Source organism: Arthrobacter sp. NQ7 (assembly GCF_029581595.2).
GTDB lineage: Bacteria > Actinomycetota > Actinomycetes > Actinomycetales > Micrococcaceae > Arthrobacter > Arthrobacter phenanthrenivorans_B.
On record NZ_JARFXU020000006.1, the window covers coordinates 1 to 56517 of the forward strand.

General features: G+C 66.8%; 53 protein-coding genes, 1 tRNA gene and 2 riboswitches. Of the genes, 36 read left to right on the forward strand and 18 right to left on the reverse strand.

Going from position 1 to position 56517, the window contains the following annotated elements:
- Nucleotides 1–884, forward strand: an 884-nt coding sequence (locus tag PUN71_RS08720; RefSeq protein ID WP_277798081.1) for an L-serine ammonia-lyase, incomplete at its 5' end; no start/stop codon positions are given.
- A 60-nt stretch (nucleotides 885–944) separates the two neighbouring features.
- Here the strand turns inward: PUN71_RS08720 and PUN71_RS08725 are convergent.
- On the reverse strand, nucleotides 945–1487 hold the full coding sequence (locus PUN71_RS08725) for a TspO/MBR family protein (protein ID WP_277798082.1): 543 nt from the start codon (nucleotides 1485–1487) through the stop codon (nucleotides 945–947).
- A 121-nt stretch (nucleotides 1488–1608) separates the two neighbouring features.
- Here PUN71_RS08725 and PUN71_RS08730 point away from each other — a divergent pair, with 121 nt between their 5' ends.
- The 3 genes from PUN71_RS08730 (at nucleotide 1609) to PUN71_RS08740 (ending at nucleotide 5701) form a co-directional block, all read left to right on the forward strand.
- Entirely contained in the window at nucleotides 1609–2742 is a 1134-nt protein-coding gene (locus PUN71_RS08730; protein ID WP_082007010.1) for a lipid II:glycine glycyltransferase FemX, read from the forward strand.
- Between the two features lie 120 nt (nucleotides 2743–2862).
- Nucleotides 2863–4179: a peptidoglycan bridge formation glycyltransferase FemA/FemB family protein gene (locus tag PUN71_RS08735; RefSeq protein WP_277798083.1), complete on the forward strand. Its 1317-nt coding sequence runs from the start codon at nucleotides 2863–2865 to the stop codon at nucleotides 4177–4179.
- A 34-nt stretch (nucleotides 4180–4213) separates the two neighbouring features.
- Nucleotides 4214–5701: a threonine/serine exporter family protein gene (locus tag PUN71_RS08740; RefSeq protein ID WP_277798084.1), complete on the forward strand. Its 1488-nt coding sequence runs from the start codon at nucleotides 4214–4216 to the stop codon at nucleotides 5699–5701.
- A 17-nt stretch (nucleotides 5702–5718) separates the two neighbouring features.
- Here PUN71_RS08740 and PUN71_RS08745 read toward each other — a convergent pair whose 3' ends face one another.
- Entirely contained in the window at nucleotides 5719–6558 is an 840-nt protein-coding gene (locus PUN71_RS08745) for a siderophore-interacting protein (protein ID WP_277798085.1), read from the reverse strand.
- A gap of 14 nt (nucleotides 6559–6572) precedes the next feature.
- On the reverse strand, nucleotides 6573–7343 hold the full coding sequence (locus PUN71_RS08750; protein WP_277798086.1) for a uracil-DNA glycosylase: 771 nt from the start codon (nucleotides 7341–7343) through the stop codon (nucleotides 6573–6575).
- 154 nt (nucleotides 7344–7497) lie between these two features.
- Between PUN71_RS08750 and PUN71_RS08755 the strand changes: the two genes are divergently transcribed.
- The 5 genes from PUN71_RS08755 to groL all read left to right on the forward strand — a co-directional run bounded on the left by PUN71_RS08755 (nucleotide 7498) and on the right by groL (nucleotide 12097).
- Nucleotides 7498–7827, forward strand: a complete 330-nt coding sequence (locus tag PUN71_RS08755; RefSeq protein WP_043451408.1) for a DUF3263 domain-containing protein — start codon at nucleotides 7498–7500, stop codon at nucleotides 7825–7827.
- Nucleotides 7828–7877: 50 nt separating this feature from the next.
- Nucleotides 7878–8519, forward strand: a complete 642-nt coding sequence (locus PUN71_RS08760) for a LytR C-terminal domain-containing protein (RefSeq protein ID WP_043451410.1) — start codon at nucleotides 7878–7880, stop codon at nucleotides 8517–8519.
- A 164-nt stretch (nucleotides 8520–8683) separates the two neighbouring features.
- Complete coding sequence (locus tag PUN71_RS08765) at nucleotides 8684–8890, forward strand: cold-shock protein (RefSeq protein WP_134165653.1); 207 nt, start codon at nucleotides 8684–8686, stop codon at nucleotides 8888–8890.
- Complete coding sequence (locus tag PUN71_RS08770; RefSeq protein WP_502860406.1) at nucleotides 8890–10167, forward strand: ABC transporter substrate-binding protein; 1278 nt, start codon at nucleotides 8890–8892, stop codon at nucleotides 10165–10167. Before PUN71_RS08765 ends, PUN71_RS08770 begins: the two co-directional genes overlap by 1 nt.
- Nucleotides 10168–10462: 295 nt before the next feature.
- Nucleotides 10463–12097, forward strand: a complete 1635-nt coding sequence (gene groL / locus PUN71_RS08775; protein ID WP_043451415.1) for a chaperonin GroEL — start codon at nucleotides 10463–10465, stop codon at nucleotides 12095–12097.
- A 101-nt stretch (nucleotides 12098–12198) separates the two neighbouring features.
- Here groL and PUN71_RS08780 read toward each other — a convergent pair whose 3' ends face one another.
- Complete coding sequence (locus tag PUN71_RS08780) at nucleotides 12199–13518, reverse strand: ABC transporter substrate-binding protein (RefSeq protein WP_277798088.1); 1320 nt, start codon at nucleotides 13516–13518, stop codon at nucleotides 12199–12201.
- Between the two features lie 217 nt (nucleotides 13519–13735).
- On the opposite strand from PUN71_RS08780, the gene PUN71_RS08785 reads away from it, so the two are divergent.
- Nucleotides 13736–14797, forward strand: coding sequence for a ribonuclease HI family protein (locus PUN71_RS08785; RefSeq protein ID WP_277798089.1), 1062 nt, complete (start codon nucleotides 13736–13738; stop codon nucleotides 14795–14797).
- A gap of 10 nt (nucleotides 14798–14807) precedes the next feature.
- Here PUN71_RS08785 and PUN71_RS08790 read toward each other — a convergent pair whose 3' ends face one another.
- The 4 genes from PUN71_RS08790 to PUN71_RS08805 form a co-directional block, all read right to left on the reverse strand.
- A complete protein-coding gene (locus PUN71_RS08790; protein ID WP_043451419.1) occupies nucleotides 14808–15095 on the reverse strand; it encodes a WXG100 family type VII secretion target in 288 nt (95 codons plus the stop codon).
- Nucleotides 15096–15202: 107 nt separating this feature from the next.
- Entirely contained in the window at nucleotides 15203–16714 is a 1512-nt protein-coding gene (locus PUN71_RS08795; RefSeq protein WP_277798090.1) for a sensor histidine kinase, read from the reverse strand.
- Between the two features lie 2 nt (nucleotides 16715–16716).
- Nucleotides 16717–17427: a response regulator transcription factor gene (locus PUN71_RS08800; protein ID WP_043451424.1), complete on the reverse strand. Its 711-nt coding sequence runs from the start codon at nucleotides 17425–17427 to the stop codon at nucleotides 16717–16719.
- A gap of 73 nt (nucleotides 17428–17500) precedes the next feature.
- A complete protein-coding gene (locus PUN71_RS08805) occupies nucleotides 17501–18001 on the reverse strand; it encodes a DUF427 domain-containing protein (RefSeq protein WP_277798091.1) in 501 nt (166 codons plus the stop codon).
- 242 nt (nucleotides 18002–18243) lie between these two features.
- Here PUN71_RS08805 and PUN71_RS08810 point away from each other — a divergent pair, with 242 nt between their 5' ends.
- Together PUN71_RS08810 and PUN71_RS08815 are read left to right on the forward strand one after the other, a co-directional pair.
- Nucleotides 18244–18501, forward strand: a complete 258-nt coding sequence (locus PUN71_RS08810) for a hypothetical protein (RefSeq protein WP_043451428.1) — start codon at nucleotides 18244–18246, stop codon at nucleotides 18499–18501.
- A 5-nt stretch (nucleotides 18502–18506) separates the two neighbouring features.
- Entirely contained in the window at nucleotides 18507–19376 is an 870-nt protein-coding gene (locus PUN71_RS08815; RefSeq protein WP_277798092.1) for an FHA domain-containing protein, read from the forward strand.
- An 18-nt stretch (nucleotides 19377–19394) separates the two neighbouring features.
- Here the strand turns inward: PUN71_RS08815 and PUN71_RS08820 are convergent, their stop codons facing one another.
- From PUN71_RS08820 to PUN71_RS08830, 3 genes are read right to left on the reverse strand one after another with little or no spacing between them, the layout of a single operon-like run.
- Nucleotides 19395–21041 (reverse strand): DNA repair helicase XPB, encoded by a 1647-nt coding sequence (locus tag PUN71_RS08820; RefSeq protein WP_277798093.1) that lies wholly within the window; start codon nucleotides 21039–21041, stop codon nucleotides 19395–19397.
- Between the two features lie 13 nt (nucleotides 21042–21054).
- A complete protein-coding gene (locus PUN71_RS08825; protein WP_277798094.1) occupies nucleotides 21055–23535 on the reverse strand; it encodes a helicase-associated domain-containing protein in 2481 nt (826 codons plus the stop codon).
- A 10-nt stretch (nucleotides 23536–23545) separates the two neighbouring features.
- Nucleotides 23546–23779, reverse strand: a complete 234-nt coding sequence (locus PUN71_RS08830) for a hypothetical protein (RefSeq protein WP_277798095.1) — start codon at nucleotides 23777–23779, stop codon at nucleotides 23546–23548.
- A gap of 240 nt (nucleotides 23780–24019) precedes the next feature.
- On the opposite strand from PUN71_RS08830, the gene PUN71_RS08835 reads away from it, so the two are divergent.
- Together PUN71_RS08835 and PUN71_RS08840 are read left to right on the forward strand one after the other, a co-directional pair.
- Nucleotides 24020–24403, forward strand: a complete 384-nt coding sequence (locus PUN71_RS08835; protein WP_018762148.1) for a cold-shock protein — start codon at nucleotides 24020–24022, stop codon at nucleotides 24401–24403.
- A gap of 6 nt (nucleotides 24404–24409) precedes the next feature.
- Complete coding sequence (locus PUN71_RS08840) at nucleotides 24410–24973, forward strand: DUF3027 domain-containing protein (RefSeq protein WP_277798096.1); 564 nt, start codon at nucleotides 24410–24412, stop codon at nucleotides 24971–24973.
- A 110-nt stretch (nucleotides 24974–25083) separates the two neighbouring features.
- On the opposite strand, the gene serC is transcribed toward PUN71_RS08840, so the two are convergent.
- Complete coding sequence (serC, locus tag PUN71_RS08845) at nucleotides 25084–26214, reverse strand: phosphoserine transaminase (RefSeq protein ID WP_277798097.1); 1131 nt, start codon at nucleotides 26212–26214, stop codon at nucleotides 25084–25086.
- A gap of 280 nt (nucleotides 26215–26494) precedes the next feature.
- Here serC and PUN71_RS08850 point away from each other — a divergent pair, with 280 nt between their 5' ends.
- From PUN71_RS08850 to PUN71_RS08895, 10 genes are all read left to right on the forward strand, one after another.
- Nucleotides 26495–27196: an iron-dependent transcriptional repressor DtxR gene (locus tag PUN71_RS08850; RefSeq protein ID WP_277798098.1), complete on the forward strand. Its 702-nt coding sequence runs from the start codon at nucleotides 26495–26497 to the stop codon at nucleotides 27194–27196.
- A 136-nt stretch (nucleotides 27197–27332) separates the two neighbouring features.
- Nucleotides 27333–27544: riboswitch (cyclic di-AMP (ydaO/yuaA leader) on the forward strand.
- A 10-nt stretch (nucleotides 27545–27554) separates the two neighbouring features.
- A complete protein-coding gene (locus tag PUN71_RS08855; protein WP_277798209.1) occupies nucleotides 27555–28373 on the forward strand; it encodes a M23 family metallopeptidase in 819 nt (272 codons plus the stop codon).
- Nucleotides 28374–28502: 129 nt separating this feature from the next.
- Nucleotides 28503–28683, forward strand: a riboswitch (cyclic di-AMP (ydaO/yuaA leader).
- 70 nt (nucleotides 28684–28753) lie between these two features.
- Complete coding sequence (locus PUN71_RS08860) at nucleotides 28754–29434, forward strand: C40 family peptidase (RefSeq protein WP_043451445.1); 681 nt, start codon at nucleotides 28754–28756, stop codon at nucleotides 29432–29434.
- 161 nt (nucleotides 29435–29595) lie between these two features.
- Nucleotides 29596–30363: an NlpC/P60 family protein gene (locus PUN71_RS08865; protein WP_277798099.1), complete on the forward strand. Its 768-nt coding sequence runs from the start codon at nucleotides 29596–29598 to the stop codon at nucleotides 30361–30363.
- 266 nt (nucleotides 30364–30629) lie between these two features.
- On the forward strand, nucleotides 30630–31130 hold the full coding sequence (locus PUN71_RS08870) for an HNH endonuclease (RefSeq protein WP_043451450.1): 501 nt from the start codon (nucleotides 30630–30632) through the stop codon (nucleotides 31128–31130).
- Between the two features lie 66 nt (nucleotides 31131–31196).
- Nucleotides 31197–31907 carry a molybdenum cofactor guanylyltransferase gene (gene mobA, locus PUN71_RS08875; protein WP_277798100.1) on the forward strand — a complete coding sequence of 237 codons (711 nt, stop codon included), beginning with the start codon at nucleotides 31197–31199 and terminating at the stop codon, nucleotides 31905–31907.
- On the forward strand, nucleotides 31904–32197 hold the full coding sequence (locus PUN71_RS08880) for a DUF6457 domain-containing protein (protein ID WP_043451452.1): 294 nt from the start codon (nucleotides 31904–31906) through the stop codon (nucleotides 32195–32197). Before mobA ends, PUN71_RS08880 begins: the two co-directional genes overlap by 4 nt.
- Entirely contained in the window at nucleotides 32194–33711 is a 1518-nt protein-coding gene (locus PUN71_RS08885; RefSeq protein ID WP_502860353.1) for a molybdopterin molybdotransferase MoeA, read from the forward strand. Before PUN71_RS08880 ends, PUN71_RS08885 begins: the two co-directional genes overlap by 4 nt.
- 50 nt (nucleotides 33712–33761) lie before the next feature.
- Complete coding sequence (fdhD, locus tag PUN71_RS08890) at nucleotides 33762–34637, forward strand: formate dehydrogenase accessory sulfurtransferase FdhD (RefSeq protein ID WP_277798101.1); 876 nt, start codon at nucleotides 33762–33764, stop codon at nucleotides 34635–34637.
- A 122-nt stretch (nucleotides 34638–34759) separates the two neighbouring features.
- Entirely contained in the window at nucleotides 34760–37792 is a 3033-nt protein-coding gene (locus tag PUN71_RS08895; protein WP_277798102.1) for an alpha-mannosidase, read from the forward strand.
- Nucleotides 37793–38002: 210 nt separating this feature from the next.
- Here the strand turns inward: PUN71_RS08895 and PUN71_RS08900 are convergent, their stop codons facing one another.
- Both PUN71_RS08900 and PUN71_RS08905 read right to left on the reverse strand, forming a co-directional pair.
- Complete coding sequence (locus PUN71_RS08900; protein WP_277798103.1) at nucleotides 38003–38740, reverse strand: hypothetical protein; 738 nt, start codon at nucleotides 38738–38740, stop codon at nucleotides 38003–38005.
- A complete protein-coding gene (locus PUN71_RS08905) occupies nucleotides 38737–39468 on the reverse strand; it encodes a hypothetical protein (protein WP_277798104.1) in 732 nt (243 codons plus the stop codon). The genes PUN71_RS08900 and PUN71_RS08905 overlap by 4 nt, the downstream gene beginning before the upstream one ends.
- Before the next feature lie 248 nt (nucleotides 39469–39716).
- Here PUN71_RS08905 and PUN71_RS08910 point away from each other — a divergent pair, with 248 nt between their 5' ends.
- Together PUN71_RS08910 and PUN71_RS08915 are read left to right on the forward strand one after the other, a co-directional pair.
- Nucleotides 39717–41378, forward strand: a complete 1662-nt coding sequence (locus PUN71_RS08910; RefSeq protein WP_043451464.1) for an ABC-F family ATP-binding cassette domain-containing protein — start codon at nucleotides 39717–39719, stop codon at nucleotides 41376–41378.
- Nucleotides 41379–41380: 2 nt separating this feature from the next.
- Nucleotides 41381–43294 carry an ABC transporter ATP-binding protein gene (locus tag PUN71_RS08915; protein WP_043451465.1) on the forward strand — a complete coding sequence of 638 codons (1914 nt, stop codon included), beginning with the start codon at nucleotides 41381–41383 and terminating at the stop codon, nucleotides 43292–43294.
- On the opposite strand, the gene PUN71_RS08920 is transcribed toward PUN71_RS08915, so the two are convergent.
- The 3 genes from PUN71_RS08920 to PUN71_RS08930 form a co-directional block, all read right to left on the reverse strand.
- Nucleotides 43291–43722, reverse strand: coding sequence for an NUDIX hydrolase (locus PUN71_RS08920; RefSeq protein ID WP_043451466.1), 432 nt, complete (start codon nucleotides 43720–43722; stop codon nucleotides 43291–43293). The genes PUN71_RS08915 and PUN71_RS08920 overlap by 4 nt on opposite strands.
- Nucleotides 43719–44195 carry a DUF6314 family protein gene (locus PUN71_RS08925; RefSeq protein WP_502860358.1) on the reverse strand — a complete coding sequence of 159 codons (477 nt, stop codon included), beginning with the start codon at nucleotides 44193–44195 and terminating at the stop codon, nucleotides 43719–43721. Before PUN71_RS08925 ends, PUN71_RS08920 begins: the two co-directional genes overlap by 4 nt.
- A gap of 1 nt (nucleotide 44196) precedes the next feature.
- Nucleotides 44197–44269: transfer RNA gene (locus PUN71_RS08930), tRNA-Arg, on the reverse strand.
- Nucleotides 44270–44352: 83 nt separating this feature from the next.
- Between PUN71_RS08930 and PUN71_RS08935 the strand changes: the two genes are divergently transcribed.
- A complete protein-coding gene (locus PUN71_RS08935) occupies nucleotides 44353–45126 on the forward strand; it encodes a DUF998 domain-containing protein (RefSeq protein ID WP_277798105.1) in 774 nt (257 codons plus the stop codon).
- Here the strand turns inward: PUN71_RS08935 and PUN71_RS08940 are convergent.
- The gene (locus PUN71_RS08940; protein WP_277798106.1) at nucleotides 45123–45749 is read right to left on the reverse strand and encodes a hypothetical protein; all 627 of its coding nucleotides are present in this window, start codon (nucleotides 45747–45749) and stop codon (nucleotides 45123–45125) included. The two genes, PUN71_RS08935 and PUN71_RS08940, sit on opposite strands and share 4 nt — an antisense overlap.
- 32 nt (nucleotides 45750–45781) lie before the next feature.
- On the opposite strand from PUN71_RS08940, the gene PUN71_RS08945 reads away from it, so the two are divergent.
- From PUN71_RS08945 to PUN71_RS08985, 9 genes are all read left to right on the forward strand, one after another.
- Nucleotides 45782–46612 carry an inositol monophosphatase family protein gene (locus PUN71_RS08945; RefSeq protein ID WP_277798107.1) on the forward strand — a complete coding sequence of 277 codons (831 nt, stop codon included), beginning with the start codon at nucleotides 45782–45784 and terminating at the stop codon, nucleotides 46610–46612.
- Nucleotides 46613–46722: 110 nt separating this feature from the next.
- Nucleotides 46723–49215, forward strand: a complete 2493-nt coding sequence (pcrA, locus tag PUN71_RS08950; protein WP_277798108.1) for a DNA helicase PcrA — start codon at nucleotides 46723–46725, stop codon at nucleotides 49213–49215.
- Nucleotides 49216–49297: 82 nt separating this feature from the next.
- A complete protein-coding gene (locus tag PUN71_RS08955) occupies nucleotides 49298–50017 on the forward strand; it encodes a hypothetical protein (RefSeq protein WP_277798109.1) in 720 nt (239 codons plus the stop codon).
- A 223-nt stretch (nucleotides 50018–50240) separates the two neighbouring features.
- The gene (sucC, locus tag PUN71_RS08960; RefSeq protein ID WP_277798110.1) at nucleotides 50241–51410 is read left to right on the forward strand and encodes an ADP-forming succinate--CoA ligase subunit beta; all 1170 of its coding nucleotides are present in this window, start codon (nucleotides 50241–50243) and stop codon (nucleotides 51408–51410) included.
- An 11-nt stretch (nucleotides 51411–51421) separates the two neighbouring features.
- Nucleotides 51422–52324, forward strand: coding sequence for a succinate--CoA ligase subunit alpha (gene sucD, locus PUN71_RS08965; RefSeq protein WP_043451474.1), 903 nt, complete (start codon nucleotides 51422–51424; stop codon nucleotides 52322–52324).
- 182 nt (nucleotides 52325–52506) lie between these two features.
- Nucleotides 52507–53238 carry a FadR/GntR family transcriptional regulator gene (locus tag PUN71_RS08970; RefSeq protein ID WP_043451477.1) on the forward strand — a complete coding sequence of 244 codons (732 nt, stop codon included), beginning with the start codon at nucleotides 52507–52509 and terminating at the stop codon, nucleotides 53236–53238.
- A gap of 254 nt (nucleotides 53239–53492) precedes the next feature.
- Entirely contained in the window at nucleotides 53493–54842 is a 1350-nt protein-coding gene (locus PUN71_RS08975; RefSeq protein ID WP_043451481.1) for an MFS transporter, read from the forward strand.
- 10 nt (nucleotides 54843–54852) lie between these two features.
- Nucleotides 54853–55629 carry an SDR family NAD(P)-dependent oxidoreductase gene (locus PUN71_RS08980; protein ID WP_043451482.1) on the forward strand — a complete coding sequence of 259 codons (777 nt, stop codon included), beginning with the start codon at nucleotides 54853–54855 and terminating at the stop codon, nucleotides 55627–55629.
- Between the two features lie 111 nt (nucleotides 55630–55740).
- Complete coding sequence (locus PUN71_RS08985) at nucleotides 55741–56430, forward strand: GntR family transcriptional regulator (RefSeq protein ID WP_043451483.1); 690 nt, start codon at nucleotides 55741–55743, stop codon at nucleotides 56428–56430.
- Nucleotides 56431–56517 lie beyond the last annotated feature (87 nt).

The following is a 56517-nucleotide window of genomic DNA, read 5'->3' on the forward strand; positions in this document are numbered from 1 at the left end:
GCGCGGTGACCGGCCTGGGCATCGCGGACGTGATGCTGGTCAATGAGAAGGCTTCCCGGTCCGGGGAGCAGATCCGGGCCGGGTTGCTGCAGATCTGGGCGGTGATGGAGGCGTGCGTGGCCACGTCGTTGAAACGGGACGGGGTGCTGCCGGGCGGGTTGAAGGTCCGCCGCCGTGCGCCGGACTGGTTCGAGCGGTTGAAGAAGGAATGCGCGGACGGGCGGGACGTGGATCCGGATGCTGCGTGGGATGCGGGGCCGTTCGATCCCAGGTATTGGCAGGAGTGGGTTAACTTGGTGGCGTTGGCGGTGAACGAGGAGAACGCGTCCGGCGGCCGGGTGGTCACGGCCCCGACCAACGGGGCGGCCGGGATCATTCCCGCGGTGTTGTTCTATGCCCTGCATTTCGCTCCCGGCATGGAGAAGGCCACCCGGGCGGACCGGGAGGATGTGGTGGTGCGGTTCCTGCTCGCGGCCGGGGCGGTGGGGGTGCTGTATAAGGAACAGGCCTCGATTTCCGGGGCCGAGGTCGGCTGCCAGGGCGAGGTCGGGTCGGCGTCCTCGATGGCCGCCGCGGGGTTGGCGGAGGTGATGGGCGGGTCCCCGGCGCAGGTGGAGAACGCCGCGGAAATCGCGATGGAACACAACCTGGGCCTGACCTGCGACCCGATCGGCGGGCTGGTCCAGGTCCCCTGCATCGAGCGGAACGCGATCGCCGCCGCGAAAGCGATCAACGCCGCGAAAATGGCGCTCTGGGGCGACGGAACCCACCGCGTGTCCCTCGACGAAGTCATCATCACCATGCGAGAAACCGGCAAGGACATGAGCGACAAATACAAGGAAACCGCCATGGGCGGCCTGGCCGTCAACGTCGTCGAATGCTGACAACCCCTCCAAATGGCGGCACGGCGGACTGAGCCGCCTTCCTGCCGCCGTCCGGCCGGCCTAGTTGTGCACGGCTGCCCACCAGTTCAGGCTCGCAGCGAAGACGAGCCATGAGACATACGGCAGCAGCAGCAGGCCGGCCGTCCGGCTGATCGGGCCGAAGTACATCACCGTCAACGCGACCGCGGCAATCAACGCCAGGATGATGGCCAGGCCCAGCCACAGGGCCGCCGTACCGAGGGCTGGATAGAGGGCGAAAAACGCCGGCGTCCAGGCGAGGTTGAGGACCAACTGGATGGCGTATACGGTCATGGCCCGGCGGGTCATGCTGCTCCGTTGGCGCCAGACCAGCCAGGCGGCCACAGCCATCGCGGTGTACAGAACAGTCCAGACCGGTCCAAACACGAAATTGGGCGGGGTCCAGGGGGCCTTGTCAGCCGACGCATACCAACCGTTCACGTTTGCTGCGGACGCCAGCCCGCCCAGGCCTGCCACCAGCAGGGACGCCACCAGGAACCCGGCAAGACCCGCCACCTGGACACCTGGACTGTAGGGCCGCCCGCTCTTCACGTCTGTACCGCTCTGTTCCTGGTCCGGCCTCATACCCCCACCCTTGTTGAATGCCATGAGCCGCGTCAAGGTGGCATTCGGCCTGTCCCTGGCGCCATGCCAGGCAGGCCCGGAGAAGGGGCTGGCATCGCTGAGGCTTTAGACTTGAGGCTGCATGTCCGCACGCATCCAGAACCAACGAAACCGCGCACACACCCGATTGGACACGGCCCCCTTGCGAGAATTCACCGCACGTTTTGCCACAGCCGAGGAAATTGAGAACTGGGACAAGCACGTCACGGCCAACCCGAACGGCGGCAACATGCTGCAGTCTGCCGCCTACGCATCAGTGAAGAACGGAAGCGGCTGGAAAGTCCGGTTCCTGGTGCTGGAAGGCCACGGTACCGCCAGCTATAACCTGGTGCTGGAGAAGACGTTCCCCGTCCTGGGGCGGCTGTGGTACCTCATCAAGGGCCCCGACGTCGCGGATGCAGCTGACCTGGGGCCTGCCCTCGAAGCATGCGCAGCCTTTGTCCGCAGCCAGAAGCTGAAGGTCTTCACCATCAAGGTGGAACCGGACATTATCGATTCCGATGAAGCCCGGCAGGCACTCCTTGCAGCCGGCTTCGTCAAGGCCCCGAACATCCAGTCCAACGACTCCACCGCGCTGCTGGACATCTCAGGGCCGGAGGAAGAGGTGTTCAAAGCCATTTCCTCCCGTGCGCGGAACGCAGTCCGGCGCGCGGAACGGGAGGGTTGCCAGGTGGTCCGGCAGGAGCAGGGCCCGGAAACCTATCGGGCCCTCTACGACCTGATGGCTGACACCGTCAGCGCCAAGGGTTCCATGCCCCTCCGCAGCTATGAGTACTACGCACGGTTCTGGGACGAGTTCTGCAACCGCGGCCAGGGCAACTTCTTCTTTGTGTACGAAGACGGCAAACCCAGCGTGGGCGCCTTCGTCATCAACTATGGCGCCAAGGCAACCTACAAGGACGGCGGCTCCACCCAGAACCGCAAGCAGTACGGGGATTCGCACCTGGTGCAGTGGACCGCGATCCGCCGTATGCAGGAACTGGGCTGTACCGAGTACGACTTCTGCGGCACCCCGCCAGCGGCCCGTATCAAGGACAAGACCCACAACCTCTACGGCATGGGCATGTTCAAGACCAGCTTCACGAAGACCGTCACTGACTTCGTGGGGTGCCACGACTACGTCCTGTCCCCGCTCCGGCACCGGCTGTGGGTCAAGGGCGGAGAAAAAGTGTTCCGCCGGATCGAAACCGCCCGGACCGGGCAGCAGTTCTACTGACCTCCGCCGCCAACTAAACCAACGCGCCTGCCGGCCTGCACCCACGGGTGCGGCCGGGGCACGAATACCGTCCGTCCAGCGCCTGCCCCAGGCTGCGAAGAGCCAGAAGAAGGTAACCCCTTGAATCCAAATTCCGCCGCCGGCGGGCTTGAATATGCCAACCTCAGTGACGCCGAATTTGAAGCCTTCGCGCTGAAGCGCCCCCAGAACAGCTTCCTGCAGTCCATCGACTTTGCCCGCTTTCAGCGCGCCCGCGGCCAGCAGGTGGAGCTTTTCGGAGTGAAACGCGACGGCGAACTTGTGGCCGCAGGGAAGCTCAACTACACCACCACCCGGCTGGGCTACACCGTTTGCGAATGTGCCAAGGGTCCCCTCATGGACTATGCGGACCGTGACCTGGTGGGCGCCGTCGTCGAACTTCTCCGCAAACATGCGGCAGGGCGTAAAGCCGCTGAACTGCGGATCTCACCGAACCTTCGGTACATTGCACGGGACGCCGACGGCGCTGAACACCCCGACATCGAGGACAACAGGCCGCTTGTTGCGGACCTGGAACGCCTGGGATTCCGCCACCAGGGTTTGGACATGAACTTCGTCAACGTGAACTGGATGTTCGTCAAGAACCTCGTGGGCATCCAGGACGCCGAAGAACTGATCATGGGCACCAGCTACCGGACCCGGAAAGCCATCCGCAAGGCCGAAAAAAACGGCGTCTTCCTGGAACAGGCCACCCTGGACACCCTGGATGACTTCTACGGCGCGCTGAGCCGGGCCGGGGACGAAAAAGGCTTCGTCTACCGCGAACGCGACTACTACGAGCACCTGCTGCGCACCACTTCCAGCGAATTCACCAAGCTGATGATGGCCAAGATCGACATCCCGGCCTACCGCAAATCCATCACCGAACGCCTGGCCGCGGAATCAGCCACCGCCGCCGACCTCCGCCGCGAAGTCGAGGAGACCGGCAGCAAGAAGAAGGCCAACCGGCTCAAGGTGGTCCAGGACCTGGTGGACAGCTACCAGCGCAGCCTGAAGGACATCGAAAGGTTCCCCGATTCGGTGGGTACCGCCACCGTGGCCGCGATCCACTTTGTCTGCTACGGCGATGAGGTGGTGTGCGTCATCGGCGGCACCGTCCAGGACTACATCTACTTCAACGGCGCAACGTCCCTGTACTGGGGCATGATGCTGCACGCACTCGAGAAGGGGTACCCCCGGTACAACTTCTACGGCACCTTCGGCATCTCCGGACAGGACGAGGAAGGACACGGCGGCTACGAATTCAAGAAGGGATTCGGCGGCGAAGTGGTCCAGCTGGTGGGGGACTTCGTCCTCCCGGTACGGCCCGGTGCGTTCCACGCCAACCGGCTCGCCAGGTCCGCGGCGGCAGCCGCCCGCACCCTGCTGGGCAAGCTGCCGCTGAAACGTGCAGCCTGACCGTCCATAATCCGCAGACAGGGAGGAAGCGGGCATGACTGACCGGCCCGAACGGCCAGGGTCCAGGCCGAAGACTGACGGCCTGCCCACGACTGAACCGCTGACTCCTGCGCAGCTCCGGCAGGACGCTGCCGCCAGGAGAATGCTCCGCCGCCTGGTCCAGGGGGAGAACCCGCCCACGGCGCCCTTGAGCATCGTGGACCGGCTCGCCGGGAGCCCCTACGCCAACCCCACCATCCAGGTGGGCGGCGTGGACACCTCCGCCCGCAAAACCCTTGACTTCGCCCTGCACCTGGCCGAAACGATGTTCCGCTACGGCGCCGGCGCCCTCGAAGTGGAAACCAGCATTATCGCCGTCACCGCGGCGCTGGGACTGAAGAACATCGAGGTCGACATCACCAACCAGTCCGTGGGGATCAACTATGCCCCCAAGGACCAGACCCCCATCGCGCTGCTGCGCGTGGTGCGGTCCTGGACCAACAACTACGCCGGCCTCGCCAAGGTCCACCAGCTGGTCACGGACATCGTGGCCGGCGGGGTGGGGCGTGATGAGGCGGTCCGCCGGCTCAACGAGGCCATCACCAGCCCCAAGCCGTATCCGCGCTGGATGGTGACGGCGGCATTCGGTGTTTTCGCCGCAGTGTTCGTCGGGGTGCTGGGCGGAGGGCCCGTGTCCTCGGCGGTCGCATTCGTGGCCAACATCGGCATCAGCCTGCTGGCCAGGCAGTTGGGACGCTGGCGCGTCCCGGACTTCTTCATCACCGCGAGTTGCTCATTCGTGGTCACCATGCTGGCCCTGCTGCTGTGGCAGTTCGGGCTCACCGCCTCACCGTCGACCGTGGTGGTGGGCGGTATCCTGCTGCTCCTTCCCACCGGCCGGCTGGTGTCCTCCGTGCAGGATGCCATTAACGGCTTCCCGGTGACGGCGGCGGGGCGGTTCCTGTCCACGCTGCTGACCTTCGGCGCCATCGTTGCCGGCATCGCCGTCGCCTTTGTCGTGGGGGAGCTGACCGGCCTGCAGCGCATCGACGTCACGCAGACCTTTCCGCCCGCCTACGATCTGTGGGTCCTCATCGTCTTTGTGGCCGCCGCCGTGATGGCCATCGGCATCACCGAGCAAACCACCTGGAAGCTGCTCCTGCCCACGGCCGGGGTTGGCGTGGCGGGCTATCTGGTCCTGCTGGGCTGCGGCCTGCTGGGCATTGGCGACCGCTTCGCCCCGGCCATCGCCGCCGTGGTCATCGGCCTCCTGGCGCGGGTGGTGGCCCTGCGGATGGGGGCACCGCAGCTCGTGGTGGCTGTTCCCGCGGCCCTGATCCTGCTGCCCGGCCTCACGATTTTCCGGTCCATGTACGTGCTCACCGTAGAGGAGTCGGAAATCCTCGCCGGCGCCGGCGGCATGCTCAGCGCCGGCGCCATCGTCCTCGGCACTGCCGGAGGGATCGTCCTGGGCGACGTGCTGGCACGGCCGCTGACGCGGAGCCTGGCAAGCAACGAGCGGCGCCGGGCGCGCCGCCGGTAGCGCGGACGCCGGGCCGCCTAGATTTGGCCGACCGGCAGTTTCTTTTCGGCCTGGAAGACGTCCTCCACCCGGCCCTGCGCCCAGTAGCCGGAGAGTGAGACCTGCCGGCGCTCGAGTCCGCGCTGCTTGAAGAAGACCTCGCGCAGCGCCTTCATGTAGCCGCGCTCGCCGTGCGCAAAGACGTCCACGGAGCCTCCCGGCCAGTCCGCATCCGCCACCGCCTTGATCAACAGGTCGCTGGACCCCGCGGGGACGCCGTTGCGCGGCAGCCAGGTGACGTCCAGCCCTGCGGGGGCGGAAATGGGCTGGATTTCGGCCTCGGACCCGACCTCCAGGAAAGCCATCCCCGAAGCTTCCGGCGGCAGTGCCTCGATGCAGGCGGCGATGGCGGGCAGCGCTGCCTCATCGCCGGCGAAGAGGTACCAGTCCGCTTCCGGGTTGGGGTTGTAGGCCCCGCCGGGGCCGGTGAAGGTGAGGGTTTCGCCAGGCTCTGCCCTGGCCGCCCAAGGGCCTGCCAGGCCTTCGTCGCCGTGGACCACGAAGTCGATGGCCAGTTCCTGCGCTCCAGTGTTGACCCAGCGCAGGGTGTAGGTGCGGGTGAACGGCCACTGTTCGCGGGGCATGGTTTCCCGGATTTCCCAGAGATCCAGGGGCGAGGGGTACTCGACGCCGGGCTGGGGGAAGACAATCTTGACGTACCGGTCCACGAACCCGTTGTTGGTGAAGTCCTTGAAGCCGTCCCCGCCGGCGACGATCCGGACCATGTGCGGCGTCAGCTGTTCCTTGCGCAGGACAGTCAGATTGACCTGCGGGCGGCTCTTCTTGGTTGCGCTGGTGGCGGCAGGAACGGTGCTCATGAGGCAAGCCTAAGCTAGGGCGACGGCGGGAGTTCCCAGGTTACGTCCGTTGCCCCCTGGTCCCGCAGCAGCTGGTTCGCACGGCTGAACGGCCGGGAGCCAAAGAAGCCGCGGGAGGCGGACAGGGGACTGGGATGGGCGCTGGTGATGGCGGGGACGCCGGCCAGGAGCGCCCGGACGCCCTCAGCCTCCTTGCCCCACAACACGGCCACCAGGGGCGGCCTTGCCCCGTCCGCTGCGGTGCGGGCCGCCAGCGCGGTGACTGCCGCCGTCGTAATCTCCTCCCAGCCCTTGCCCCGGTGTGAACCGGCGGCTCCGGCGCGGACCGTCAGGACGCGGTTCAGCAGCAGCACGCCTTGCTCCGTCCAGGCCGACAGGTCGCCGTGGACGCGTGGCGGAATGCCCAGGTCCGATTCCAGCTCCCGGTAGATGTTGGCCAGGCTGCGCGGGATGGGCCGCACGTGCGGGTCGACTGAGAAGGACAATCCGACGGCGTGGCCCGGCGTAGGGTACGGATCCTGCCCCACAAGAAGGACTTTCACGCCGGCCAGGGGCTGGCGGAAGGCCCGCAGGACGTTCGACGGCGACGGCAGGAGCTGCTGCCCGGCCGCCTCTTCCGCGGCCAGGAACGCCAGCACCTTCCGGAGTTGGCCGTCGACGTCCTGCAGGGCAGCAGCCCAGTCCGGCGCCATGAGGTCTGCCAGCGGCAGGCCGGCGAGGTCGGCGAAGCGGAGGGTGTCCGCGGGGTCCTGCTGCAGCTCGAACAGCGCATCCGATTCAAACATCGTTCCATTCTTGCAGGACCGGGCGGGGGAAGCCCGGGGGAGGGGTGCCAGGGCAGGGGGACGAGGCACGCGGCCAGGGTGCGAATGACACCAGTGTTATTCGGCAGCTAGCATGGGGGTAAGACATTTGCCGTAACCAGCGAAGGAGTGTGCCGTGGCGGAACCGGCCCGGGAACACCTGCCGGAGCAGGATCCACGGAAACCCCTCCTGGCGGATTTCGCCCTCCGTGAGTCCTCCCTGTCGGAGCGGGAGCAGCAGATGCTGGCCCTGGAACGGCAGTGGTGGAAGTACGCAGGGGCAAAGGAACAGGCCATCCGGGAGCTCTTCGATCTCTCCGCGACCCACTACTACCAGCTCCTCAACGCGCTGATCGACCGCGAGGACGCACTGGCCCACGATCCCATGCTGGTCAAGAGATTGCGTAGACTACGTACGTCGCGCCACCGTGCGCGCACCGCCCGCCGCCTGGGATCCGACGCTTAGGACGCCGCGGCGGGGACAACAGCCGCACTCTACAAGGATGTCCTTCCACCATGACCAGATACGCCCGCGATGAATTCGACAAGGTCCCCGAAGCCGCGTCGCGACAAGGTGTCCACCGGACGGCCACGGCCCCGTCCCGCGTGCGGCTCTGGCCCATCCTCGCGGTGGGCGTGGCGGCCCTGGCCATCGGGCTGGTGTCCTTCCTGATCCTTCCCAAGCTTGGTTTCAGCACTGCTGCGACCCAGGCATCGGCGAGCGTGGAGTCAACTCCGCTGGCCGGAACCGGATCCACGCCGCAGGCGACGCAGGCTCCCTCCACCGCTCCGGTCTCCCCGACGCCGCCGGCATCTGCCGGGCCAACCCAAAGCACCAGTGCCGAGCCTGAGCCCACTGCCTCTGCCACCCAGCCGGCCGCCGTCGACCGGACCCAGCCGGTGGCGGTGTACAACGCTGCGGGAACAGCAGGACTGGCCGGCCGCGTGGGCGGAATGGTCCAGGCTGACGGCTGGCGCTTGGGCCAGGTGGGCAACTGGGCCGGCGCCCCGCAAAAATCTTCCGTGATCTTCTACGCCGGCCCCCAGCAGCTGGCAAGCGCACAGGCGCTCGCGGCACTGCTGAACATCCCCACCGTGGTCAACAGCACCGAGTTCCAGGTTCCGCTGGTCGTGGTGCTGGGACCCGGATACCGGTAGCGGCAGTCCCTCCCGTTACGCCTGGATAACGTTCCGGGCTCCAGGCGGCTGCCGCCCGCAGCCCGTGGCGGCCATTGGCTAGAGTGGGTGCCAGGCTACGGCCGGCCGCGGTTTCCGCCGGCGGTCCGCGCCCGCCCGGCATCCAACGGAAAGAGTTGTTCATCATGGCACTGGGAACCGTCAAATGGTTCAACGCTGAAAAAGGCTACGGCTTCATCACCGTTGACGGCTCCGGCGACGACGTCTTTGTCCACTGGTCCGCGATCCAGGGGGAGGGCTACCGGGCCCTGGACGAGGGCCAGCGGGTGCAGCTGGAGGTCGGCGAGGGCGAAAAAGGGCCCCAGGCAGAAAACGTCCGGCCCGCCCAGTGATGCTGTTGTCCCGTTCCGCCATACACCCCTTCCCGCTGCGTGCCGGTGCCGCCCTGGCCGCAGTCCTGGGAACCGTGCTCGTTGCCACGGGGTGCTCCGGCGCCGGTGGCAATGCCAGGGTGGAAACCGTTGAGGCATCCGGTGACGGTGTCCTGCGGGTGGGCCTGATCCTGGACAACTCCGGTGACGCGGCCTTCCTCAATGCACCGCAGTTGGCCGCCGCCAAGGCCGCCATCCAGGACATCAACGCCGCCGGCGGGCATAAGGGCAGGCCGGTGGAACTGCTTCCGGTGCATCCGGAGGAGGATGCTGCAGGGCAGGCAAAGGACCTGGTGGCCGCCAAGGCGGACGTGGTCATCGGACCCACGGATTCCAGCCATGCGGCCCCCGCCGTCGATGTGCTTTCCCCGGCCCGCGTACCCCTCATCTCGCCGGCCAACACCGCAGCCGGCCTCTCCGGGATGGCCAGCGGGGGCTACTACTTCCGCACCGCTGCAGCAGATGTGGCGCAAGGGCCAGTATTGGCCAAACTCGCCAAGGACGGCGGGGCCTCGACCATCAGCGTCCTGTACCAGGAGGGTCCGTACGGCAAGGACCTGTCGGCGGCGGTTGCCGACGCGGCGAAAAAGTCCGGACTCACGGTCCTTCCAGCCGCCTCTTTCAAGCCCGGTGACGCAGTGAACGCGGCACGCTCCACCGCCAAGGCACAGCCGGACGCGGTGGTCCTGGTCGCGCGCGAGGGCGCCCAGGCTGCATTGGCCCAGCTGAACAACGCCGGCCTCGCGGGGTCGCGCCTCATCCTCAGTGACGGCGCCTTTGCCCGCTACGGATCCGGGCTGCCTCCACGGGCCCTGGAGGGCGCCCGTGCGCTGGTTCCGGGCCAGCTGCCCTCGGCCGCGCTGCAGGGAAAGCTACTGAAGGTGGACCCATCCCTGAAGGACGTTTCATACGCGGCCGAAACCTATGACGCGGTGACCCTGGCGGCCCTGGCCGCCGCCCGTGCACAGGACGACGCCGGGCGCTCCATCGCCGCCAACCTGATTGCGGTTTCAGGCGGTCCGGCGGGTGGCGGTGCGGCAGAACCCGCCGCGCCCTGCACGGGCTACAAGGAGTGCCTTGGTGGCCTGGCTGCCGGCCCGGACATCAACTACGACGGCGAATCGGGCCCGGTTGCCTTCGATCCCAACGGCGACATCACCTCAGCTGCTTTCTCCGTGTTCAGCTACGGAGCGGACAACAACCCCGGCCTCACCGGCCGGGAGGTTGCCGGCCGGTGAGCTGATCGCCCTGGGCGAAGCGGCTGCTCCAGACGCCCGCCAGGCGTCATTTCGCTTGCACTCTCACCTGGGGAGTGCTAATTATTGAGTTAGCACTCTGACGTACCGACTGCTAAAGCAAAGCCTGGTTTCCGCCGGCGGAGCGCGGCACCGGTCGAGGAGCGAAAGAAACACCTTACTTCAGTGAGATCCCCGTCCGGAGGCATACAGAGGCCGCCGGGTACAGGATCGTCCGTCGCGGGCACTGCAGCGAAGGTTCATTCTTAACGACTGTCCCGAAAGGACTACTGCCGTTATGGCCAAGATCATTGCATTTGATGAAGAGGCACGCCGCGGCCTTGAGCGTGGCCTGAACACCCTCGCCGACGCCGTTAAGGTCACCCTCGGCCCGCGTGGACGCAACGTCGTCCTCGAAAAGAAGTGGGGCGCCCCCACGATCACCAACGATGGTGTTTCCATCGCCAAGGAGATCGAGCTGGACGATCCCTACGAGAAGATCGGCGCAGAGCTGGTCAAGGAAGTTGCCAAGAAGACCGACGATGTGGCCGGCGACGGCACCACCACGGCCACCGTCCTGGCACAGGCCCTGGTCAAGGAAGGCCTGCGCAACGTTGCCGCCGGCGCCGACCCGCTGTCCCTCAAGCGCGGCATCGAGAAGGCCGTTGACGCCGTCACCGCCGAACTGCTGAACTCCGCCAAGGAAATCGAAACCAAGGAAGAGATCGCGGCCACCGCCTCCATCTCCGCCGGTGACGACGAAATTGGTGCCCTCATCGCCGAAGCACTGGACAAGGTGGGCAAGGAAGGCGTCATCACGGTCGAGGAATCCAACACCTTCGGCCTGGAGCTCGAGCTCACCGAAGGCATGCGCTTCGACAAGGGCTACATCTCCGCCTACTTCGTCACCGACGCAGAGCGCCAGGAAACGGTCCTCGAGGATCCGTACATCCTGATCGTCAACTCCAAGATCTCCAACGTCAAGGAACTGGTTGCTGTCCTCGAGAAGGTCATGCAGTCCAACAAGCCGCTGCTGATCATCGCCGAAGACATCGAGGGCGAGGCCCTGGCCACCCTGATCGTCAACAAGATCCGCGGCACCTTCAAGTCCGTCGCCGTCAAGGCTCCGGGCTTCGGTGACCGCCGCAAGGCCCAGCTCGCCGACATCGCCGTCCTGACCGGCGGCCAGGTCATCTCCGAGGAAGTTGGACTCAAGCTGGAGAACGCCGGCCTGGAGCTCCTGGGCCAGGCCCGCAAGGTCGTTGTTACCAAGGACGAGACCACCATCGTCGAAGGTGCAGGCGACGCCGACCAGATCGCCGGCCGCGTTTCCCAGATCCGCGCCGAGATCGAAAACTCCGACTCCGACTACGACCGCGAGAAGCTGCAGGAGCGCCTGGCCAAGCTGGCCGGCGGCGTTGCAGTCATCAAGGCCGGGGCTGCCACCGAGGTGGAGCTCAAGGAGCGCAAGCACCGCATCGAGGACGCAGTCCGCAACGCCAAGGCTGCAGTTGAAGAAGGCATCGTCGCCGGTGGCGGCGTGGCCCTGATCCAGGCCGGTGCCAAGGCATTCGCCAACCTTCAGCTGTCCGGCGACGAAGCAACCGGCGCCAACATCGTCCGCGTTGCCATCGACGCCCCGCTGAAGCAGATCGCCTTCAACGCCGGCCTCGAGCCCGGCGTGGTCGTCGACAAGGTCCGCGGCCTGCCCGCAGGCCACGGCCTGAACGCAGCAACCGGTGAGTACACCGACCTGCTGGCCGCCGGCGTCAACGACCCCGTAAAGGTCACCCGCTCTGCCCTGCAGAACGCGGCGTCGATCGCCGGCCTGTTCCTCACCACCGAGGCAGTAGTTGCTGACAAGCCGGAGAAGGCTGCAGCCCCTGCCGGTGGCGATGACATGGGCGGCATGGGCGGCATGGGCGGCTTCTAAGCCTCCCGGCCGGGACCAGTCCCGCCAGCCATAAAAATGCGGCCCCCTCGAAAAGAGGGGGCCGCATTTTTGCGTTCCGGATATATAACCCGGGCGGGACTCTATTTGCGGGCCGAGTCCAGCATCCCCTGTACTTCCTTCTTGAAGGCTTCCGCCGCCGCCAGGGGCGTCAGCCGGTCATACAGCACCTCATCGGTGTAGCGCTTGATGACGTTCTGGACGCTTCCGGCACCCACCGGCGGCACCGGCGGTGCCTCCTTGATGTCCGGCGCTATGTCCTTCAGGAAGCCCACGACCGTGGTGTCGGCCGGTTTGAGTGAGGGGGTGATGCCGGAAACGATCTCGCTGTTGGTGGGCACGCCCCGGTCCGTCATCAGGATGGCACCGGCCTCCGGGCTGTTGGCGAGGTAGTTGATGAATTCCGCAGCCTGCTGCGGATGCTTCGAGCGGGAGGAAGCGGACCAGAACATGGTGGGCTTGTAGTACATGCCGTTGGCCGCCGACGCACCGTCGAGGCTCGGGGCGCGCAGCATCTTGATGCTGCTGCCGGTGGTGGCTTCGAGCGAACCGAGCTGGTTGGTCCACCACCAGGCCATGCCCACGCGGTTTGTGCCGAACAGGCTTTCCTCCAGTCCCGCCCCTGAGTCTTCCGTGGCCACGGTGGCCGGCGGGCTGGCTTTGGAATCGCGCTGTTCCTTCAGCCGCTCCCAGAAGGACGCGGCCGTGTCTGTCCCGAAGTCCAGCCTGCCGTCCTGGGAATAGAGGTTTTCGCCGTGCTGGCGAAGCCAGATGATGAGGTCCGCCTCGTTGCTCCCGTAAGCGGCGCCGTAGCTTTTGCCGTCGCCGGCGGCGCTGATCTTCGCCGCGGTGTCCACGAAGTCCTTCCAGGTCCACGTCTTGTCGTCCGGCACCGGCACGCCTGCGGCTTCGAAGACCTTGGTGTTGGCCATGATGACGTAGGCGTTCTGGCCCGTGCTCAACCCGTATTGGGCGCCGTCGTACTGGCCGGAGGCCAGGGCCTCCTTGTCCAGCTTGGAGGTGTCGATGCCGCCCTGCTTGGAAAGGTCCGCCAGGGCTCCGCGGCCGCCGTATTCGGCGATGTACTTCTGATCCATCTGGATGACGTCCGGAGCGTCATTGGCGGCAGTCTTCGTTGCCAATTTGTCCCAGTAACTGGACCATTCGCCGGGCTCAGCCTTGATCTTGATGTTCGGGTGCGAGGCCTCGAACGCCGCAATCACCTTGTCGGTCTGTGCGTTCAGGTATTCGTTGCCCCACCAGGCAAACCGCAGGGTCACCTGTCCGTTGTCGCCGGATCCGCCGGATCCGCCGGGGGCGCCGCAGCCGGTGGCCAGGATGGACAGGGCCAGGGCGGCAGCACCGAGCTGGAACCTGCGCCGGGATACTGGGGGAATCGTCATTGATGTTCCTTCCGGATGCGTGTCGGCCGTCCTCCCGCAGCAGCGATGGTTCAGCGGGAGGATGCCAGAAAGCGTTTTCTCAAAGCAATGCTGCGATTGTTTCGCGCCTCCGGCACGTTCGTCAAGACATTTGGTAAACGTTTTCCCATTTTTCCTTAACAGGTCCTCCCTTGCGCTGCGGCACCGCTTTGTCAGCACCTTCTGGCAGGATGGATCAGTGACGATTACTGCAGCGGCTGACGGTTCGGCCTTGGGAAACCCCGGCCCGGCTGGCTGGGCCTGGTACGTGAACGATGAATGCTGGCGCGCAGGCGGCTGGCCGCACGGGACCAACAACCAAGGGGAGCTGATGGCCGTCCTTGACCTGTTGCGTGCCACGGCGCACGTGCCGGGGGAGGACCTCCGGATTCTGTGCGACAGCCAGTACGTGATCAACTCGATTACCAAGTGGATGCCGGGCTGGAAGCGCAAAGGATGGCGCAAAGCGGACGGCAAGCCGGTCCTGAATGTGGAGCTGCTGAAGGAACTCGACCGCGAACTGGCCGGCCGGACGTACACGTTCGAATGGGTCAAAGGCCACGCCGGCCACGAACTCAACGAGGCCGCCGATGAACGGGCGCGGGCAGCTGCCACGGCCTACCAGCAGGGGGTGGCGGCACGCTCCGGTCCCGGATTCCCCGGCTCGCACCACCATCTGGCCGCCAGCCAGCCGGCAACGCTGGACATCCCGGCCGCCGGGCCGGTCCGTCCCGCAGCCGTGACTGCCGGCACGGTGCCTGCAGCCACCGGCGACGTTCCGGCAGCCCGCGGCGCTGATGCTTCGGGGAGGCCGCGGGCCACTCCGGCGCCGGTCCCGGCCTACGAAGAACCCGACCTGTTCAGTGAATTCGATGCTGACGACCTTGAGGTGGCCGAGGCAGCGCAGCACGCCGGCTCAATCCCGCCCGAGGCGCTGGTGGAAGAGCTCGAACGTGAACTGCTGGGTCCGCTGGTCCGCGGGGACATCGGCCGGACCGCCGTGCTGCTCCACCCGGACTTCATGGAAATCGGCAGCTCCGGACGGGTCTGGACCCGGGACGCCATGATGATGGCACTCGAGGAAGACCCCGGTGAGCGGACCGAGATCGAAATCCTCGGGGCCGACCGCGTTGGCGCCGGCGCGGTCCTGCTGACCTACCGGAGCTATGCGCGTTCCGGCACCACCCTGCGCAGCTCCCTGTGGGTCCTGGACGGCGACCGGTGGCGGCTGCGGTTCCACCAGGGCACGCCTGAGGCCTAGGGCCAAGGGGTCAGCTGAAGCGCTGCGTGTTGCCCTGCTCCGCCTGGGCGTACGTGGCTGCTGCCGAGGCCAGGGCGGTATTGATGGAGGCCAGGGACGCCTCCACCCGGCCCTGCGTGATGGTCCACTCGGTGATCAGTGCCTGGAAGTTGGTGGCGGCCGAACCCCGCCACGAACCCTGCAGCTCATCCAGGCCGCGCTTCATGGCGTGAACGTCGGCGTTGATGCGGTCCACAGTGGCCTGAACGTTGGCAGACTTCAGCTGCAGTAATTCGGTGTCGACGGAGATCATGCTCATGGCTGTGCCTTTCGGTACGGCGGGCCGGACCCGCCCCGCTCCCGGCGGTTCCGGGCTGCTGCAAGGAGCCTATGGGGCCACGGCAGGTGCCGGCCATGCCGGGGCGGCTATATGTGGATAACGGACCCGTTGCCGCCCTTAACCCCTGCAGCGCTGCCGGAAGCAGCTTCCTGCCCGTCCCCGGCGTCGGCCGCCAAAGGGTCTTCCCGCCGTGGAAGGCTGACCACCAGGGTTGCCCCGCCGCCGTCGGTCTTTTCCACCCGCACGGTCCCGCCATGGGAGCCGACAATGGCCGCCACGATGGCGAGCCCCAGGCCGCTGCCGCCCGTCTCCCTGGTGCGGGAGGTGTCCGCCCGGTAGAAGCGCTCAAAAACCTTGGCCGCGTCCTCGTCGGAGATACCGGGCCCGTGGTCGCGTACTTCGATGACCGAGCGCTCGCCGGCGTCCGTCGAACGGACGCCCACCGCGAGCTCGATCGGGCTTCCATCGGGTGTGTAGCGCAATGCGTTTCCCATCAGGTTCCCCACGACCTGGCGCAGCTTGGCCTCATCGCCGAGGACAGGTGCCGGTCCTGCCGGTCCGCCGTCAAGCCCCGTCAACGAGATAACCCTTGAACGGTCACTGGCCTGGGTATCCACCACGGCGTCGTGGGCGATCAGCTGGAGGTCCACCGGTTTCTGCTGCAGGGGCCGCTGCTCATCCAGCCGGGCCAGCAGCAGCAGGTCCTCCACCATCGAACCCATGCGCTTGGCTTCGCTTTCGATCCGGCCCATGGCCGTGGCCACGTCCTCCTCGGTGGACAGGGCGCCGTGGCGGTAGAGCTCGGAGAAACCACGAATGGTCACCAGGGGAGTACGCAGCTCATGCGATGCGTCGGCGGCGAAGCGGCGCATCCTTGCCTCCGAAGCGGTCCGGGCCGCGAAAGCCGTCTCGATGTGGGCCAGCATGGCGTTAAGGGAACTGCTCAACCGCCCCAGCTCGCTGGCCGGATTCTCAACCTCCACACGGCGGGAGAGGTCGCCGGCGGCAATGGCGGCCGCGGTCTTTTCCACCCGGGCCAGCGGCCGGAAGGAACGCGACACTGTCCAGCTGGCAATCAGGGACGCCAGCAGCAGGGTCAGCAGGCCGACGCCGGTCACCACCAAGGTTGCATGCTTGAGGACGTCATCAACGCTTTCCAGGGGCAGCCCAATGACCACCACAGCCGTGGTTTGGCCGTTCTGCACGGTCACGGCCACCACCCGCCAGTTCTCCCCGTCCGTCCCCCGCACCTGGAAGGGGGCCAGCCCGCGCGCCTGTGCCTGCTCCACCGTGATGGCGCTGATGTCCGGATGGTCGTCCGGATCGCCGCCGAAGGTCAACGGCTGCTCGCCCGGGGCGAAGAGCATCAGCGAATAGTCGGTGGGAACCGGGCTCGGTGCCTGCAGCTGGGTGAAGGAACGCTGCTTCCGGGCAGAGTCGACGGCGGCGTTCAGCTTGTCATCCACCTGCCCCTGGAGATAGCTGTGCAGGAGCGTCAGCGTGACGGCACCAGTCACGGTCAGGGCCACGATCAGCAGGCCCATGATCATGGCCACCAGCTGCGACCTGAGCGAGGCCGATTTCCACCGTTTGAGCAAGGTCAGCGCTTTTCGGCCGTCCGCAGCACATAGCCCACGCCGCGCTTGGTCTGGATCAGGGCCGGCGCCTCGGGATCGATGTCCACTTTGCGCCGGAGGTAGGAAATGTAGGACTCCACGATGGACGCGTCACCATTGAAGTTGTACTCCCAGACATGGTCCAGGATCTGCGACTTGGACAACACCCTGTTGGGGTTCAGCATGAGGTAGCGCAGCAGCTTGAACTCCGTGGGGGAGAGCTCGATCACGGTGCCGCCGCGACGGACCTCGTGCGCGTCGTCATCGAGTTCGAGGTCGTCAACGCGGATGATGGCGTCGTCATCGAGCATCGGCTGCGTGCGGCGGAGCACGGCCCGAATGCGGGCCACTACTTCGTCGAGGCTGAAAGGTTTGGTCACATAGTCGTCGCCGCCCACGGTCAGGCCCGTGACTTTGTCCTCGGTGTCATCCTTGGCCGTCAGGAAAAGGACAGGGAAGTGCTTTCCGGAGGCTCGGAGCCGCCGCGTCACGGTGAAGCCGTCCATGTCCGGAAGCATGACGTCCAGCACTGCCAGGTCGGGCGCATGCGTGTCCGCAGCGGCGAGGGCATCGCGACCGTTTGCTGCCGAGACCACCTCAAAGCCCGCGAACCGCAACGACGTGGAGAGGAGCTCGCGGATGTTGGGTTCATCATCGACGACGAGCAGCCTGGCTTCTGGACCGTTCTTGTTCATGCTCCCATCATGCTCCCAGTCTCTGGGAGTTGTCTGGATATTCGTTGTGAGCATGATGATGGCCCGCTTGCCGTTACCAGTCCATCGTCCCCGGCTCGCCCTTGAAGGGACCCACCACCTTGCTGGTGATCCAGCCGCCGTAGAAGCGGCCCGGCTGGGCAACCACCCGCTCCCCGTCCACTTCGCAGTAATCCATCCGGCCCGGGTACACGGCCACCCGGCCCGCGAGGGCCTCGAAGCCAGAGGCCGGTTCAGGATAGGACCACGCGGCGCTCTCCACTTCCTTCCCCCCGCCGCGGACTGTCAGGTACTTGGCAGCACCCTTGAACTCGCAGAAACTGCTGCCGGCCCCCGGTTCCAGCGACCCCGGGGCGAAGGCCTCCTCCGGGACGTAATACACCGGCGGATGGCTGGTCTCCAGGACGCGGAGCGAGTCCGTGGTGTCGAGGATCAGCTCGCCGCCCAGGACGATCCGGATGCGCTCCGTGCTTGGTTCTATCCTCGGTGGCCGGGGATAATCCCATACCGACTCCTGCCCGGGGCCGGGCACGGCTGGAACAATTCGTGGACTCATGTCTCCAGTGTGCGTCCGCCCCCGCCGTTTCGCACCCGGGAACCCAATTTGCGGCAAGAACGTTCCGGGTCCCGGATCTTCCCCAGCCCAGCGTGCCGGAATACAGTGATGCTTGCCGGGCTGCCAGCCCGGCACCAGCGTTCCAATGGGCCACCGGCCTCTCTCTTCGTGTGCCCGGTGGTCCTGCGCCAACAACGGTAGTTATCCGATAGTTCCTGGCCCATCGAAGGGGATAGACCATCATGACTGACCTGAGTGCCACCGAAAACGCAGCCGCAGGCGACCGCACCATCCGGGACTGGGCGGACCTTGCCGAAGAGATGTGGTCCTATCTCACCGGCAAGGGCGCGGCCATCAATTACCAGTTCATCGACATGGCCGTTGAAGTCCCCCGCGACATTGGCCCGGACGCACCGCGCGCAACGTGGAAGCTCAACGGCACGCTCCGCGTCACCACCAGCGACCGGGATGCTGCCGGGTCGGACGCGAACCGCGGCTGACGGACATGGCCGGGAACCGTCTGGACGTTGATCTGGACTTTTCGTACACGGATGAGTCCGGGGCGGTCACAACGGGCAAGGCGAGGGCCGCCGGCACTGAGGTCACGGTGTCACTCGAAGGGCTGGCGCCCCTGACCGGCGGCGGGCTGCCATCGCTGGAGGAGATCAAACCGCTGGCCGAATTGCTGGCCCGCCAAGGGTTGAGCGTCACCGTGGCCGGACCGGACGGCAACATCCTCAGCCTCGGCAAGGTGGACAGCCCGGCGTCGCAGCGGCTGGTGACGCGTTCGCCGTACATCAAGCTCGGCAAACTCGGCTCGCTGCTGCCGCTGGTCCGGCAGGGCAGGCGGCGGCCCAGGGGCATGCCGCTGCTGCCGCCATCCACGCCCCTGCCACTGGTCCCCACCGTCCAGCGGAAGATCGTCCGACGCATCACCACCACGCACTACGCCAGGGGCGGCGGCAGGCCCCGGCTGATCTTCGTCCAGGACGCCGCGACGTGGACCGGCCAGATTCCGCGGGAGGTTGCCCTGACGGCAGAGGTCACGACGATCGGCAGTGCCCCCGGGGCCGACGTCCGGCTGGAAGGCCTGGACGGGCTCCACGCCGAGATCAGGCACGACGAGCAGGACGAATACGTCCTGGTGCCGCACGGGGCCGTCAGCGGCAGCGTCCCCCGCACGGGCCCGTCGGTGCTCCGGACCGGCGCAAGGATCCAGATGGGGCAGTGGTGCCTGGCGTTCTTCCGGGAGGAATTCGCCGACCACGGCCGTCCCTTCGGCGGCCGGAGCGGCGGGGAACTTGCCTATGAGCGCCCCCAGCTGGACCCGCGGACGGGGACCATGGAGCGGGACAGTTCGGAGGGCGTGCGGTGAAGATGTGCAGGCCGCGGACTACTCCGCGGCGTGCACGTCCTTGGCATCCATGATCCGGTAGGCGTATCCCTGCTCGGCGAGGAACCGCTGGCGCTTGGCGGCGAATTCCTGGTCCAGGGTGTCACGCGCCACCAGGGAATAGAAGCGCGCAGCCCTGCCGTCCTTCTTGGGCCGCAGGAGCCGCCCCAGCCGCTGGGCCTCCTCCTGCCGGGACCCGAAGGAGCCGGAGACCTGGATGGCCACCGAGGCCTCCGGAAGGTCGATGGAGAAGTTGGCCACCTTGGACACCACCAGGGTCTGCAGTTCGCCGGCGCGGAATTGGTCAAAGAGCTTCTGCCGTACCTTGACGGAGGTGTCGCCCTTGATTACCGGAGCCCCCAGGCGCTCGCCGAGCTCGTCCAGCTGGTCGATGTACTGGCCGATCACCAGCAGCTGTTCGCCGGCATGCCGGGCCACCAGCTGTTCCACCACCTGCGTCTTGGACTCGGAGGTGGCGCACAAGCGGTACTTGTCGGCGTCGTCCGCCATCGCATAGGCAACCCGCTCATCCTTGGGCAGGTCAACGCGGACCTCCACGCAATCAGCGGGCGCGATGTACCCCTGGGACTCGATGTCCTTCCATGGCGCGTCATAGCGCTTGGGCCCGATCAGGCTGAACACCTCGCCCTCGCGGCCGTCCTCGCGGACCAGCGTGGCGGTCAGCCCCAGCCGCCGCCGGGCCTGCAGGTCCGCCGTCATCCTGAAGATCGGAGCCGGCAGGAGGTGGACCTCGTCATAGATGATCAGCCCCCAGTCGTGGCCGTCCACCAGCTCCAGGTGCGGGTAGAGGCCGCCGCGCTTGGTGGTGAGCACCTGGTAGGTGGCGATGGTCACCGGCCGCACCTCCTTGAGGGCGCCGGAATATTCGCCCACTTCGTCTTCCGTGAGGGAAGTCCGCCGCAGCAGCTCGTCCTTCCACTGCCGCGCCGCCACCGTGTTGGTGACCAAAATCAGCGTGGTGGTGGAACCCGTGGCCATGGCGGCGGCCCCCACCAGGGTCTTGCCCGCGCCGCAGGGCAGCACCACAACACCGCTGCCGCCCGCCCAGAAGTTTTCGCTGGCCAGCCGCTGGTACGGCCGGAGCTGCCAGCCGTCCTCGTTGAGGGAAATCAGGTGCGGGGTGCCATCCACGTAGCCGGCCAGGTCCTCCGCCGGCCAGCCGAGCTTCAGCAGCAGCTGCTTGAGCTGGCCCCGCTGCGACGCGTGCACCACCACCGTCTCACCGTCGATCCTCGGCCCCAGCAGCGGTGCGATCTTCTTGGCGCGGATGACTTCCTCCAGCACGGGGTAGTCGTCCGTCCGCATGACCAGGCCGTGCCGCGGATCCTTTTCCAGGCGCAGCCTGCCGTACCGGGACATGGTTTCTTCGATGTCGATCAGCAGCGAGTGCGGCACGGGGAAGCGGGAGTACTTCAGCAGCGCATCCAGCACCTTTTCGGCGTCGAGGCCGGCTGCCCTGGCATTCCACAGCCCCAACGGCGTCAGCCGGTAGCTGTGCATATGCTCCGGCGCGCGCTCCAGTTCGGCGAACGGAGCGATGGCGTGCCGGGCCTCGGTGGCCAGCTCGTGGTCCACCTCGAGGAGGATGGTCTTGTCGCTTTGGACGATCAGGGGCCCGTCGGTCACGGAGTGGATTCCTTCACTGGCGCAGTTCTTCTGCGGCCTCGATGTCGATGATGCGGTGGACGGACAGGACCCGCTCGGTGTCCTTGGCAGGATCGAACACCCGGACCCGGCCCCCGCTCACAGATAGCGGAACAACAACCTCCAGGCTGGCATTCCCCAGGCTGTCGACGACGTTCATCTGGATCCGCTGCTTCAACCGGATGGCCGTTTGCAGCGCTTCAAGGCCAAGCTGGGTGGCGGCCTCGCTGCCGGCTGCAGCGAAACCGGTGGAATGCCCGACGGCGGCGTCCGCCTTCCGCAGGACGTCCAGTTGGGCGTCCACTTCCTCCGCCGCGGGCGCCGTCCCAGGCGCGGTATAGACGGGGCGCAGGCTTTCGTGCGGAGCGGAAGGACGGCGGGGACGGCCGGCCGGCTCCATCCCGTCCACGGACGGGGACAGGCCCAGGCTGCGGAGGGCGGCGGCAAGTTCGCGGGGCGGAGCCGAGGACGTGACAACCGTCGGTGCAAGCATGGCCAGGCCAAGCTGGGCAGCTTTTGGTCCTGCCACCAGGTCCCGGAGCATCGCCTCGTCATCGCTCTGGATGAAGCTGACAGACTGCCCCACCCGGAGCCTGCCGTGCCGGGACGCGGTGTCCTCCACCAGGTATTCCAGCGGCTGGGGGACCGCCGTGGCGGAATGCTCGCGGAGGAACGCCAACAGCCCCGCCGCATCGTAGCCGTGCTCAAGCGCGCGCTTGATGGACCCCGCCGAGAACCGGTAGATGGTTGCCGGCCCCTGCCCTTCGGCGTCGGCCATCACCAGGAGCTTTCCGGCCAACGAAGGGTCAAGGTACCCCGGGGCCACCGCGGTCAGGTCCGCCTGCAGCAGCACGTGATTGAGTGCCGCCGGAAGATGCTCGCCAAGGATGGCCAGTGCGGCGTCGGGGTTGTCCTCCGCGAAAGCGCTGCCCAGTTGGCTCAGGGCACCGGAACCGACCAGGCCCAGCATCTCCGCCTCGGCGAGGACACCGCGGATCAATGAACTGAACCGCCGGGCCATCCGCGGCTGCGACCATTCCGCGCGCTGCAGGACGGAGGCTGCATCAAGCATCGGAGCGGCGCCGTCGCCGGCAGCGGCTTCAACCGTCAGCTCATGCAGGATCTCAAGGATTCGCTTGCGGACCACGGGAGCGTCGGGCCGCTGGGCGCCCGCTGACAACGCCGCGATGGTGGTTCCGGCGGCCGACCGGCCGGCCGGTGCTCCGGGCGCAGCGTTCACGGGCTGGCCCACCATGGACGGAACCCGTTCACTGGCCAGCCAGGCATTTACCAGCCACAACCACTGCTCCTGCCTCGGAAGGACCAGCCACTCCAGCTCGGGCGGCTGCACCCACGACGACGAGTCCACGTCCAGGCGGATCAATCCCGCCAGGCCGCACAGTTCCAGCAGCCGGCCTACGGTGCCCTGGTCGACGCGCAGCACCTCGGACAGCCGGCGCATTTCGCGGACCCCCACGCCGCCGCTGCGCAGCGTTGCCAGCGGGTGCTCACCCACGGTGTGCACCAGCTCGGAGGCGAGGCGGAGGGTCTCCGAAATGGCGCTCAGGGCTGCGTTCCTGCGTCGTGCCGCCGTAGTGCTGCCGAGCTCCGGAAGCGGTGGCTTCAGCGTGAAGTCGTTGACGATCGCCCCGCCGCGCAGGGCCAGCCCCACGCTGTGTGGCAACTCGACGTGCGCCGCGTCCAGCGGCACCAGCAGCCCCCGGGCGAGGAGCCAGTCCACGGGCCCGACGTCGGCGCCCTCCGAGGTGACCGATGCCTTCCGTTGCGCCTGGGGGACGGCACCCATGGCCCAGTTGCGGAACCGGGCGAGCAGCGCCGTCGTCCGTTCCGGAGCTCCGGCGAGGATTTCCTGCAGGGCCTCCGGCGTGGCCGTCCAGTGCTGGAGTGCCAGCGCAGCCTCCATGGGTGTGGTGGCGTCCTGGATGGGAAAGCCCTTGCGGTGCAGTTCGGACACCAGTTGCACGGCCCGCTGGGCGAATGCCGGCTGCAGGCGGACCAGCTCGGTGTAACTGCGGCCGAGGCCGGCGGGATACAGGCCTACCACGTCCTTGAGGGACCCCACCGGGAGGTAGAAAGGTTGGTCCGCGGCAGGGGAAGGAGTTCCATGCGGGGGAGGCACGGGGTGCACCAGGGCAAGCTCCTGCAAGGTTCCCAGGATGTCCTGGACTGTGGCCAGCGAGGCGCCGCGGATCAGGTGCTGCAGGCCCTCCGCCGAGGCGCTGTGGCCGGTGTCTGTATTCGTGCACAGGTGCAGCGTCTCAAGGACCTGCATCTGCGGGCGGTTGAGCCGCTCCAGCGCCCGCTGCACGCTGACACGGGAACTGGCGCGTGCCGCCAGGGCAGCGAAATCCGGAACGGCGGGGGAAATGAGGTCCGGCCGCGCGGCGAACAGGGCACGCAGCGCATCGTTGCTGCGTGCCTCCAGGTCCTTGCCAAGCGCACGAATAAGGGACATCAGTCCAACGTTACCGCTGCTGTGCCCGTCCCGCCCGGCGCCGGGCTGCCACAGCGTCCAGGACCAGCAGTAGCATCAGGATGAAGGCTGCCGGCAGGCCGTAGAGGGCTGTGTAGGTGATCCAGGCCGGCGCAGCCGTGCCGGCAAAGGCCATCGCCATGACCGCTCCCACGGCTACGAGCGACAGCACGGCAATAACTGCGGCAAGGACCGTCAACGGCCGCCGGTAACGCGAGGAAGTCATGGACGTAACGCTACAGCGGGGCTGGATGCAAAAGTGAGCGGCCATGGCGGGAACGGCCCAAGCCTTGCGCCTGCGGCGGAACAAAGCCGGCGGAAGCGGGAACAGGGCATGCGGCAGGATAACCTTGAAGGATACAGACCAACACGGTTTGCGCCGGCCATACCTTGAACCCGCACAACACTGCGGATGCGGTGGCCGCGGGCCGTGTCTCATGACAGCAGAACGAAGAAGGTTGATTACGTGCCTACCGGCAAGGTCAAGTGGTATGACAAGGACAAGGGCTTTGGGTTCCTCGCGGGCGAAGACGGCCAGGAAGTCTTCCTGCCCAAGTCGTCACTGCCTGAGGGCGTGACAGAACTCAAGGCGGGCACCCGCGTGGAGTTCGGTGTGGCGGACGGCCGCAAGGGCGCCCAGGCCTTGGGCCTGCGCGTGCTGGACAAGACCCCGTCCATCGCCAAGGCCAAGCGTCCCAGTGCGAAGGATCTCGCGCCGCTGGTGCAGGACCTGGTGACCGTGCTGGACAACCTGTCCGGCACCCTGTCCAAGGGCAAGTACCCGGACGGCAACAAGGGCAAGGCCATTGCTGCCGCGCTGCGCAAGGTTGCCGACGAGCTGGACGTCTAAGCGCCCATGAGCCCCCAATCTGAACAGCCGGGCACGCCAGTGCAGGAGCAGGCTGCCAAGACTCCGCCCAAGCGCAAGGCAGGCGTGCCCGTGTGGCGTACGGGCAAGCCCGACGCTTTCCTGGCCGCGGCGGTCGAAACTGCCCGGGCCGCGGTGGAAGGCATTACACCCGCCGCCACCATCGGGGCGCACCTGGCGGCCAAGAGTGAGGGCGACCGCCTGGTCACGCACCTGTTCGAGTCGCGGCTGCCCGGTTACGCCGGCTGGCAGTGGTACGCGGTGCTGACCCGCAACTCGCGCTCCAAAGTGGTGACGGTCAACGAGCTTGGCCTGCTGCCGTCAGAGGATTCCATCCTGGCCCCCGAGTGGGTGCCGTGGGCCGAACGCGTGCGCCCCGAGGACGAGCAGCAGCAGGAACCGGACGAAGACGCTCCCGGGGCAGGGGTGGCCGTGGAACCGGTCGCTGTCGAGGGGGAGCCGGCTGAGGAGGCCGCCCCGGCCTTTGAGGCCGGCGATGGGCCGCACGACGACGATGAACCGCAGGACGACGGCGGGCAACCAGGAGCCTGACGCGCCCGTCAACGTGCTGCTGCCGGAAGACCGGCCGCGGCCTGCGGAATCAACGAAAAAGGCGCCGTCCGGGACAAACCCGGGCGGCGCCGTCGTACGTTAAGGGCTGCTTACTTGCGCAGCTCGCCCACCACGTAATCGATGCTGGACAGCAGGGCTGAGACGTCGCTGGGCTCGATGGCCACGAAGGTGGCAATCCGCAGCTGGTTGCGGCCCAGCTTCCGGTAGGGCTCAGTGTCCACAATGCCGTTGGCGCGCAGGACTTTGGCCACAGCTGCGGCGTCAACCGACTCATCAAAGTCGATGGTGGCAATGACGTTGGAGCGTTCCTCCGGCTTGGCCACGAACGGGGTGGCGAACTCGGAGGCGTCAGCCCAGCTGTAGATGCGTCCGGCGGAGTCCGCGGTCCGCGCGGCCGCAAAATCCAGGCCGCCGTTGGAGTTCAGCCACTCCACCTGGGCGTTCAGTGTCACCAGCGTGGACAGCGACGGAGTGTTGTACGTCTGGTTCAGGCGGGAGTTGTCAATGGCCGTCTGCAGGTCCAGGAAGTCCGGAATCCAGCGGCCGCTTTCCTTGACCCGCGCGGCCCGCTCAATGGCGGCAGGGGAGAAAAGGCCCAGCCACAGGCCGCCATCGGAGGCGAAGTTCTTCTGCGGGGCGAAGTAGTAGACATCGCTTTCCGCGACATCGACGTCCAGGCCGCCGGCTGCCGACGTGGCATCAACCAGGACCAGCGAGCCCTCGTCCGCCCCGGAAACGCGCTGGACCGGAGCGGCCACACCGGTGGAGGTTTCATTCTGCGGCCAGGCGTAGACGTCTACGCCTGCCTCGGCCTGTGCTTCCGGCCGGGTGCCCGGCTCCGACTTGACGATCGAGGAAGCTTCCAGGAACGGCGCCTTGTTGGTGGCGGCGGCAAACTTGGATCCGAACTCGCCGAAGGACAAATGCTGGGCTTTCTTCTCCACCAGACCGAAGCTCGCGATGTCCCAGAACGCGGTGGAGCCTCCCACGCCCAGGACCACCTCATAGCCTTCGGGAGCACGGAAGAACTGGCTGAGCCCTTCCCGGACTGATCCCACCAGGTTCTTGACCGGGGCCTGCCGGTGGGACGTGCCCAGGATGGTCCTGGAAGCTGCTGCCAGGGCGTCGATCTGCTCCTGCCGGACCTTTGACGGGCCGGCCCCGAACCGCCCGTCCTTGGGCAGGAGGTCGGCAGGGATCGTGATGCTGGTGTCGCTCACAGGGGCTCCAATTCGGCGGGGACGATAGCTTTGGTCCGGACGGACGGGTCGTGGTGGCCGGCAGCCGGCGTTGGGCTGCAATACAGGCCGTCCCCATTCTGCCTGAACTGCTGTGCAGGCGGGAGTTGGCGGCGTCAAAGTCCAGACATTGAGACAGGCGGAGACCAGCGCGGCTATTCGGACAAAGTCAAAATAGGCTAAGCTTGGCCCCGGACTACCTCGCGGGAACAGGCGATACGGTGGGACAACGCAAGGTACTGCGCTCGAGGAGCTGAGCTGGATGACGGATCTGATCGACACTACGGAGATGTACCTCAGGACCATCCTGGAGCTTGAGGAAGAAAACATCGTCGCCCTGCGGGCCCGTATCGCCGAGCGTCTGCGCCACTCCGGACCCACAGTTTCCCAAACCATCGGCCGGATGGAACGCGACGGCCTGGTTGTCGTCTCGGGCGACAGGCACCTGGAACTCACGGACACCGGCCGCAAGCGCGCCACCGAGGTGATGCGCAAGCACCGGCTGGCCGAACGCCTTCTCGCCGACGTGATAGGGCTGGACTGGGCCTACGTCCACGACGAAGCCTGCCGCTGGGAGCACGTGATGAGCGAGCGGGTGGAGCGGCGCATCTACGAGCTGCTGGACCATCCCACCGAGTCGCCATATGGCAATCCCATTCCCGGCCTGGCCGACCTGGGCGGACAGCCCGGCCCCGGCTTCGCGGACGGCGCCATCAGCCTGGTGGAAGCCATGAAGGCCTATGGACCGGCCTCGGGCGTCACCGTTGTCCGGCTGGCGGAGCCCATCCAGGTTGAACCGGAACTGCTGGCCCAACTCGACGAAGGCGGCATCCGGCCCGGTGCCGCCGTGGCACTGGAACGCGTGGGTGATTACATCTCCGTGCGGGTCCCGGGAATCGAAGGCGCGCTCGAACTGCCGCCCGAAGTGGCCGCGCACGTCTTCGTTGCCGTCGCCCCCTCCTGAAGCCGGCCGCATACCTTAAACCGCGCTTCCCACCAAAGATAACGGAATTGTTACCTAGGGTCTTAAGCCCCTATAGTGGAAGCGATCGTTGATACTTAAGCGTTACCTGTCCCGGAGCCGAGCTCTGCCAGCGGGACAGGTGCACGAGTCGTTACTGGCAGAGGCGGGGGAACCACAAGCGGCAGCGGGGGACTGCCTTGGGGTGAAGTCCGTCAGCAGCAAGCCTCTCCAGTGAAGGATTCTTCCGGGAATACCCCTGTGCAGAAGCTTGCCCATGACGGGCCGGGTCTTTGAACTCTCTGACCCGAATCCGACAGCTAACTCCGCAGGCTTTTCCAGAGAGGAACCCTTCTTGACCATGCAGACCTCCCGGGGCCGCCGCCGCGCGGACGGCCCTCCTGCGGTGCGGAGTGCCGAGGTTGCCGCAGTGGAGCGCCCCCGCGACCTGCACCGCGACGCGCGCCGCCGCCGGGGTCCCTTCCGGCAGATGACGGATTTCGCCGCGGCCAGCGGCATCGGCCAGAAGGCCGGCATCGCCCTTGCCGCCACCGGCCTGGTGCTGACGGTGACCGTGCCTGCCACCGGCCCCGTCATGGCTACTGATGCTGCCGGCAATACTCCCGTAGCTGCCTCCGCTGTCAGCCCTCAGCCCAGGATTTCTGCGGATGTTGGCGCGCAGATCGACTTCAGCCGTTCCGCCGTGGTCACCCAGGCGGACCCCGACGGCAAGTTGAAGCAGCTCCTGAGCGCCCAGTCGGCCGGATCGGTGACGCGGGCGGCTTCTGCCGGCACCCTGGCAGCGCCCCTGGCCACCCTCACCACCGCTTCCCCCTTCGGCTACCGGGTGAGCCCGATCACAGGCGGTTCCGGCGACTTCCACCGTGGGCAGGACTTCGTGGCGCAGTGCGGAACGTCTGTCCTGGCAGCGGCAACGGGGACCGTGACCTTCGCCGGCTGGCACCAGTTCGGCGGCGGGAACCGGGTGGTCATCGATCACGGCAACGGCCTGGAGACCACCTACAACCACCTCTCATCCTTCAACGTCAAGGTGGGCCAGACGGTCTCGCGCGGGGACGTCGTCGCCCTCAGCGGCACCACCGGCGCCTCCACCGGATGCCACCTCCACTTCGAGGTGCAGGTCAACGGCGAAGTGGTCGACCCGATGGGTTGGCTGTAGCCCAAATGAGTGCGCAGTCTCAGATCACCGTGACCCGCCGTGACCTGAATGTGACATTGAAGCAAAACTGCTGTACCGTCTAACTCGCGTCAACTTTTCCGAAGTTGACGCTCTTGAGTGGATTGCCTAACTCTGCCACCGCTCAAGGTCCGTTCGCATTTCATCGTCTGGCAGGGGCGGGGGAACCAATTTTGGCCTTCATTCCATGGAGGCCTTGGGGTTAAGTCACGAGCTTTCCAGGAAAGCAAAGTGGCCGGGTGACTCCCATCCGAATCCGACAGCTCACCTCGCAGGCATTGGGAGAGGCTACCTTCGTGTCTTCACGCCATCATTCTGCGCGCCACCGTGCGCAAACGGTTCGCACCAACCCCCTGGATGCCATGTCCAAGGCCGTTAGTGCCAATGCCGGGACCGTGGGCCGCCAGGCTGCCGTTGTGGCAGCGGCATCGGGCCTCATCCTGAGCATGGGCCTGCCGGCGACGGCTGCCGACACCACTGCCGGTGTTTCTGCATCCACCGAGTCCGGCTCCGCCCAGACCGCCCTCGCTGTCACCGCCGCACCCACGGCGACGGTCTCCTTCGAGCGTCCCGTCGTCAAGACCACCGCTGCACCCAAGGTGGAAACGGTCCGCACACAGTCCACCGCTTCGGCTGACCGCGCCGCAGCAACCCAGGACGCGTCGGCCGCCAAGACTGCCGAGACTGTTTCCGCCGTGTCTTCCGCGGCAACGTCGGGAATTGCAGCCATCGCCTACACCGGCATCGGCCACTCCTACGTCTGGGGCGGCACCAGCCCCGTTACCGGCTGGGACTGCTCCGGGTTCGTTCAGTGGGTTTACGCGCAGGCCGGCATCAGCATCCCGCGCACCAACGCGTGGAGCATCATGACTCCCACCTCCACCCCCCAGCCGGGTGACCTGGTCGTCCAGAACGGCGGCGCACACGTCGGCATCTATGTCGGTAACGGCATGATGATCAGCGCACTGAACCCGTCGCAGGGCACGCTGCTCCACTCCCCGGCAGCCACCGGTTCATCCTCGTACTACCACTACGGCAACTAGTTCTTGGGCTCCATGCTCCAAGGGCTATTTCTTTGCCCACAGCTTTTTCGCTAGATCACATCCCCGTTCGGGACGCGCCGGCGTACCCCCAAGATGCCGGCGCGTCCAACCTTCCCTGCCTGCCTACAAGCGGACCAGGGGAAACACGAAAGAGAGAACTGATGACGACATGTGCTACCGCGCGCCACCGTGCCGAGGTCACCAAAACCAACTCGATCGCTGTCATTGCCAAAGCGGTCAGCGACAACGCCGGCGGCATGGGCCGCCAGGCCGCAGTTATCGCCGCTGCCTCCGGTCTGGTCCTGACCAGCGGCATCGCAGCCAACGCTGCCGACGCCAACGTCAAGCGGGACTCCGCTCCGGCCTCCGCACTGGAAGTTGAATCCGCCGTCGACGCCCCGATCTCCGCGGCGTCCACCATTGCCATCAGCTACGAAAAGCCTGCCGTGACCACCACGCCGGCTCCCGTGGCCGAGCCTGAGCCCCAGGTCGACGTCCAGGAAGCAGCTCCCGCGGCCCAGCCCGTTGCTGCTCCCAAGGTCACGGCGAAGGTTGCCACCGCCGCCGCTCCCGCCGCCCCCGCCGCGCAGGCATCGGCCAGTGGCAAGGGTGCTGCGATCCTTTCCGCCGCTTACGCCCAGCTTGGCGTCATGCAGGACTGCACCATGCTGGTCACCAACTCCCTGGCAGCCGTAGGAATCCACTTCCACGACTGGCCCGCCGGCTACCTCTCTTTGGGCCGCACGGTCAGTGCAGCCGAAGCGCAGCCCGGTGACCTTATCTACTACGCCGACGGCGGCGCTGGCATGGCGCACATCGCTGTTTACGCCGGCAACGGCATGGCGGTCCACGGCGGCTACAACGGAAACCAGACTGTGGTCTTCAGCGCCAACGTCGGTTCCGGCCCCGTTTTCATCCGCGTCAACTAAGCTGCCGTGGGCCGGCGCACAGTGTGTGCCGCCGGCCGGTAAGCCGGAAAGGACCCCGCCACGCCCGGCCGGGGTCCTTTCCGTTTAATCAACGGGGCTTGCGTGGCCGCCGTCGAGGGTAGCCGCTGGTTTTGCCGTCCAGGGGCGGCGATTACCTGATATTGCACTTCTTTGTTTACTCTTGTCATGTCGATCCATAGCCCGGACATGCCGAGGGCAGCCGGCCCTCGTGCCCCTGACGGGTGCGGCCGTGAAGAGGTAAGTGCATGCGCACTCTCGTTCTGAATGCTGGATATGAACCGCTGGCGGTTGTGACTTTCCGCCGGGCGCTGGTGCTTGTGCTCGCGGGCAAGGCGAGCGTGGTGGCCGAGGGTGACGACCCCGTCGTGGGCCCCACTGATGTGCTGGGCCGCCCGTCCGTGATCCTCCTCAACCGCTACATCAGGCCCCGGTACAACCACTCCACGGCCGTCAGCCGGCGGGGGGTGCTTCGGCGGGATGGGCATAAGTGCGCCTATTGCGGCAAGGCGGCCCACACCATCGACCACGTGCACCCCAAGTCGCGGGGCGGCGCCGATTCGTGGGAAAACCTGGTGGCCGCCTGCCTGCGGTGCAACAACGTCAAAGGGGACCATACACCCGCGGAGATGGGTTGGACCCTGCGTTTCGTGCCGGAGCCGCCGCATGGAACGATCTGGCAGATCAAGGAACTCGAGAAGCCGACGCCAGCGTGGGATCCCTTCCTTCTTCCGGAGCGGGCTGCCTGACCCAGCCCGGCCTGTCCTCCCGCCGGATTCGGCGGTGCCGGCCCTGCCGGTCGCTAGGCTGGGGTCATGCAAGCGAACACGTTGGCATTTGATGCCCTGATCCTGGCCGGCGGCCGGTCCTCACGGCTGGGAGGGGTGCCCAAGCAAACCCTCGTCTTCCGCGGCCAGACTCTCCTGGAATGGGCTCTTGCCGCTGCGTCCGGGGCTAGGCGCACTGTCGTTGTTGGTGACGCCGGCCTCCCCGGGGTCACCGCGGCGCCAGTGCCGGGGACTGCGCCTCCGGCCGCGGTCCTTTCCTGCCGGGAAGAGCCGCCGTTCTCCGGTCCCGCCGCTGCTATCGCCGCCGGATTGGAAACCCTGGCCAATAACGGCGGCGGTTCGCCGGTCACGCTCGTGCTGGCGTGTGACATGCCGTTGTCCGCCCAGGCCGTGGCCGCCCTGCGGCACGCCCTGGCTGCGACCCCGGTGGAAGCCGCCCGCGTGCGCAGTGTCATGGCCGCTGCCGAAGACGGGAGGCCGCAGCCGTTGGCCGCTTTTTACAACACGGCTGAGTTAACACATGCCTGCCGGGAGCTCGCCGCCCGGAACGCGCTGGCCAACGGCTCTGTCCGGGCGCTCCTTGCTAATCTGGACGTGCAGCTTGTCACAGTCCCCGCCGGGTCCACCTCCGATGTGGATACCTGGGATGACGCTGCTGCGCTGGGGATGGCCGCCGGAAACCAGCGCGGAAGCCAGGACCGGCGCACGGGCGACACTAACGTGGGAGGCAATTCGTGAAAAGCCAGGACGAAACGCTGGAAGAGTGGTGCCGGGCCCTGCTCCAGGCGTACAAGCTGGAAAATGTCCAGGTCGACGTCAACGCTGTGCTCTCCCTTGCCGGCGTTGCCGCCCACTCCGTGGTCCGGCCGGCCGCGCCGCTCACCACCTTCATTGCAGGCTTTGCCGCGGGCCTGGCCGCGGCCCCGGGCAGGGAGATGGACGCCGCCGCGATGGACGCAGCGCTGGCCGTGGCCCGTTCCCTGGCACAGGACTACGGCACTGAAACCGCCGGGACTCCCGGCGAATGACCGCAGAACCCCATAGTGATCCGCATGCACCACCGCGCAGCGAAGGGGAGGCGCTGACGGCCCGGACGCCACTGGACACAGCCGGACACATCGGCGTGGTGGGCGGGGCAGGTCCATCTGCCCAACACTCCGGTCCCGGGATGGACGACGCAGGTCCTTCCGCCGGAGGGCAGGGCGGTGCCGGCCATCACCATGCGGCCCACACCTGGGCAGAGGCCCGGCAGGTGGCATACGACTCCGCCACTCCCATCCCGCCCGGGCCCGTGGCGCTCCGGCTGGCGCTGGGCCGGAAACTTGACCGGGACATCGTGGCTCTTCAGGACATGCCCCACTATGCGTCCTCGGCCATGGACGGCTGGGTGGTTAACGGAAGCGGCCCGTGGATCCCGGTGGACCCGGGAGTCCGGCTGGCGCCGCACCAGGCCAGCCCCATCGCCACCGGCGGTCTTATTCCTCCGGGCGGCAAGGCTGTCCTGCGCACGGAAAGCGCCGTGCTTGGCCGGGACGACGAGGGGCTTCCCGTCCTGCTGACCGGAGGCAAGGCGCGTCCCGGAGAACCCCGCGCCGGCGAGCACATCAGGAAAGCCGGTGAGGAGGCCCTGGAAGGCGATGTCCTGGTGCAGGCAGGGGTGGAGCTCAACCCGGCACACCTGGCACTGGCGGCGCTGGCCGGCCACGACGAAGTGCAGGTCCAGGGCAAACCCGTGGTCCGTCTGGTGCTGACCGGATCGGAGGTGGTGGAACAGGGCAGGCCCGCCCCCGGCCAGGTACGGGACACGTTCGGGCCGCAGTTGCCGGACGTCGTCGCCATGCTGGGTGGAATCCCGGGGGGCCGGCAGAGGATCGGCGACTCCTACGCCGAGTGGCTGGCGGCACTCGAAGACGTGCTCCCCGACGTGCCGGACGCACCCGACCTGCCGGCCGACGTCGTTATTACCACCGGGGGCACTGGGCGTTCGGGAACAGACCACCTCCGGCGTGCGGTCGCCGAACTGGGCGGCCGGCTCATCATCGACGGCGTGGCCATGCGCCCGGGCCATCCCGCAGTCCTGGCAGAACTTCCGGACGGGCGGTTTGTCCTCGGACTTCCCGGCAACCCGCTGGCGGCCATGATGGCACTTTCCACCGTGGGTGGCCCCCTCCTTGCCGCGCTGGGGCACGGGGCCATGCCGCCGGTGCAGGAAGTGCCCTGCGGAACAATGATCGAACCCGACCCCGGCCGCACCCGGCTCATGCCCTTCCGGTTGCTTTACGGCATGGCGTCCCCGGCGCAGCATACGGGGCCGGGAATGATGCGCGGACTGGCCGCCGCCGACGGGGTGCTGGTGGTACCCCCGCATGGCGTGCAGCTGGGCGAGCCGGTGCCGGCTTTTGCCCTGCCGTGGGGACCGCCCCTCTCGCAGCCCGGGGACGGGGCGGCCAAGGCAAAACCGCGCAGCAACCCCCGCGCCGGCCAGCCCAAAGCGAAGCCGGCATCCGGCGGCCCGGTGGACTGGAGTGCGCTCCTGGGCTGAGGCGGGGCCCCATGGTGCCATGATGGAGTTATGAACAGGCAGGGTGGAACATGGGACGCGTAACCCAGCGCCGCAAGGTGCACAAGTATGTCCTGGATGGTTCGCCCGGTGCCCTCGAGTACCCGGTCCGCCACCGCGAGGACGTCCTGGCGGTAGAGGAGCCGCTGGAAATCCGGCTGGGCAGGCTTTCCTATTCGGTCACCATGCGCACGCCCGGGGACGACTTCGACCTGGTGGCCGGCTTCCTGGTGTCGGAAGGGGTCATTTGGGCTCCCGAACACCTGGTGTCCCTGCGGTTCTGCGCCGGAGAAGACGAAAACGGCGTCCAAACGTTCAACGTGGTGGAGGCGCAGCTGCGGCCGGACGTCCCGGTTCCGGATACCGGCCGCAAGGTCTACACGTCCAGTTCCTGCGGCATCTGCGGAACAGACTCCATCGAGGCGGTCCAAAAGTCCTCCCATCACAGCCCCGCAGCTGACCCCCTCACGGTGGACGCGGAGGTACTGGCCTCCCTGCCCGGGCTGCTCAGAAAGTCCCAGCGCCTCTTTGATGACACCGGCGGAGTCCACGCGGCGGGCCTGTTCAAAATTGACGACGACGGCGAGCCCCGCCTGCTGTGCCTGCGGGAGGATGTGGGCCGGCACAATGCCGTGGACAAAGTGGTGGGCTGGGCGCTGCGTGAAGGCCTCCTGCCACTGGCCGGCACCGTTCTCCAGGTGTCGGGAAGGGCGTCCTTCGAACTGGTTCAAAAGGCATCCCTGGCAGGTATTCCCATTCTGGCGGCCGTGAGCGCCCCCTCGAGCCTCGCCGTGGAGCTGGCAGAGGCGAACGGACTCACCGTGGCTGGATTCAGCCGCGGAACAAGCTTCAACGTCTACGCCGGTGATGCCCGCATCCGTCGGCCGGCCGCGGTGCCCATCAGGTAGCTGAGCCCATGGCCGGCGCATGTCCGTTTTCCGCGGGGGGTTGGTTGCCGGGCAGGCGACGGGTAGATTTGTCCATCGAATGGACGCCATGATCCAGTTCCGAGCCTAAAAGAGGACCTATATTGCATGACGACCGGACCATCACGGAAGTCCGACTGGCCAGGTTTGTGCGTGAACGCATTGCTCCTGCCATTTACGCCAGGACGGTCCCGCTTTCCCTGAGCAGTTGGGATGTCCCCGACGAACCGGTCCCAGCGCTCGAAGCGATGCGGCAGGAGTTCCAGCCGCAGGAACACGGTGCCGCCTGGGGCCGCCCCTGGGGCACCACCTGGCTCCGGTTGCAGGGCGAGGTGCCCGAATCATGGGGAAGTGGCCCCGACATCGCGGTGGAGGTGGTGGTGGACCTGGGATTCACCACGGAAGCGCCAGGATTCCAGTGCGAGGGGATCGCCTGGCGCCCGGACGGCAGCATCATCAAGGCAATCTCACCCCGCAACCAGTACATTCCGCTGAAGCTGCTGGGCACCGGCATGGCAGTGGATTTCTACGTGGAGGCTGCCGCAAATCCGGACATGGCCCAGGGCTGGACCTTCGCGCCTACTCCGCTGGGCGACAAGGAGACTGCCGGGGGAGCGCCGCAGTACCGGCTGGGAACCATCGCCATTGCTGAACTCAACCAGTGCGTGTGGGAGCTTCAGCAGGATGTCTGGACGTTGGCTGGACTCATGGAACAGTTGCCGCCGGAGCTGCCGCGCCGCCATGAGATCCTCCGCGCCCTTGAGCACATGATGGATGTGATGGATCCGGATGACGTTGCGGGTACCGCTGCAGCGGGCCGGGAAGCGTTGGCAACGGTCCTGTCGCGGCCCGCCTATGCGTCGGCGCACCGGCTGGTTGCCACCGGGCACGCGCACATCGATTCGGCCTGGCTCTGGCCGGTGCGGGAAACCATCCGCAAATGCGCCAGGACCTTCTCCAACGTGGTGGCGCTCATGGATGAAGACCCCGATTTCGTCTTCTCCTGCTCCTCTGCCCAGCAGCTCGCTTGGATCAAGGAGTTCTACCCCGAGTTGTTCAGCCGGATCCGGGAGAAGGTCCAGGCGGGCCAGTTCGTTCCCGTAGGCGGCATGTGGGTGGAATCCGATACCAACATGCCCGGCGGCGAAGCCATGGCCCGGCAGTTCGTCGAGGGCAAAGGCTTCTTCCTGGCGGAATTCGGTGTTGAGTGCAGGGAAGCATGGCTGCCGGATTCCTTCGGCTACAGCGCTGCGCTGCCGCAGATCGTGAAGTCCGCCGGCAGCCGCTGGTTCCTCACCCAGAAGATTTCCTGGAACCAGACCAACAGGATGCCCCACCACACCTTCAACTGGGAGGGGATCGACGGAACGCGGCTGTTTACCCACTTCCCGCCGGTGGACACCTACAACTCGGACCTCAGTGGACGGGACCTGGCCCACGCCGAACGCAACTACCGGGACCACGGCCGGGGCACGGTGTCGCTGGTACCGTTCGGTTTCGGTGACGGCGGCGGTGGCCCCACCCGCGAGATGCTCGCCGCTGCTGCCCGCACGGCAGACCTGGAAGGATCGCCGAAAGTCAGGATCGGCTCCGCGGAGAGCTTCTTCCGGCAGGCCGAGGCAGAGTACCCGGCACTGCCGGTCTGGGTGGGCGAGATGTACCTGGAGCTGCACCGCGGCACGTACACCAGCCAGGCCCGGACCAAGAAGGGCAATCGCCGCAGCGAACATCTGCTGCGTGAAGCCGAGCTGTGGTGCGCCACGGCAGCGGTCCGCGCAAGGGGCGGGTTCGAATACCCCGCGGCCGAACTCAGGCGCCTCTGGCAGCTGGTGCTGCTGCAGCAGTTCCATGACATCCTTCCCGGCAGCTCCATAGCCTGGGTCCACAAGGACGCCGAGCGGAACTACCAGGCCGTCGAGGCCGCCCTGGAGTCCCTGATCAGCCAGGCTGCCACTGCCCTGCTGGGCTCCGGCGACCGCCAGTTCCTGCTCAACGCCGCTCCGCACGCCCGTGACGGCGTTCCGGCGCTGGCGGTGGGGGAGCCGGCACCGCACCCGGCGCCGGCACGGGCAACGCAGCGCGACGGCGGGTTCCTCCTGGACAACGGGATCATCAGCGCCGTAGTGGACGCCGACGGCCTGCTTGCCTCGCTGCGCGACTACGCCACCGGCCGCGAAGCCATCGCACCCGGCCAGCGGGGCAACCTGCTGGAACTGCACCGGGACACACCCAACGAGTGGGATGCGTGGGACATCGACGAGTTCTACCGGCGCAACGTCACTCCGCTGGTCCATGCCGAGTCGGTCAGCCTTACCAGCGACGACGGCAAGGCCGTGGTGGAGGTGGAACGGCGCGTGGGCATATCCACGCTGACCCAGCGCATCACCCTCGCTCCCGGCAGTCCTTCGCTGGAAATTTCCACCTCCGTGGACTGGCAGGAGCGCGAGAAGCTGCTCAAGCTGGGCTTCGCCCTCGACGTCAGGGCGGACCGATCGGCCGCCGAAACGCAGTTTGGCCATGTCTTCCGGCCCACCCACACCAACACCTCATGGGAGGCTGCCAAGTTTGAGATCTGCGCCCACCGCTGGATCCACGTCGGCGAACCGGGCTACGGGGTTGCGTTGTCCAACTCCTCCACCTACGGCCATGATGTAGGCAGGAGCGTCAGGGAGTCCGACGGCGGAACCACCACCACGGTGCGTCTGTCCCTGCTGCGGGCGCCCAAGTTTCCGGACCCCGACGCCGACCGCGGCCGCCACGAGCTGACGGTGACCATCCGTCCCGGCGCGAGTATCGCCGACGCGGTCGAGGAAGGCTACCGCACCAACCTGGCTCCCCGCGTGGTCAGCGGCGCAGCTCCGGTGGAGCCGCTTTTTTCCGTCAGCAATCCCGCGTTGGTCATTGAAGCGGTGAAGCTGGCACAGGATGGCTCGGGCGACGTTGTGGTCCGGCTGTACGAGTCGCTCGGGGAGCGTTCGGCGGGAAGCATTGCAGCTCATTTCCCGGTCAGCAGGGTTCTGGTGACCGATCTGCTGGAGCGTCCCGTCGAGGCTCCAGGAGTGGTTGCGGGCGGGTGGGGCGCCGACCTCTCGCTCAGGCCGTTCCAGCTGGTAACACTGCGTTTCGTCCGCGGGTGAGGGCCAAGAGAAACTGACAGGGGCCCTTTAAACAGGCTGAGTGGGGGCGGTCCCCAACGATCCGCCACCACTCATCCCCCCAATGTGTGCGAAGGCCCCCGGAGCTGCCCGCGTTCCAGAATTTATCCCCGTTCGAAAACGCTCGGCGGCCCCGCCTTCACACATTCATGATTGTTTCACATTCTAATGATTTTGTGAAAGCCGGAGAGGTTACTTTTCGGTAGATTTCCTGCGCGCTCCAACGGTCCTGCTATTAACCACCTTGGCAACCCAGATCAGGGCCAGCCCAATGACGAAGCAGAGCACCGCCGTGTAGTTGATGATGAATTCGATGGATCCCATAGTGGGCGGGATAACCGGAAAAAGTAGTGTGAGCCCAACGGCTACTCCGCCCAAAGCCAGCAGGGCCGCTGCGATGCGCACCAGGATGGGGAGCCGCTCCCGCACTGCCCGAACCATGGAGGGCACCAGGACCAAGGTGACATAGGCGGGGTAGGCCCTGCCTGCGGCGCCATAGTATTCGACGAGCGCGAAATTACGGTCGTCCTTCGCGGACACGGCCTGGAGCCCCGCGGAGGATCCCTCCGTGTCCATGGAAAAGAACAGGGCGACCAATACGGCCGAGACTGCAAACAGGACGATTATGCCTGTCTTCCCCGTAATCAGGCGGTAGGCGCTGTCGGCACCAAATCCCTTGGCGATTCGGATGCCCATGAAGAAGATGGCACCGAAGATCACGAAGCGCAGCAGCAGGTTGGCGAGGTTAATTCCGCCCAGCGCCTGGTCGATCACCAGGTAGGGGCCCTTGATGCTCAACAGGATCGCCAGTGTCATCGAGGCGAAGATGCCGAAAAGGGAGCGGTTCTCACCCCGGAGGGTGCTGGGGATCCGCGCGGCGGCAACTAACGCGCATATCGCCAGCGTGCTCCATTGAAGTGTCTCGATCATCCCAGGTTCTCCCAAATCTTGTCTGTCTGCGCTTGGTCCTGCTCCTGGCGGCGCAGCACTTTGCCCATTGCCTGGAGCCGGTCTCCGGCAAGGGCGGTTAATTCTCCGTCGGAAAGGCTGTCCAGCGCGGCCTGCCGGGCACCGGGCGGCCAGCCGGCCTCCTCCTCCGTAACAACCCCCGTGGCCACCAGGCCGCCGGCCGGTCCCACTCCCGCTGCCATCGCCGTTGCCACGGCCAGCTCGGGGGACAGCCGGTTGGCGGTCAACTGGGCGGAATAGTTCTGCGGGGCCACGCCGGTGGCTGTCGACACCCGGTGCCGGAGTTCGCCGTCATCAATTGCGTCCACCCAGTTCTTCACCGAGGTGGGGTGCGGGGCGGGACTGAGGGCTGGAGCGGCGCCGCCCTGTCCCGGTTCCATGGCAGGCCGGACCAGAAGTGCCCGGAGAAGGTCTGCGGTGGAAATCTGGCTCACCAACTCGTTCCTGGTGGGCGGCGGCGGCGGTCCTGCCAGGACGTTGAAGGCCTCGAACCCTGCCAACGCGGTGACCGGATTGATGTTGTAGGCGCGGCTGATGCTGACCACCGTGCTGACGGAGACCTTGCCCCGCACCAGTTGCTGTGCCAGTGTGGTGCGCTTGATCCCGGAGACCCGGCAGACATCCGCGGTGCTGGCATCGGGCGCGATGCTTTGCAGCCAGCGCTGGAACGCCTTGGCGGGAATGGTCATGGGGGACTCTCTATAACGGGAGGGGTGTGACCGAGTTTACCGTGCCTGTCCGGCACCGGCCGTGCCGGCGATTTTGCCCGTGATGCAGGTTCGTCTATAGTTGATGGTCGAGCCCGTTGGTCCGTACACCCCCCAAGTCCGGACCAGCGGGTTCTTCTATGTCCTGCAGCCCCAGCGGCGCCGCGGCCCTTCCTGCCGCCTCTGCCGGCCGTCAACGGCTGCCCGGGCAGCGGCGAAAGGACCAACCGATGACTGCAACCCTCGTTGCCAAGGACCTCTCCGGCGGCCACGGCCACCGCACGCTATTTTCCGGACTGTCGCTGACGGTGGCTCCCGGCGACGTGGTGGGCGTGGTGGGCGCCAACGGGGCCGGGAAGTCCACGCTGCTGCGCCTGCTCGCCGGCGTGGACCAGCCACAGCAGGGCTCGGTCAGCCTTGCCCCCTCGGACGCCTTTGTCGGCTGGCTGCCCCAGGAGCACGAGCGCGTCCCCGGTGAGACAGTAGCCGCCTACATTGCGCGCCGGACCGGCTGCGCGGACGCAACCGCCGAGATGGAATCCACCGCTGAAGCGCTGGGCTCCGGGGCTCCGGGCGCTGACGATGCCTACTCCCGGGCCTTCGACCGCTGGATGGCCTCCGGCGCTGCCGACCTGGACGAACGCATCCCGGCCGTCCTCTCGGACCTTGGCCTGGACGCCGGCCCCGATGCGATGATGACCGGTCTCTCCGGCGGCCAGGCTGCCCGGGTGGCCCTCGCTGCGCTCCTGCTGAGCCGGTTCGACGTCGTACTGCTCGATGAGCCCACGAATGACCTCGACCTTGCCGGCCTGGCCACCTTGGAAAACTTTGTGCAGGGGCTGCGCGGCGGGGTGGTGCTGGTCAGCCATGACCGCGAATTCCTGGCCCGGTGCGTCACCCGCGTGGTGGAGCTGGATCTGGCCCAGAACAGCGTGGCGGTGTACGACGGCGGCTACGACGCCTTCCTGGAGGAGCGGGCCGTGGCCCGGCGGCATGCCCGCGAAAAGTTTGAGGAATTCGCGGCCACGAAGGCGGACCTGGTGTCCCGTGCCCGCACGCAGCGTGAATGGAGCTCCCAGGGCGTCCGGAACGCGATGAAGAAGAACCCGGATAACGACAAGATCCGGCGCGCCGCCAGTACCGAGTCGTCGGAGAAGCAGGCGCAGAAAGTCCGGCAGATGGAGTCCCGCATCGCCCGGCTGGATGTGGTGGAGGAGCCGCGGAAAGAGTGGCAGCTCCAGTTCACCATCGGCCAGGCACCGCGGTCCAGCGCCGTCGTCGCCACCTTGCGGAACGCGGTGGCACGGCAGGGTGCTTTCACGCTGGGACCGGTCAACCTCCAGCTCAACGGAGGCGAGCGGGTGGGCATCACCGGCCCGAACGGGGCCGGCAAGTCCACCCTGCTCCGCCTGCTGCTGGGCACCCAGGCGCCGGACGACGGCGACGCGTCCGTCGGGGCTTCGGTCGCCGTCGGCGAGATTGACCAGGCACGCGGGATGCTCGACGGCGGGCTGCCGCTGGGCGACGCGGTCGAGGCCGTGCTGGTGGACTGGACCGGCGCCGATGTCCGCACGCTCCTGGCGAAGTTCGGCCTCAAGGCGGACCACACGTCGCGAACCGTGGATTCCCTGTCGCCGGGGGAGCGGACCCGGGCCGCCCTGGCCCTGCTCCAGGCGCGGGGCGTGAACCTGCTGGTGCTGGATGAACCCACCAACCACCTCGACCTGCCGGCCATCGAGCAGCTGGAAGAAGCCCTTGAAAGCTACGACGGCGCCCTGCTGCTGGTCACCCACGACCGCCGTCTGCTGGAAAACGTCAGACTCGACTACCGGTGGCACCTGGACAACGGCACGGTCCAGGAACTCCACCACACTGCAAGCCAGGAGAAGTAACCATGAGCATGGACCGCGTGGCCTGGAGTTCGCTCTACAACATCAGCACCGCAAAGAGCGCCTCCAAGCCGTTTTCCAAAGAGACCCTGAAGCGGGTGCTGGCCTTCGCCGCACCGCACAAGGGCAAGCTGATCGCCTTCGTGCTGTCGTCCATTGCGGCTGCCTTCCTGGCCGTCGCCACTCCGGTGCTCGCCGGCCAGGTGGTTGATGCCATCATCGCCAAGGCTGCCGCCGGAACGGTCATCTGGCTGGCGGTGCTGATCGCCATCGTGGCCGTGGGCGAGGCCGGGGTGGGCCTGCTGACCCGCTGGCTCTCCTCCACCATTGGCGAAGGCGTCATCGTGGACCTGCGCACCCGCGTGTTCGACCACGTCCAGCGCATGCCCATCGCCTTCTTCACCCGGACCCGCACCGGCGCGCTGGTCAGCCGGCTCAACAACGACGTCATCGGCGCGCAGTCCGCCTTCGCCGGAACCTTGTCCGGCGTGGTGAGCAACTCCGTGGCGCTGGCCCTGACACTGGCCGTGATGCTCAATACGTCCTGGCTGGTGACAGTCCTCGCCATGGTGCTGCTGCCGATTTTCCTGATTCCCGCCCGCCGCATGGGCTCGAAACTGGCAGACCTGCGCCGCGAAGCCGCCGCGCACAACGCTGCCATGGGAACCCAGATGACCGAGCGGTTCTCGGCCCCGGGCGCCACGCTGGTCAAGCTGTTTGGCCGGCCGGACGAGGAATCCCGTGAATTTGCTGCCCGCGCGGGACGGGTCCGTGACATCGGCGTCCGGATGGCGATGCTGCAGTTCACCTTCGTGACCGCCCTGACGCTGGTGTCCGCGCTCGCGCTCGCCCTGGTCTATGGCCTGGGCGGCTGGCTCGCCCTGGGTGGCCAGCTCGCCCCGGGCGACGTGGTGGTCCTGGCGTTGCTGCTGACCCGGCTCTATGCCCCGCTCACGGCGCTGTCCAACGCCCGGGTTGAAGTCATGAGCGCGCTGGTCAGCTTCGAACGGGTCTTTGAAATCCTGGACCTGAAACCGCTCATCCAGCAGAAGCCTGATGCCGTGCCGGTCCCCGCCGGCCCGGTGTCCGTCGAGTTCGACAACGTCCGTTTCGCGTACCCGTCCGCGGACAAGGTATCGCTGGCGTCGCTCGAGGAGGTCTCCACCCTGGACACCCGGGGCGGCGAGGAAGTCCTGCACGGGGTCAGTTTCCGGGTGGAGCCTGGCCAGACCGTCGCCCTGGTGGGCTCTTCAGGGGCCGGCAAGTCCACCATCGCACAGCTGCTGTCCCGGCTGTACGACGTCGACTCCGGCGCCGTGCGGCTGGGTGGCACCACCCCGGGGGCCGGGCTGGACGTACGGGACGCCACCTTCGATTCGCTGCGGGACACCCTGGGCATGGTGACCCAGGACGGCCACCTGTTCCACGAAACCATCGCCTCCAACCTGAGGCTGGCCCGGCCCGATGCCACCGAGGAGGACATGTGGGACGTCCTGCGCCAGGCGCGACTGGAAACCATGATCCGATCGCTCCCCGACGGGCTGGAGACCGTGGTGGGGGAGCGCGGCTACCGGCTTTCCGGCGGTGAACGCCAGCGGTTGACCATCGCCCGGCTCCTGATTGCCCAGCCCCGCGTCGTCATCCTCGACGAGGCAACCGCCGCACTGGACTCCACGAACGAAGCCGCTGTGCAGGCAGCCCTGGGCGCTGCGCTCGAGGGCCGGACCGCCGTCGTGATTGCGCACCGGCTTTCCACCGTCCGTGCCGCCGACGCCATCCTGGTGGTGGAGGACGGCCGGATCGTGGAGCGCGGAACCCACACCGAACTCTTGGCTGCAGGAGGCCGCTACGCCGAGCTCTACCGGACGCAGTTTGCCGAGGCCACCGCGGTGGCGGAGGAAGCCGTTCCGGAGTTCTAGGGTCCGGACTGCGTGGCCTGTGCCGCCAGCAGAGGCAGGATGTGGTCCGTCAGCAGCGGGGCGAGGTCCCGGGGGAGGGGCGAACCCTTGGCCGGCCCGCTGAAGTCCAGCCAGCGGATCTCGGCGATTTCGGCCGCCGGGGTGGCCTGCCACGTCCCCGGGGCGGTGAAGACGGTGGCTTCAATATCGGTGGCCGCCTCGTTCGCGGCGTCGGCGATCCAGACTCCCAGCAGTTCAAGCTCCTGGGGCCTGACCACGATGCCCACCTCTTCGGCGAGTTCCCGGGCGGCGGCCTGGACGGCCGTTTCGCCGGGCTCGGGCTTGCCGCCCGGGTGCATGAACATGTCGGTGCCGCGTTTGCGCACGGTCAGAAGCCGGCCGGCATCATCGAACACGCAGACGGCGGAGACCACGATCCGGTCCCTCATCCGGCCATCCTCGCCAGGTGGGATGTGAGCAGCAGGTCCTTGCGCGGGCCGGTCACGTCCCAGCTGTAGCTGAAAGCGTCCGGGCCCTCACACAGGTAGGACACCCGGTAGGTGTCGGGATCGCACCAGTGGGCGTCCCGGCTGGCGTCCGGGGTGAAACCCATGCGGTGGAACGGCCTGCCGTCGGGAAAGAACACGTCCAGCGCATCCGGCCGTACCGCGGGTTTCAGGAGGTAGTCACGTGAGGCGGGTCCGGTGAAGGTAGGCCAGCGCATGGTGCCTTCCTCATGAAGGGCCAGGCCGCCGTCGTCCGTGGGGGTGAAAAGCACGACGCCGGTAAAGGTCCCGCGCGTGCCGTCCGACCTGTCCAGCAGGTTGCGCTCCACCCGCCAGCGGCCCGCGGGCAACGGCTGCCCGGCGTTGCTGCCCAGGAGGTAGTCGCGGAGGCTGGGCTCCGGCAAGGGAGAGTTCAAGTGCCCTCGATTGGAATCGAACCAACGACACCGGCTTTAGGAGAGCCGTGCTCTATCCACTGAGCTACGAGGGCTGGCATCCGGGGGTTCGGCGGGGCCGGTCCGTCCGGACACGGTTACAAGCATACAAGGTACCGGCGCGTACTACGCTCAAGGCATGAGTCCAGCCCCAACTGCCACTCCCGCCGCAGCCTTCATCCCGAACGTTGCGTCCACCCGGCAGTACATCGGCGCTTGGGCGGTGCTGAGCGTGCTGCAGTACTTCTTTGCGGAGGCCGCCGTGGCGATGGCCTGGGCCGGACCCCGTCCCTATGACCTGCGGACCGGATACATCAGTGACCTGGGCGCGTTGAGTTGTGGAATCTATGCCGGCCGGGAAGTGTGCTCGCCGCTCAACTGGCTGATGAACGCATCGTTCGTCGTCCAGGGCCTCGGGCTGCTGCTGGGGGCGGTGCTGCTGACCTCCGGGCTGCTGCGCGTGGCGGGCCGGCCCGGGACGCGCGTGGACTGGGGCCGCAGGAAACCGTGGATCGCGGCGACTGCGGTCCGGCTGCTCACAGGCGTTGCGGGGGCCGGAACGGTGGTGGTGGGACTGGTCCCTGAGGATGTCGGCTCGCCGTGGCATTACGCGGGCGCCGTAGCGTATTTCCTCACCGGTGGCGCTGCCCTGCTGGTGCTTGGGCTGCTCTGGCTCCGGAAAACGGGAATGGCGTGGTTCCTCCTTGCCTGCGGCAGTGTGTCGTTGGCCGCGCTTGCCACCGGTGGCCTGACGCACATGATGGTTCCCGAGCCTGGCACCCTGGAACGGCTGATGGGTTATCCGGTCACCGTGGGAATGGCTGCCGCCGGGCTGGTCATTGCCAGCCGGGTGCACCGGCACCGGAAGCAGGTGAGGGCAGCCGCTGCCGCCGCCCGGGGAACTGCGGCTTAGTGGTCTTTCCGCGTCCGCCTGTTGAGGAGAACTGCTGCAGCTCCGGCCAGCAGGCTCAGCACCAGAAGCACCCAGCCTGCGATGGTGAGGCCGGACGCCATAGCCACCTGGCCGGCGTCGGGACCTTGCGTGCCCAGCATGGCATCAATGGCCACATTGCCCCACAGCCGAACCACCACGAACAGCAGGGGCAACGCCCAAAGCGCCCAGCGCAGTGCCTTCCGCGCAACGTTGGTGCCGATGAGCAGCAGCCAGGTGAAGCCGAAGATCAGCGGGAACAGGGTCCCGGCGGTCTTGTGGACATAGTTCAGCTGGCCCAGCGCATCGCTGTTCATCACGCCCTGCAGGCGGCTGATGTAGGCGGGATCGAAGCCGCCCACCAGCGAATCCGGCATGGCCAGGCCTTGGGTGAGTTGCGTGAGCTGGTCCAACGTCAGCAGGTGCAGGTACCAGAAGAGGAACAGGCTGGCCACGACGCCGGCGATGACGATCAGGTTGCTGTTGCCCTGCGCCTTCTCCGGAGTGCGCTCCGTGCTGGGGTTGACCACCGGCGGCAGGTGATGCTGGGGCACCACCGCGTTGGCGCCGTGTTTCTTGATCCGCTGGGCAGGGGTTTTGGCCATGGCACCATTATCCCGCCCCATAAGCTGAAGCCATGACCACTGGCCGACACAGCGCAGCTGTTCTTGACCCATCCCTGGACGACTACGAACTGGCGGCGGCTCTGGTCCGTGAAGCCGGGCAGCTGGCGCTCCTCATGCGCATGGCCGGCCTGCAGTCTGAACAGAAGACATCAGTCTCAGACGTCGTGACCGCGGCGGACCACGCAGCAGAGGCCTACGTGCTGGAGCAGCTGCAGCGCTGCCGGCCGGAAGACAGCATCCTGGGGGAGGAAGGTACCGCCGTCCAAGGCGCCAGCGGCCGCACCTGGGTCATCGACCCCGTGGATGGCACCTACAACTTCCTGCACGGCTCCACCTACTGGTGCTCCGCGATCGCCCTCAAGGACCGCGACGATGTGATGTTGGGTGCCATCTTCCAGCCCGAGGAGGACAAGCTGTGGCTGGGCGGCCGCGACCGGCGGGCCACCCTGAACGGGGATGTCCTGACCGTATTCAGCGACGACGGCGGCAGGCGTAACGGCACCAGCGTCGCTGAGCTTGGTGCGGCCACCTACATCCACCCCACCTGGCTGATGGACCCCCTGTGCGCCATGCCGTGGCATGCGGCGGCCACATCCGCAGCCTCCCTTCGCATGCTTGGGTCCGGTTCGTGCGATTTGGGCCGGGTGGCGGACGGGCAGCTGGGGTGCTGGTTCCAGCACAGCTGCCCGGAATGGGACTGGCTGCCGGGCAAGGCGATCGTCCGGGCGGCAGGCGGCGCCGTGGACACGGTCCGGGTGAACGGGCTGGAGTGGTTCCTGGCAGGAGGTACGACGGCGGTGCGCCAGTTGCGTGCCGCCCTTGAGTCAGCGTCAGTGGCCTAGGCATTTCGCTGCCCTGACATGGGCGCTTACGGTTTTGGCCGGTGGATAAGGGCTGGTAATCCACAGGCTGGAAGGCGTTGTCGGTCCCACCGCCTAGACTTGTAGGCACCATGGATATGTTGTTTGACCCGTACTCTGACGGACCCTTCAAGGCCGCTCCTGCAGCCACAGCCCGTACCAAGTCGCCGTCAGAAGGCGTTGTGGGGGCACCTGGCAGTGGCGGCCACGTCCACGCAGAGCGGGCACCGGAAGGGCAACACCGGAGCCACCGCCCGGACGCCAAGGCCCTGCTGCAGGGGTTGAACCCGCAGCAGGAGGAAGCGGTCAAGCACGCAGGTTCGGCACTGCTGATCGTCGCCGGCGCCGGCTCCGGCAAGACCCGCGTGCTCAGCAACAGGATCGCGTACCTGATCGCCACCGGCCGCGCCCACCATGGCGAGATCCTGGCCATCACCTTCACCAACAAAGCCGCGGCGGAGATGCGGGAGCGCATCGAGGCCCTGGTGGGCGGCCGCGCCAAAATCATGTGGATTTCCACGTTCCATTCATCCTGCGTGCGGATCCTAAGGCAGGAAGCCGCGAACGTAGGGCTGAAGTCCAACTTCTCCATCTACGACTCCGCCGACTCCCTGCGCCTGGTCACCCAGGTCTCCAAAGCCTTGGACCTGGACCCCAAGAAGTTCGCACCCAAGGCCATCCAGCACAAAATTTCGGCGCTGAAGAACGAACTCATCGACGCGGACTCCTTCGCCTCGGCCGCGAATTACAACGACCCCTTCGAGCAGGCCGTAGCGGACGTGTACAAGGGGTACACGCAGCGACTCCGCCAAGCCAACGCCATGGATTTCGACGACCTCATCGCTGAGACCGTCTACATGTTCCGGGCTTTCCCCGCGCTCGCCGAGTCCTACCGGCGCCGGTTCCGCCACGTCCTGGTGGACGAATACCAGGACACCAACCACGCCCAGTACGCGCTGGTCCGCGAGATAGTCGGCGAAGGCCCCGGCGCCTCTGAACTCACCGTGGTGGGTGATTCGGACCAGTCCATCTATGCCTTCCGCGGCGCAGACATCCGGAACATCGTCGAGTTCGAAAAGGACTACCCCGAAGCCCGCACCATCAAGCTGGAGCAGAACTACCGCTCAACGCAGAACATCCTCAATGCCGCCAACTCGGTGATCTCGCGCAACCCCAACCGGCCGGAAAAGCGGCTGTGGACCGCCGAGGGCGAAGGCCACAAGATCATTGGCTACGTGGGCGAAAACGAGCACGACGAGGCGCAGTTCATCGCCAAGGAGATCGACCGGCTCCAGGACGAGGAAAACCTCCGGCCCGGCGACGTCGCCATCTTCTACCGCACCAACGCCCAGTCCCGCTCCATCGAAGACGTTTTGGTCCGCGTCGGCCTGCCGTACAAGGTGGTTGGCGGAACGCGCTTCTACGAGCGCAAGGAAATCAAGGACGCCCTCGCCTACCTCCGCGTCCTGGTGAACCCGGACGACGACGTCAACCTCCGCCGGGTGCTCAACGAACCCAAGCGCGGCATCGGCGACCGAGCCGAAGGCGCCGTGGCGGCCCTCGCCAGCCGCGAACGCACCTCATTCATGGCGGCCGCCCGCCGCGCCGACCAGGCGCCCGGCATGGCCACCCGTTCGGTCAACGCCGTCCTGGGCTTCGTGAAAATGCTGGACGACCTCGCCGAAGTGGCTGCCGGGTCCGGCGCCGCCGCCGCGCTCGAAGCCGTCCTGGAACAGACCGGCTACCTCGCTGCGCTTCGCTCCAGCACCGACCCGCAGGACGAGTCCCGGGTGGAGAACCTGGCCGAACTGGTGGCCGTGGTCCGTGAATACGAGCAGGAAAACCCGGAGGGCACACTGGCCGCGTTCCTGGAACAGGTATCCCTCGTGGCCGACGCCGACCAGATCCCTGACGCCCCCGGCGCCGACATTGACGCCGCCGTGGCCGAGGCCAAGCGGCTCGGCGTGGTGACGCTGATGACCCTCCATACGGCCAAGGGCCTGGAGTTCCCGGTCGTGTTCCTTACCGGCATGGAGCACGGGCTCTTCCCACACCAGCGCTCCGCCACCGACCCCAAGGAACTGGCCGAGGAACGCCGGCTGGCCTACGTAGGGCTCACCCGCGCCCGCAAGCGGCTATACGTCACACGGTCCGAGGTCCGCAGCATGTGGGGCCAAAGCCAGTACAACCCCGCCAGCCAGTTCCTGGAGGAGATTCCCGCCGAGCTCCTGGAATGGAAGCGCGAAGGGACCAGCCGCCAGTCGTGGGCAGGCGGCGGCTCCATCGGATCCGGCCGCTACAGCGGCTCGTTCTGGGGCGCCGGAACTGCCCGGGGCGCTGCGGCGGACTCCTCCGCCGGCTTCAACGCCGACGTCCCGGCATTCATCGCCAAGAACCGGGTGCAGCCGCAAAAGGAAATCATCGCCGTCAGCGTGGGGGACAAGGTCAACCACACAAGCTTCGGCAACGGAACAGTCCTGGCGCTTGAAGGGGCCGGCGACAAGACCGTGGCAAAGGTCAAATTCGACCTCGGCGAGAAACGCCTGCTGCTGCGCTACGCCCCGCTGACCAAGCTGGACGCCTGAGCCCGCCGCCCAGGTTCCCCCACTTCGGCACGGTGCGGTGCGGAGCCGCAAGGTGCGGTGGCGGGGGAGCGGCAAAGGCATAATGGACGCCATGCGACGGACTGTACGGGGGATGCTCGCCGCCCTTTTCCTTGCCACCATGGTTTCCACCGCTACAGGGTGCAGCGTGACCACTGCGGACCCCTCCTACATCCCGCCCGATCCGCCCCAGCCCATGGAGCAACTGGAAAAGGCTCCCCTCGCCGACGCCAAGGCGTTCTCCAGCGGCACCGGCGTCCTCTCCTTCATCACCCAGGACCGGACCATCGCGTGCTCCCTGACGTCCGCCCGGGGCGACCACGTGGACCTGCCCTATGAACAGAACAGCTATGGCGACGCCGCCAACAACAAGCTGCCCATCATTCCGGTGGCGCACTGCGAACTCGCCACCTACCCGGCGCCCCAGCCGGGGGACGTCACGGACGACTGCGCCGGAACCCACCTTGGCTACCTGGGCGGCACCGCGCTGCTCTCGCCCGACACGGCACACTATGGAGGATGCCGCTCCGGCGTCACAAGCATGGAGGCAGCCTACGGACCGCGGGGCACCAAGGCCGGTCCCCTTGCGGAGCTGCCGGTCCTCATGGACGGGCAAAACCTCGAACGCAACGGTCTGCGATGCTCCGCCTACAACGGCGGCGTGGCGTGCGGAAACGTCTCGGCCGGCGTCGGATTCTTCATCTCCCCCGAACGTTACGAACTGATGCCGGGCGCGGCCAAAAGCAGCCCGCCACCGCAGCCGGAGGCGCCAAAAACCCCGTAAATCCGCGGTTTTTCTACGCCCCATAGAATAGTGTGCTTACTCACATAAGCGGTAGTCTGGGACGGCCCGGTCCCTCCAAAGGACTAGAGTTCCCCATGGAGCATTACGCCGCGTGGCTCGTTTCCAACAGGCCGCCGGTGCGTGCAATCCGCAGCCCGGTCATCGTCTTACCGATGGTGTCCGACTGTACAGAAACTACTTCGACGTAGAAGGACACTAAACCGTGGACCTGTTTGAATACCAGGCGCGCGATATGTTCGAGGCGCACGGTGTACCCGTGCTTGCCGGCATCGTGGCGTACACCCCAGAAGAAGCAAAGGCAGCTGCCGAGAAGATCGGCGGCGTTACCGTTGTCAAGGCACAGGTCAAGGTAGGCGGCCGCGGCAAGGCCGGCGGCGTCAAGGTCGCAAAGTCCGCCGACGAGGCGTTTGAGCACGCCTCCAACATCCTGGGCATGGACATCAAGGGCCACACCGTCAACAAGGTGATGATTGCCCAGGGTGCGGACATCGCCGAGGAGTACTACTTCTCCGTCCTGCTGGACCGCGCCAACCGCAACTACCTGGCCATGTGCTCGGTTGAGGGCGGCATGGAGATCGAGCAGCTCGCCGTCGAACGTCCCGAAGCGCTGGCCAAGATCGCCATCGACCCCGCCGTGGGCATCGACCAGGCCAAGGCCGACGAAATCGTCGCCGCCGCCGGCTTTGCTGAGGAACTGCGCGGCAAGGTCGCCGGCGTCATCCTCAAGCTGTGGGATGTCTTCAAGAAGGAAGACGCCACCCTGGTGGAGGTCAACCCGCTGGTCAAGACCGGCAACGGTGACATCCTGGCGCTGGACGGCAAGGTCTCCCTGGACGAGAACGCCGACTTCCGCCACCCCAAGCACGCCCAGCTCGAGGACAAGGACGCTGCCGATCCCCTTGAGGCCAAGGCAAAGGCGCAGGACCTCAACTACGTCAAGCTCGACGGCGAAGTAGGCATCATCGGCAATGGCGCCGGCCTGGTCATGTCCACCCTCGACGTTGTTGCCTACGCCGGTGAGAACCACGGCAACGTCAAGCCCGCAAACTTCCTGGACATCGGTGGCGGCGCCTCGGCCGAGGTCATGGCCGCAGGCCTGGACGTCATCCTGGGCGACGAGCAGGTCAAGTCCGTGTTCGTCAACGTCTTCGGCGGCATCACCGCGTGCGACGCTGTCGCCAAGGGCATCGTCGGCGCGCTGGCCGAGCTGGGCCACTCCGCCAACAAGCCGCTGGTAGTGCGCCTCGACGGCAACAACGTCGAGGAAGGCCGCCGCATCCTCACCGAGGCCAACCACCCGCTGGTTACCCTGGCCGCCACCATGGACGAGGGCGCCGACAAGGCCGCCGAACTCGCCAACGCAGCGAAGTAAAGGGACGCACCATGTCTATCTATCTGAACAAAGACTCCAAGGTCATCGTCCAGGGCATCACCGGCGGCGAAGGCACCAAGCACACCGCCCTGATGCTCAAGGCCGGCACCAACATCGTGGGCGGCGTCAACGCCCGCAAGGCCGGCACCACCGTCCTGCACGGCGATAACGAAATCAACGTCTACGGCACCGTCAAGGAAGCCATGGCTGAGACCGGCGCCGACGTCTCCATCGTCTTCGTGCCGCCGGCATTCACCAAGAACGCCGTCGTCGAAGCCATCGAGGCCGGCATCGGCCTGGTCGTCGTCATCACCGAAGGCGTTCCGGTCCAGGACTCCGCCGAATTCTGGGCCCTCGCCCAGTCCAAGCTGGACGCCGACGGCAACCAGGTCACCCGCATCATTGGCCCGAACTGCCCCGGCATCATCACCCCCGGTGAAGCCCTGGTGGGCATCACGCCCGCCAACATCACCGGCAAGGGCCCCATCGGCCTGGTGTCCAAGTCGGGCACCCTGACCTACCAGATGATGTACGAACTGCGCGACCTGGGCTTCTCCACCGCTATCGGCATCGGCGGCGACCCCATCATCGGCACCACCCACATCGATGCCCTGGCCGCGTTCGAGGCTGACCCCGAGACCAAGGCCATCGTCATGATCGGCGAAATCGGCGGCGACGCCGAAGAGCGCGCAGCCGACTTCATCAAGGCCAACGTCACCAAGCCGGTTGTCGGCTACGTGGCCGGCTTCACCGCCCCCGAAGGCAAGACCATGGGCCACGCAGGCGCCATCGTCTCCGGCTCGGCCGGTACCGCCCAGGCCAAGAAGGAAGCCCTGGAAGCTGCCGGCGTCAAGGTTGGCAAGACGCCGTCCGAGACCGCCAAGCTGCTCCGCGAGGTCTACTCAGCCCTCTAGGACGACGGCAGCCTCAGCGCGGGGCCTCCCGGCCCGTCCCAGCCATGGGACGGAACACCGGGTGGCCCCGCGTTCGTTTTTAACGAACGGCGACGGCGGCGGGCGGCTCCTGCCCAACCCGGTCGAGTAATGTTGGGGAAGGAAAATCATGGCGCCGCTGGCGCGCAGGCAGGGGAACAACGATGGCAGAGAAGCGACCCACCCTGGTCGACGCTGTCGTGGACAAGGTCCTCGAACACATCATCAGCGGCGACATCAAGGCCGACGACGCCCTGCCGCCCGAAGCAGACATCGCCAAGGAATCGGGTGTCAGCAGGCTGACGGCCCGGGAGGCCATGAAAGTGCTGAAGGCGCAGGACGTTGTCTACGTCAAGCGCGGCCTTGGCACTTTCGTCAATCCGCCCGAACGCTGGACCGGACTGGATGCCATCATGCGGGCAGCGTCGAAGGGAGTGGCCTCCGACCAGGTGGCCCTCCGCCTGCTTGAGGTCCGCCGCATGGTGGAGACCGGGGCAGCCGAGCTCGCAGCCTCCCGCCACCGCCCGGCCGATCTCACTGCCCTCCAGGACAGCGTGGAGCAGATGGAAGCGGCGCACCAGGCGGGGGATGTCGACGCCCTGACAATCGCCGACATCGCCTTCCACGACACCGTGCTGCGCGCCTCCGGGAACCCCTTCGTGCCAGCACTGCTGGGCCAGCTCTCCACCCTGCTGTATGCCATGCGGCGGGAGACCTCCGCTTTCCCGGACGTGCAGCGCCACGCGATCCATCATCACAAGATGGTCCTCGCTGCCATTGCCGCGGGCGATCCTGCCACCGCCCGTTCCACCATGGACGCCCACATCACCCAAACCTTCGAGGATTACGAGCACTACCTCGCCGTCTCCAGCCGCAGCGGCGCAACTGCCGGCTGAGGACTGTTTCGCCCTGTCGGCGACGGGCAGCTGCTGGACATGGGGACGCCGTGCTTCCCTATCCCTCTCCATAAGCTGCAACCCCTTACGCGGCACCATGACCTGTGTTGACGGTCCCACACCACTGTGACTAGAATCTCAGTCAGACATCAGACATCTGATATCAATACCCCCCAAATGCCGCCAGCCAAAGGAGTCGTTATGTGCGCGCATTCCCTTTTCAAGGGTTTCCACACCACGGCGGGAGGCCCGCGATGACCTCCCGCACTTCCGCCCCCGCACTCAGCGAACTGGGCGAGACTACCCTCCGCAAGGTCCGCAGGAGGCTCATGCCCCTGATCGTCCTGCTGTACTTCATCGCCTACCTTGACCGTAACAACGTGGGCTTCGCAAAACTCGGAATGCAGGGCGACATTGGTTTGACCGAGGCCGCCTACGGCCTGGGTGCCGGCATTTTCTTCCTGGGCTATGCACTCCTGGAGATTCCCAGCAATGGCGGCATGTACCGGTACGGTGCCCGCAAGTGGATTGCCCGCATCCTGATCAGCTGGGGCATCTTCGCCACGGCCATGTTCCTGGTCAACGGCGAAGCCACCTTCTACGTCATCCGCTTCCTACTCGGGGCGGCAGAAGCCGGTTTCTTCCCCGCCATCCTCTTCTACCTGACGCTCTGGTTCCCCGCAGCGCAGCGGGTCACCGTGCTGGGCATCTTCATCCTGGCGCAGCCCATCTCGAACGCCCTGGGCGCACCAGTGTCCGGCATGCTCCTGAATCTGGAGGGCGTGGCCGGCCTGCACGGCTGGCAGTGGCTCTACATCCTCGAGGGCATTCCGGCCATCATCCTCGGCATCATCACGCCGTTCGTCATGACCGACCGCCCCGAGCACGCCAAGTGGCTCAAGCCGGAAGAGCGTGAATGGCTGTCGACCACCATGGCCGCTGAGCTGGCCCACAAGCAGAAGTCCGGAAACCACAACTTCCTGGCCGGCCTCAAGGACCCCCGCACCATCGCCTACTCCGCGCTGTACTTCGGCCTGGTCTGCGGCATCTACGGCCTGGGGCTCTGGCTGCCCACCATCGTCAAGGCACTGGGCAAGTTTGACTCAACGCAGGTGGGGTTCATCGTCTTCATCCCCTATGCCATCGCGGCCGTCTTCGTCTATTTCTGGAGCAAGCGGTCGGACCGTACCGGCAACCGCGTGTGGCATGCCAGCATGAGCATGGTGCTCGCCGCCGTTGGCCTCCTGGGCGCCGGCTACCTGCTCCCGGTCAATGCCGTGCTTGCCATGGTCTTCCTGACCCTGGCGGCAATGGGCATCTACTCGGCCATCGCGCCCTTCCTGGCCATGCCCTCCGCTGCCCTCACCGGCGCCGCGGCCGCCGCGGGCCTCGCCATGGTCAACTCCCTGGGCAACCTGGGCGGCTTCGTGGCTCCCTACATCGTGGGCATCCTCAAGGATGCCACCGGCAACAGCCAGACCGGCCTGGTCTTCCTGGCCGCCTGCCTGGCGGTGACCGCTGCCGCCACCTACCTCTACGCCCGCAAGCGGCCCGAAGGTGTCTCTGCCCCCGGAGTCACCGTTCCCGCCGCCGAAACCCACTAGGAAAACAGCAATGACAACACAGCACACTTTTCCCGCAGAGCGCACGGCGGTCCTGACCGGCGCGGCCTCCGCCCGCGGCATCGGCCGCGCAACCGCCGACCGACTGGCCAGCGAGGGCTGGTCCATCGCCATCCTTGACATCAATGCCGAAGACGCCCAGGCGGCGGCAGCCGAGATCGGTTCCAGCCGTGCGGTCAAGGCCCTCGGGGTAGGCGCTGACGTCTCGGACGAGGCGTCGGTGGACCGCGCCATCGCGGAGATCGAGGAGTCGCTGCCGCCCATCGTCGGACTCGTCAACCTGGCCGGGATAAGCTCGCCCACCCCCTTCATGGAAACCACCGTGGCGGAATGGGACAAGGTCTTCGCCATCAACATGCGCGGCACTTTCCTCGTTTCCCAGCGCGTCCTCAAGGGCATGATCCAGCGGGAACTGGGAAGGATCGTCAGTATCTCCTCCATCTCCGCCCAGCGCGGCGGCGGAACCTACTCCAAGGTTGCGTACAGCGCCTCCAAGGCCGGAATCCTGGGGTTCACCCGTGCCCTGGCCAGGGAAGTGGGCGAGCACAACATCACCGTGAACGCCATCGCCCCGGGTCCGATCGACACCGACATCATGGGCGGAACCCTGACCGATGAGCGCAAGGCCCAGATGTCCGAAGGGATCATGATGGGCCGCGTGGGAACGCGGGAGGAAGTTGCCGCCCTTATCGCCTTCCTGTTGGGCGAGGATGCCGGCTACATCACGGCCGCCACCTACGACATCAACGGCGGCCTGCAGGTTTCCTGACGCGGCAACCCGCCGGTGCCGTGCAGCCTGGCAGCACGGCACCGGCGGGGGTGTGCCCGGAGACACCTGCCCCCGGCGTTCCCGCACCTTCACCGGCTATAGGATTTCTACATGGCAACCAAGAACCAGGCCTCCGGCGGCGTGAGCAGGCAGGTCCTCGCCGACCACGTCTACGAAGCGCTCCTGGTTGCCCTGATGGACGGCCGGCTTGAAGCCGGCACGCCGGTCAGCATCGATGGCATGGCCCGGGAGCTGGACGTTTCCCCGACGCCTGTCCGCGAGGCGCTCGCCCGGCTGGAAGCCACCGGGATGGTCCGGAGAATGGCCCTGCGCGGCTACCGCGTGGCGCCGCTGTTCACCCCCGATGAGCTGGCGGACCTGATGGACGCGAGGCTGGTCATCGAGCCCGCCAATGCCTTCATGGCCTGCAGGCACGCGGGCAGCGAGCTGACCGGGCAGCTTCAACAGGCCATCGAGGACCTGAAGGCCGCACCGCGCGGTCCGTCGTTCGCTGAGTTCCGTGCGTACTGGGAAGCCGACGAGCGGTTTCACCGACTCATCGCCGAATCGGCGGACAACCAGTTCCTGCTGTCCGCATACAACGCCCTGGGCGGCCAGGTGCAGCGCTTCCGCTTCTTCGGCGGCCTGGGCGTCACGGATGCCGATTATGCCATCGCCGAGCACACTGAAATCCTCAAAGCATTTGAGGCCGGTGACGCCGAGCTTGCCCGGCAGAAGATGATCGACCACATCGAAGGCGTCAAACAGCGCTCCCAGCACGACAGCGAAGTGCGCAGCTAGCAACAGCGCCGGCGGCCGCCCCGCACCACCCCTGGCTTCCCCGCGAGGCCGTCCCACACCCCTTGACAGGGCCACGTTCAAGCATAG

Coding starts and splice junctions, on each gene's coding strand:
- PUN71_RS08815 (WP_277798092.1), top strand. CDS start 18,507: ATGGCCGGGAACCGTCTGGACGTTGATCTGGACTTTTCGTACACGGAT.
- PUN71_RS08945 (WP_277798107.1), top strand. CDS start 45,782: ATGACCACTGGCCGACACAGCGCAGCTGTTCTTGACCCATCCCTGGAC.
- PUN71_RS08765 (WP_134165653.1), top strand. CDS start 8,684: ATGGCACTGGGAACCGTCAAATGGTTCAACGCTGAAAAAGGCTACGGC.
- pcrA (WP_277798108.1), top strand. CDS start 46,723: ATGGATATGTTGTTTGACCCGTACTCTGACGGACCCTTCAAGGCCGCT.
- PUN71_RS08825 (WP_277798094.1), bottom strand. CDS start 23,535: ATGTCCCTTATTCGTGCGCTTGGCAAGGACCTGGAGGCACGCAGCAAC.
- PUN71_RS08940 (WP_277798106.1), bottom strand. CDS start 45,749: ATGGCCAAAACCCCTGCCCAGCGGATCAAGAAACACGGCGCCAACGCG.
- PUN71_RS08870 (WP_043451450.1), top strand. CDS start 30,630: ATGCGCACTCTCGTTCTGAATGCTGGATATGAACCGCTGGCGGTTGTG.
- PUN71_RS08740 (WP_277798084.1), top strand. CDS start 4,214: ATGACTGACCGGCCCGAACGGCCAGGGTCCAGGCCGAAGACTGACGGC.
- PUN71_RS08855 (WP_277798209.1), top strand. CDS start 27,555: ATGCAGACCTCCCGGGGCCGCCGCCGCGCGGACGGCCCTCCTGCGGTG.
- PUN71_RS08860 (WP_043451445.1), top strand. CDS start 28,754: ATGTCCAAGGCCGTTAGTGCCAATGCCGGGACCGTGGGCCGCCAGGCT.
- PUN71_RS08970 (WP_043451477.1), top strand. CDS start 52,507: ATGGCAGAGAAGCGACCCACCCTGGTCGACGCTGTCGTGGACAAGGTC.
- PUN71_RS08885 (WP_502860353.1), top strand. CDS start 32,194: ATGACCGCAGAACCCCATAGTGATCCGCATGCACCACCGCGCAGCGAA.
- PUN71_RS08915 (WP_043451465.1), top strand. CDS start 41,381: ATGAGCATGGACCGCGTGGCCTGGAGTTCGCTCTACAACATCAGCACC.
- PUN71_RS08920 (WP_043451466.1), bottom strand. CDS start 43,722: ATGAGGGACCGGATCGTGGTCTCCGCCGTCTGCGTGTTCGATGATGCC.
- PUN71_RS08975 (WP_043451481.1), top strand. CDS start 53,493: ATGACCTCCCGCACTTCCGCCCCCGCACTCAGCGAACTGGGCGAGACT.
- PUN71_RS08910 (WP_043451464.1), top strand. CDS start 39,717: ATGACTGCAACCCTCGTTGCCAAGGACCTCTCCGGCGGCCACGGCCAC.
- PUN71_RS08900 (WP_277798103.1), bottom strand. CDS start 38,740: ATGATCGAGACACTTCAATGGAGCACGCTGGCGATATGCGCGTTAGTT.
- PUN71_RS08905 (WP_277798104.1), bottom strand. CDS start 39,468: ATGACCATTCCCGCCAAGGCGTTCCAGCGCTGGCTGCAAAGCATCGCG.
- PUN71_RS08780 (WP_277798088.1), bottom strand. CDS start 13,518: ATGACGATTCCCCCAGTATCCCGGCGCAGGTTCCAGCTCGGTGCTGCC.
- PUN71_RS08980 (WP_043451482.1), top strand. CDS start 54,853: ATGACAACACAGCACACTTTTCCCGCAGAGCGCACGGCGGTCCTGACC.
- PUN71_RS08745 (WP_277798085.1), bottom strand. CDS start 6,558: ATGAGCACCGTTCCTGCCGCCACCAGCGCAACCAAGAAGAGCCGCCCG.
- PUN71_RS08810 (WP_043451428.1), top strand. CDS start 18,244: ATGACTGACCTGAGTGCCACCGAAAACGCAGCCGCAGGCGACCGCACC.
- fdhD (WP_277798101.1), top strand. CDS start 33,762: ATGGGACGCGTAACCCAGCGCCGCAAGGTGCACAAGTATGTCCTGGAT.
- PUN71_RS08800 (WP_043451424.1), bottom strand. CDS start 17,427: ATGAACAAGAACGGTCCAGAAGCCAGGCTGCTCGTCGTCGATGATGAA.
- PUN71_RS08985 (WP_043451483.1), top strand. CDS start 55,741: ATGGCAACCAAGAACCAGGCCTCCGGCGGCGTGAGCAGGCAGGTCCTC.
- PUN71_RS08760 (WP_043451410.1), top strand. CDS start 7,878: ATGACCAGATACGCCCGCGATGAATTCGACAAGGTCCCCGAAGCCGCG.
- PUN71_RS08725 (WP_277798082.1), bottom strand. CDS start 1,487: ATGAGGCCGGACCAGGAACAGAGCGGTACAGACGTGAAGAGCGGGCGG.
- PUN71_RS08850 (WP_277798098.1), top strand. CDS start 26,495: ATGACGGATCTGATCGACACTACGGAGATGTACCTCAGGACCATCCTG.
- mobA (WP_277798100.1), top strand. CDS start 31,197: ATGCAAGCGAACACGTTGGCATTTGATGCCCTGATCCTGGCCGGCGGC.
- PUN71_RS08805 (WP_277798091.1), bottom strand. CDS start 18,001: ATGAGTCCACGAATTGTTCCAGCCGTGCCCGGCCCCGGGCAGGAGTCG.
- sucD (WP_043451474.1), top strand. CDS start 51,422: ATGTCTATCTATCTGAACAAAGACTCCAAGGTCATCGTCCAGGGCATC.
- PUN71_RS08730 (WP_082007010.1), top strand. CDS start 1,609: ATGTCCGCACGCATCCAGAACCAACGAAACCGCGCACACACCCGATTG.
- groL (WP_043451415.1), top strand. CDS start 10,463: ATGGCCAAGATCATTGCATTTGATGAAGAGGCACGCCGCGGCCTTGAG.
- PUN71_RS08955 (WP_277798109.1), top strand. CDS start 49,298: ATGGACGCCATGCGACGGACTGTACGGGGGATGCTCGCCGCCCTTTTC.
- PUN71_RS08865 (WP_277798099.1), top strand. CDS start 29,596: ATGACGACATGTGCTACCGCGCGCCACCGTGCCGAGGTCACCAAAACC.
- PUN71_RS08770 (WP_502860406.1), top strand. CDS start 8,890: ATGCTGTTGTCCCGTTCCGCCATACACCCCTTCCCGCTGCGTGCCGGT.
- PUN71_RS08790 (WP_043451419.1), bottom strand. CDS start 15,095: ATGAGCATGATCTCCGTCGACACCGAATTACTGCAGCTGAAGTCTGCC.
- PUN71_RS08750 (WP_277798086.1), bottom strand. CDS start 7,343: ATGTTTGAATCGGATGCGCTGTTCGAGCTGCAGCAGGACCCCGCGGAC.
- PUN71_RS08935 (WP_277798105.1), top strand. CDS start 44,353: ATGAGTCCAGCCCCAACTGCCACTCCCGCCGCAGCCTTCATCCCGAAC.
- PUN71_RS08840 (WP_277798096.1), top strand. CDS start 24,410: ATGAGCCCCCAATCTGAACAGCCGGGCACGCCAGTGCAGGAGCAGGCT.
- PUN71_RS08830 (WP_277798095.1), bottom strand. CDS start 23,779: ATGACTTCCTCGCGTTACCGGCGGCCGTTGACGGTCCTTGCCGCAGTT.